This window comes from Myxococcus sp. AM010, from assembly GCF_013372585.1.
GTDB lineage: Bacteria > Myxococcota > Myxococcia > Myxococcales > Myxococcaceae > Myxococcus > Myxococcus vastator.
Genome location: NZ_JABXEO010000024.1, coordinates 1 through 57,671, shown reverse-complemented (window position 1 = coordinate 57,671; position 57,671 = coordinate 1). Strand labels below are relative to the sequence as shown.

Sequence of the window (57,671 nt, the reverse complement as noted above, 5' to 3'; positions counted from 1 at the left end):
CGCGGTGATGCCGGGCCGGGTGTACCGGCGCGACTCGGACCTGACGCACACGCCGATGTTCCACCAGGTGGAGGGCCTGCTGGTGGACAAGGGTGTGACGTTCGCCGAGCTGAAGGGCTCGCTGGCGGCGTTCGTGACGGCGTTCTTCGGCTCCGACACGCGCACGCGCTTCCGCCCGTCCTTCTTCCCCTTCACGGAGCCCTCCGCGGAGGTGGACATCACCTGCACGAACTGCGGCGGCAAGGGCTGCCGCATCTGCAAGCAGACGGGGTGGTTGGAGGTGCTGGGCAGCGGCATGGTGCACCCCAACGTCTTCACGTCGGCCGGGTATGACCCGAACGAGGTGACGGGCTACGCGTTCGGCATGGGCGTGGAGCGCATCGCCATGCTGCGCTACCGCATCGACGACCTGCGGATGATGTTCGAGAACGACGCGCGCTTCCTCGAGCAGTTCTGAGATTCCAGGGGGCCGCGGGTAGGCCCCCGTGTTCCAGCCGGTAGAAGAAGAGGGTGGACCTGTGAAGATTTCGGTGAAGTGGCTGGGCGATTACGTGGCGCTGCCGCCGTCCGTGGACGAGCTGGCGCGCAAGCTGACCGCCGCGGGCCTGGAGATTGAGGGAATGGAGCGCCCCGCGGAGGCCCTTCGCGGCGTCGTGGTGGCGCAAATCAAGGAGTCCGTGCAGCACCCCAACGCGGACAAGCTGTCCGTCACGCAGGTGGACATCGGCGGGACGGCGCTGTTCCAGGTGGTGTGCGGCGCGAAGAACTTCAAGGTGGGCGACAAGGTGCCGCTGGCCACCGTGGGCGCGAAGCTGCCCAACGGCATGGACATCAAGCAGGCGGCCCTTCGCGGCGTGGACAGCTTCGGCATGCTCTGCTCGTCCAAGGAGCTGGGCCTGAGCGAGGAGTCCAGCGGCCTGCTCATCCTCCCGGCGGACACGCGCGTGGGCCTGCCCATCGCGGAGGCCGTGGGGCTGGATGACGTGGTGCTGGAGGTGAACGTCACGCCGAACCGGCCGGACGCGCTCAGCCACCTGGGCGTGGCGCGCGAGGTGAGCGTGGTGACGGGCTCCGGGCTGAAGGTGCCCCAGCCGAAGCCGGCCGAGTCGGGCACGCCCGCCGCCGAGCAGGTGAAGGTGCGCGTGGACGCCCCGGACCGCTGCCCGCGCTACGTGGCGCGCGTGGTGGAGAACGTGACGATTGGTCCGTCTCCGCAGTGGATGCAGGACCGGCTGAAGGCGGCCGGGGTGCGCGCCATCAACAACGTGGTGGACGTCACCAACTACGTGAACCTGGAGTACGGGCAGCCGCTGCACGCGTTCGACCTGGAGAAGCTGGCCGGGCAGGAGATCGTCGTCCGTACGGCGACGCGCGGCGAGAAGCTCAAGACGCTGGACGGCAAGGAGCGCGTGCTGGACGTCGATGACCTGGTCATCGCGGACAAGGACCGGGCGCAGGCCATCGCCGGCGTCATGGGCGGCGGCGACAGCGAGGTGACGGAGGGCACGAAGCGGCTGGTGCTGGAGTCGGCGAACTTCCAGGGCTCCACGGTGCGGCGCTCGTCGAAGCGGCACGGGCTGCACACGGAGGCGTCGCACCGCTTCGAGCGCGGGGCGGACCTGGACGCCGTGGTGCCGGCGATTGACCGGGCGGCGCAGCTCATCGCGGAGCTGGCGGGGGGCACGGTGGCCCCGGGCCGCGTGGACGTGTACCCGGCGCCGAAGCCGCCCCGGAAGGTGACGCTGCGCTTCGCCCGGGTGGAGCAGGTGCTGGGCGTGGCCGTGGCGGAGCAGGAGGTCCGCCGCATCCTGGAGGCCCTGGGCTTCAAGGCGGTGGAGGAGGGGACGGGGCAGGCGACGTACGAGGTGCCTCGGGCCCGCGTCGACGTGGAGCGCGAGGAGGACCTGCTGGAGGAGGTCGCGCGCATCTACGGCTACGACAACATCCCGGCGACGCTGCCGCGGGGGCTGGCCACGCTGGCGCCGGAGCCCGCGCACGCCGAGGCCGAGCGCCGCATGCGCCAGGCGCTGGCCGGTGCGGGGTTCGACGAGGTGGTGAACTACTCCTTCGTCGCGCCGCGCAGCCTGGAGGTGCTGGGTGGGGCGGAGAAGCCGGTGGCGCTGGTCAACCCGCTGAGCGTGGAGCAGTCGGTGATGCGCACCAGCCTGCTGCCAGGGCTGCTGGAGAACCTGTCCCGCAGCGTGCGGCACCAGGTGGAGGCGGTGGCCCTCTACGAGACGGGCCGGGCCTACTTCCAGGACGCGGAGGGTGGGCAGGGGCAGCGTCCGGCGGCGCGCGAGGTGCCTCGCGTGGCGGGACTGGTGTGGGGCCTGCGCGGTGGCGGCCGGAGCTGGACGCACAAGGACGCCCGCGCGGACTTCTACGACGCCAAGGCGGCGGTGGAGGGGCTGCTGGGGGCGCTCCGCGTGGAGGGCGTGACGTACGTGCCCGCGGGGCCGGCGGCGTACCACCCGAAGGCCGTGGCGCAGGTGAAGGCGGCGGACGGCACGGTGCTGGGCCACGTGGGCGAGGTGCACCCCCGGGTGGCGAAGGCGCTGGGCCTGCCGGACGGGGTGTTCGTCTTCGAGCTGGATACGGAGCCGCTGTACGGGGCCGCGAAGCTGGTGCCGGCGTACCGGTCGCTGCCGCGGTTCCCAGCGGTGCTGCGGGACCTGGCGGTGGTGGTGCCGCTGGAGCTGCCCAACGACGAGGTGCGTCGGGTGATCCTGGAGGTGGGCAAGCCGCTGGTGGAGGACGCTCAGGTGTTCGACGTGTACACCGGTGAGCAGATTCCCCAGGGTCGGAAGAACCTGGCGTACGCGCTGCGCTACCGCTCAGCCGAGCGGACGCTGACCGACGTGGAGGTCAACGAGGCGCACCAGCGCATCGTGGACGAGGTGAAGCAGCGGCTGGGAGCTGCCTTGCGCGCCTGAATTCCTGAATGAAGTCAGAGGGTTGACACGTCTTTGGGAAGGCTGCAACAGTGCCCGCCGTTCAGCCCCGAGGGCTTCCCGAGGATTCGCATGACGAAGGCGGACATCATCGAGGGTGTCTACGAAAAGGTCGGCTTCTCGAAGAAGGAGTCGGCCGAAATCGTGGAGCTCGTGTTCGACACGCTCAAGGAGACCTTGGAGCGCGGGGACAAGATCAAGATCTCCGGGTTCGGCAACTTCCAGGTGCGCCAGAAGAAGGCGCGCGTGGGCCGCAACCCGCAGACGGGCAAGGAGATCGAGATCTCGGCGCGCCGGGTGCTGACCTTCCGGCCGAGCCAGGTGCTGAAGAGCGCCCTGAACGGCGAGGCGCCGCCGGAGGATCATGCGGAGATCGACGCCCGCGAGGAGGCCGCCGCGGACGCGGCCGAGGCCCGTGGCGAGGACTTCGACGAAGAGGGAATGGAGGACATGGAAGGGTGAGTTTTTCCGAAGGTGCCCTGCTGCTCTTGCTTGACCTGAGCGTCATGTGGGGGCATAAGGGCGCACCCTTTCACGGCAGCAGCAGTGCCGGGGCGTAGCGCAGCCTGGTAGCGCACTTGCTTGGGGTGCAAGTGGTCGCAGGTTCAAATCCTGTCGCCCCGACCATCGAAGGCCCTGGAGATTCGCGGGTTTCCCGCGGGCCTCCAGGGCCTTCACCTTTTGGGCTCGTGGGCTCCAGCAGCAAACTAGCAGCAAGCGGAGGCATCTCCTCGGCCTCCTGCAGCACGGGGTTTGTCTGCGGTCGCTCTGCTGCGCTGAAGGGCTGGAAGCTGAGCTGGTCGATGCCCTTGCGCATGTCCTCCACGTCGAGGTGGCCGTAGACCTCCGTGGTGATGGATGGGGCCGAGTGGCGCAGGATGCGCTGAACGGTGGCCAGGGGAACGCCCGCCTTCAGTAGCAGCGTGGCGGTGGTGTGCCACAGGTCGTGGAAGCGCAGCGGGCGGGGCAGGGCCCGCGGCCACAACTGCATGCCACAGCGGGGGCAAGGCTCCGCCACGGCATGGCTCTTCCGCTCTTCGTAGCCGCAGCCCTTGCGGCGGCAGACGTGACGGTAGCCCTCGACGAGGCCGACGCGCCCCAGGGCCCGGCGCAGCACCTTGTGCAGGGCGATGTCCGGCGGGTGCTGCGAGCCATCCTCCCGGGGGAACACCAGCTCCGTCCTGGACGAGGCCATGGCCTCACGCAGGTAGGGCACGAGCCCCACGGCGATGGGCAGCAGGTCCGCATGGCCCCCCTTCGTCGTGTCGCTCGCGTGCGAGCGGCTAACGACGATGGTTCCACCCGGGAGGTCCACATCCGACTTGCGCAGTGCGAGCAGCTCGCCCTTACGCATGCCGGTGTAGACCGCCGTGGCGAAGAGAGGCCGCCAGCGCCGTTCCAGGGCCGACAGCATCCGAGGCACCTCCTCCTCCTTGAGGTACTGCGGGAGCTTCTTCGGCTTCTTGAAGCGGGGAACGGCCTTCATCGGGTTGAGGCCCGTCCACGTTCCTCGCCGCGTCGCCCACGCGAACATTCGGTGGGCGAGGGCGCGGAGGTGGTTGAGGGACTCCGGAGACAGCTCGCCAGCCTTGCCATTGAGCAGCGCCTCCATCCGTGAGGCGGTGACCTCCTTGAGCGGAAGGTGCCCGAACTCCTCGCGGAAATGCTTCTCCCCGAAGGCGATGATGGTGGTGGAGCGCAGGCGCACGCCCACCTCGTCACGCCAGCGGCTCATCAGCTCCCCGAAGGTCAGCTGCTGCTGGTGCTCGGGCAGCGGCTCCAGCCCGCGCCGCTGCCGGTCGGTCTGCACCTCCAGGTCATGGAGGAGGGACTTCGCTTCGGTCTTGGTGGTGGCCTTGGTCGCGGTGTCGCGCCATCGGCCATGACCGTCCTTGAAGCGGACGTACCACTTGTCGTTCTTGCGATAGACGGAACCCATCGAACCCTCCTCATGGTGTGAGGTCTCCGGAGGAAACCTATGGCCGCTTCTTCTCCGTGGAGAAAGGCACCACCTTCCGGCCGTCCGTGTTCTGGTTCTTGATGAAGGCGCGGATGGCGGCCGGCTCGAAGCGGAGGAGCCCGCCAATCTTCAGGCATGGAAGCTCGCCTGCCTGGGCCCGCTGGTACACCCAGCTCCTGCTCGTCTTGAGGAACCGGGCTACGTCGTTCGCGTCCCAGAGGGCCGCGTCCTGCTCCTCGTTGGAGCCCACCGGACTCTCGCCGTTGCTTGCAGTCATGGTGAGGCCTCCTCAGGTGCTCGCGACCGCGAGGCCGGTGGAGTCTTCGGCCAGGCTGCTTCGGCCCGTGCGCTGGAGGCCCCGGTTGGGCAGGCGTACGACCAGGCCCGCCTCCAGCAGCCGATTCACCATGGTCTGGACCTTCTCCTTGCCCACCGCGAGCCGGCGGCGCAACCCGTCGACGGTGATGGTGTCGCCGCTGGCATCGGTAGGGACCTGTGCCAGGGCGCGCGCTTCGAGTTCCTCCGCCGTCTCCTCTCGCTCATGCTCCACTGCCTCCGGGTCCAGCTGCCGCCATTCCACCTCGCCGCAGCCCGCCTGGACGGTGAGGAGCATCCCGAAGCTGCAGGCGTGCCACGGAGTCCTCTGCCTTGAGCTGGTCGACCAGCCCTTCCAGTTCCGCTCCTTCCTCCTTGAGCTGCTGCCGCTCGAAGTCGAGCCGGAGAGAAGTGGCCCTGTCGGGCTCGGCGGTTTGCTCCACGGGTTGGTGGCAGAGGTGGCATGCGCCGGGGTCTGCGTTCCGTGGCGAAACCGGGCGGTCACACACGGGACAATGGGTCACCCGGAGCGGCCCGAGAATGTCACCCGCGGCCCGCGTGCGCTCCAGCTTCGCCAGCTCATTGCGTGCACTGTTGAGACGCAGGGTGAGCTCCGTGATGCGCTCCGAGCCGTACTCCACCTGCTGCCGCAGCTGCGCGCGGCGGGTACGGGCCGCTTCGAGTTCCGCGCCGTATCTCGCGAAGACCTCCGCCTGGCGAGCGTTCTCTTCCGCGGCGCGTGCTTCTGCAGCCTGACGAAGGTTGGCAAGCATCTCTTCGCGACGCGCCTGCCTTGCCACTGCCTCGTCCTCCAGCTGTTTGATGGCGGCCGCCAGGGAGTCCCGGGTGAAGCCGGCGGTGGCTTCCTCGACCGTGACCAGCTCACGGGCGACATCCTGGACGGTCTGCTCGAAGTTGGCTTTTTGGGCTTCGAGCTTCGCCTGCTGCTTCTGGGCCTCGACGAGCCGGGCATAGTCCGAGGAGAACACGGCGGGCGCGGCTCCCAGGAACAACACGACGGCCGCGTGTTGGTCCGACTCCGGCTGCTTGAGGATGAACTCGTGCCACGAGTCCTCCTTCCGATAGATGTGCCGCAGCAGGGTGCGCCAGCTCAGCTCGGGCCAGGTGTTCTCCGAGTACGGGTCCCCCTTGGGAATCCGCACGACCGGCAGATTCAGTTGCTGCAGGAAGAAGGCGGAGAACTCGGCGGCGGGCACGGGATCGCCATTGACGAGGATCTTGGTGCGCCCGCCTTTCTCCTTCCAGCGGCGCTCCAGCGTCAGCGGTTCGCCAGCAATGGTGAGCTCCACACGCGCACGGTCGTAGATGGTTGCGACGTCTTGGCCGAGAGCATCCTCCACCACCCCCGTATCTCCGAAGAGGTAGTCGAGGATCTGCAGCCACTTCGTCTTTCCGGCGTTCGGCTCGCCGATCATGACGTTCACGCCGGGCGAGAACTCCAGCTCCTCGCAGACCTCGCCCCGGAAGCGCTGGAGGCGCAGCACGTTGAGGATCTTCGCCGTCATTCCTTGATGACCTCCCCGAGCTTGCGCGCGGCGACTTCCCGGTCGAACAGCCGGTAGATGAGGTCCTTCAGCGCCGTGCCGCTGTCCTTGCCCAAGACCGCGAAGACGTGCCTCATCATTTCCACGAGTTCCTGGAACAATTCCGTCGAGGCCAGCTGCTCGGCCGCGTGGACGCCCTGGTCGGTCAGCTGGAACCTGAAGGGCTTGGTGCCCTCCCGGGTGACCCGCACCAGCGCCTTTCCTTCCAAGTACGCGAGCACATGGTAGTAGCGGTGGTCCCAGGGCCCATAGTGGTGGCGAACCATGCTCGACTCGACCCCAGGTTCAACGTCGGGCGCGCTGGCTCCGCGCTCGGCACAGGCACGAGCGAAGAACGTAGGGTAGCGGACGAAGAAGTCCAACTTGGCGAGCTTCGTCAGGCCGTCGATCTGTCCCTTCCGGCCTCCACAGATCTTGAGCAGGAGCAGCAGGCGCGCCGCATGGAACTCGACCAGTTCGTCGGACACCAGGGGCAGGCCGGCCGGGTAGTCCCGCAGGTTGCGGATGGAGCGCATCACGCACCCCTCTCGAAGTGGTGCACTCCGCGTTTCACCGCCTCGTACATCATTCCGCGAAGATGGGTGAGGGGGGGCGGCCGTCCGCTGGCAGGGTGGCGTGAAGTGCCTCCAGGGCTTTGAGGCAGCGTACGTACCGCACCATCGGTGTCTCCTCGGCGGAGCCCGGCTTGTACTCCAGCCGGAGCCGATGCAGCAGGGCTTCGACCTCGCGGAAGACGCTGGCTGCGTCCTTGCCGGAGAAGAACGCCTGCCGCCTCACGGTGGCCATGTGTTCGGCGTGCTCCTGGAGGACGTGCTCGATGTCCATCTCCGCCATCCCCATCCGGGTGAGCGCGCGCCGCAGGGGATTCCCACCCGCGGCGGAGTACGGGTGCTTGAGGGCCTGGATCTTGGCCTTCAGCTCTGACAGGACTCGGTGAAGGGGGAGCTTCTTCGCATCGAACGGGGGTGGCACGCGGACTGCTGCGGACTGCTCCACCGCGTGGAGCAGGAAGTCGTAGACCTCCCGGACTTGGTCCGGCGCGGACATGTCGAAGAAGTCGTGAAGGAACCCGGACAGCTTCACCGTGGTCGTGTTGCGTACGGCCTCTTCGACGCCTCTGACCTCCCACAGCACCGAGTCGAGCCAGAAGCGAAGCCCTCCGGGACCATCGGCTGGCAGGTCCTGGAGGACCCCCGTGATCTTGTCGAACAAGGCACGCGCATCCGGGTGGTCCCGATGCCGCTGTGGAGTCCCGCGTTCGTGCATCAGCACGCGCAGATCCGAGTGAACGTCCGCCGCGGTGATGATGCGAAAGCGGTGGGGCTCCTGACACTTGGCATGCGCGAGCGAGCGTTCGAGCATGCTTGAGCCCTTGACCTCCGCCTTGTCCTTCTTATCCCGGTGGCACAGCACCGCAGGGGACCACAGTGAATCGCGGCGGTCTGACTTGACCTGGACGAACTCGACCTCCTGCACGCCGGTGTCATTCCAGATCAGCGTCAGGTCATCGTGTACCTCGCACCAGATCGCTTCGATTCGGCGCTCGGCCAGCATCTCGACGCAGAAGCTGACCGCGATGTGGTCCTGGTACATGAAGCCACTGCGAGCAGTGGTTCCACCGGACTCCAGCGGTACGAGCGCGTGGATGGAGGGAGGTTTGGAAGCTGGCGGCACTGCATCCTCTCAACGTGAGGGGCTTGCTGAAGGCATTCACGCTCGGCCTGCAGCAGGCGGGCAGGGCAAGAGAGGCAGAGGCCGGCATCCGGCTATTTCATATCGCATTCCGGAAAATGCCTAGCAGCCTGGCTGCCATGCGCCTGGCTGCTGACTACTAATGCCCATGCGCTGCGGCAAGGAGGCGCGGCGCCGGACCTCCGCTAGGTGGTCAGGAACTGGGTGCGGCGACGGGCACCCCAGCATCGTCATCTCCTCTCAAGCTCACGGCACGGGACAGTCCTCCCGCCAGCCGGGTCGAGCTCATCAATCCAGACGACCTGCGCACTCAAATCGCCCGAAGGCGCGCGGTGTTCCTGTGGACGGACACGGCCCGAAACCTCGCTGCGGAGGGTTATGCCGTGCAGAAGATCACGCTCACCGGCTCGACCCACTTCCCGTCGCCGGACGTGCTGGAGCGTATCGTGTGTGAGGAATGAGCAGGGCATCTACGTAAATCGCGAGGAGGCGGGCTCCGAGTCACCCGGGGGCAGGTGCGGATCTGGACTCGCGGCTGCCTGCGGAGGTGATCGAATACCAGCGGGTGGGTGCGGGTTCCGACGAAAGCTCATAAAATCCGAGCGCGATGAAGCTCGAGATCCGCGCCACCGGCGTGAAGTCCTGGTTCCAGTACCGTTGCGAGCGCAAGCTCGTGTACGACTCGATGCCAACCGAGTCGAAGCAGGACATCCCCATCGAGAGGAACCTGATCGCCGCATCGTGGTCTGACTGGGGGAACGAGTTCGAGAAACAGGTCGTCGAAGCGCTGAAACAGCGCCATCCCCACCAAGTCCTCGGCCCTTCAGGCGGAGAGGACGGCGTCTCGGATCGACTGACGCTCGCCTTCCTCGGGCGCACGCAGAAAGAGCGCTTCATTCATCAAGCGTCGCTCAAGGAGACCCCCCGCCTCCGTGCGTTGCTGAACCTCCCTCCGGAGATCTCCATCCGGCCCGCCCGGCCGGACCTGGTGGAGTTCTCCACCCCGGACGGCCGCCCCACGTTCTCCATCATCGACGTGAAGGCCACGCAGGTCTCCACGGTGTTCCACAAGGCGCAGGTGGCGTTCTACTCACTGATGCTGCGGTGCATGCTGCAGGAACGCGGTCTCTCCGGCGAGATGTCCCTGGAGGGGCGTATCTGGCACATGCCGCCAGCGGGGCAGGCGGACCTGTGGGTCGAGCAAGCCTTCCCCGCTCGCGGCTATGAGGCCTTCGTCATCGACTTCTTCCGGCGGACCGTCCCCCGCCTGCGCGAGCGGCACGTCGAGCGCGGACGGGACGACACCTTCTTCCACATCTACTTCAAGTGCGAGCAGTGCGAGTACCTGCCGCACTGCGAGCGGGCAATCTCCGATGCGCGGCCGTCCGAGCAGTGGGACACCTCCGCTGTGCCCGGCCTGTCGCACGAGTCCAAGCGGGCGCTCCTGAATCTCGGCGTGCGGACGGTGGGGCAGCTCGCGAGTGCTCGGAACCTCGCCGCCAACCCCGGGGCTTCCACCTGGGCGCTCAAGGCTCGCGGGCAGGTACTGGTGGCGCGGGCACAGGCGCTGCGGGAGCGCGCCGTGTATCGCCTACCGGGTTGGCACTCCTGGCTCATGCCGCCGCGCGTGGACGTCGCCATCCACCTCGTCGCGGACCGGGACCCGGTGGAGGGAAACCTCGTCGCGCTCGGCTGCCTCATCGTGCGCGACGGCCACGCGGAGCCCACGGTCGCCGTCATTCGTCGTGGCGAGGACGAGCTGCCCGCCCTGCGGGAGGTGCTGGGCCGGGTCATCCAGGTCCTCACCGAGGTGGACGCCTGGAACGCCGGGCACGATGAATCCCAGGGCCTCCATGCCCACATCTTCCTCTACGAGCCCTCCGAAGGGAGCGATCTCCAGGAGGCGCTTGGGCGCCACCTGGCGGACCCCGCCATCCGCACCGGCCTCCTCCACCTCATCCGGATGTTCCCTCCGGACGAGGTGCGGGCGGTGGAGCCCGAATACCGCGGCATCCATCACCTGCCCGCCACGGCCCTGAGGAGCGTGATGGAGCAGTTGTACGCGCTGCCGGTGAAGGTGGCCTACGAGCTTGCCGGAGTGACGAGGGCGCTCGCGGAGGCGACCCCTCCGCTCACGACACCCTACCGCCCGGCTCCCGGCTTCCAGCGCCGCTTCTCGTCGCGGCTCTCCGTCGACGTGGTCCGCGCCCTCCGCCAGGGGGAAGGCGACGCAGGGGAGGTCCGGCGAGACGTGGAAGCCCGGCTCGCCGCCATGGACGCCCTCATGCGCTGGCTCCTCCAGGAGAATGCAGCGGCCGGTGAGCCGTTCCTCCGGCTCCGCAAAAAGCCCTTCCGGTTCCAGGCACAGTTCGATCCGCTCGCCGCCACGGACCTGGAGGTCCTCATGGCGCACGAGATGCTGGAGAACCGCGCTGCCCTCCTGGGGACACTGACGGAGCTGGCGCGGCCCGCCGACGAGCGCCGTGACCGCTTTCGCTGCCTGGCCAACCTCCAGCTCGTCGGCACTTATCCGGACGGCGGCTTCTATCGCTTGCGGTTCTTCGTCCCGCCCGAGAGCCGGCAGGCCGAGCTGTCCTCTTCCACGATGGGCGTCATCCTCACCGACGACGACCCGGACCTGCGGCTGGACCCGCGCCGCTGGGGCGAGGTGAGGGTGCGCATCTCCTCGGACCTGGAGAACGGCCAGCACGTGGAGGTGCGGATCTCACGCAACCAGTACAATGCCCCCGGTTTCGAGGCGCTGCGCCGCCGGGCGCGCACGGATGGCTGGTTCCTGGACGCCATCCACGTCGACTTCAACACCGACCGGGCGGTGCGGTTCCTCCGCTCGCTGGCGGACGCGAGGCCCTGATGCCCAGAGAGGATGTGCTCCAGTTCTTCCGTGAGCCGCGCCGCTTCGCCGGGGCCGGAGCGGACGGGACGGCGTCCCTGTGGCGGGCGGCCCTCGAGGAGGTGGCCGTTCCTGCCGTCACCGAGGCGGCGTTCCGGCCGGCGCAGCAGGCCGCTTGGCGCGGCATCGCCGAACACCGCGCGGCGCTGGTGCTCGGCCCCCCGGGGACGGGGAAGACGTTCGTCCTCGCCTGGATGGCCCTGGGCTACCTGGAGCTCCGTCGCCGCCGCGGGCTGCCCTGCCGCATCCTCCTGACGGGCTTCACCCGCAACTCCATCGCCAACCTGCTCAGCGCCATGCATGACAAGGCGCGCAAGCACGGCTTCGGCGGGACCACCTTCTGCTGGGCGGGCTCGGAGCCGCCGCAGGAGATGCCAGCGGACATCCAGGTGCTCGACCCCGCGGACGCCGTGCCGCTGCTGGACCGGCCCCACTTGGTGATGGGGACCACCTCGTGGAGCCTGTACAAGCTCATCGAGAAGGCCCGTCACCCGGGGGCGGACGGGCTGACGGCCCCCCTCTTCGACCTCGTCTGCATCGATGAGGCGTCGCAGATGGTGGTGAGCCAGGGCCTGATGTGCCTGGCGGGCCTGGCCCCCGGTGGACGCGTGTTGGTTGCGGGGGACGACCGGCAGCTGCCGCCGGTGCGTCAGGTGCACGAGCACGAGGTGGATGGCCGCCACATCGGCGGGTCCCTGTACGCTTTCCTCCGCGAGGCGCAGGTCGCCGAGTTCCGCCTGGACGAGACGTTCCGCCTCAATGCGCCCCTAGCGAGCTTCCCCTCCGAGCATTTCTACGAGGGTCAGTACCGCTCGGTGAACCCGGAGGCCCGGCTGCGGCTGCGCGAGGGCTGGGAGGCGGGGCTCTCCGACTGGGAGCTCGAGGCCCTCGACCCGGCGCGGCCGGTCTGCATCCTGATGCACGATGGGCCCGCGGCCGGGACGCACAACCCCTTCGAGGTCGGCCTGGTGGCGCGGCTGACGCAGTTCCTCCGGGAGCGCCTGCCCCCAGAGGAGGGGGCCGCGGAGCGCTCCTCCGGGACGTTCTGGAACGAGCACCTCGCCGTCGTCTCCCCGCACCGCGCGCAGAACGCGGCCATCCGGGATGCACTGCGGGCCCGCAAGCTGGGTGACGAGTGCGTGGTGGAGACGGTGGACCGGATCCAGGGCCGCGAGCGCGACGCCATCATCGCCAGCTACACGGTGTCGGACCCTGAGTTCGCCCGGGCCGAGGCGGAGTTCATCTTCAGCCCCGAGCGCTTCAACGTCACCATCACCCGGGCGCGGACGAAGCTGATCCTCGTCATCGCCCGGCGGCTGCTGGACGTCATCCCGGAGGACGAGGAGGTCTTCGACGCCGCGCAGGCGATGCGCGAGTTCGTCTATTCCAGCGAGGACCGCGGCCAGGTGCGGGTTCGCGGCCCGGACGGCGTGGAGTGGCCCGTTGATGTACGAGTGCGCAGCTTCGACGATACGGAAGCCCTTCCCCGGCTGGAGCCGCGGCTGGACGACCGCCCGGCGCCTGAGCCCGTCTTCGAGCTCACGCCGGAACTGCGGGAGTTGTTCGAGCACATCCAGAAGGTCGCTTTGAACAATTCGTACGGGACTGCGGCTGACTTCCTCGTCGAGAAGAGCTTTGGCCGGAAGCCGACACTTGAGGAGTTGCGCGCCCTGTGCAAGCAGGGCTTCGTCGCGCTGGAGCTTCAGCCCACAAAGAAGGGCTCGACGTTCTGGGTCGCGCGCCCGCTCGTTCCGCCGCGGCGCCCCTTTCCAGTCGATCCGGATACGGCCCGCGTGCGCATTGAAGAGGTCATCGAAGCCACACGCCCTAAGGGGCGGTTCGCGCCCACCTACGAGAAGGTCCGAGAGCGTTTCGATTGGGTGGGGCCGAGAGGAGAGGACCTTTTCGAGCCTGTCCTGAACGCCCTCCAACAGGAGGGCGTTGTCCGGACCGACGTGAATACCTGGGGTCAGCGAACGATCGATCTGGTGGAGACCGCTATCGTGGCGGAGGGGCCTCCTCCTCCCGCCGAGGCGATCGAGGAGGGCGACTTCGAGCTGCTGAACCGCCTGGAGGAAGTGGAGGCGCGACGGATCAACTTCGGAGTCTTCGAGCAGTGGACCACCCCGCGGGAACTGGTCCGGGCGCTGAACTCGGAGGAGGTGCGGGTGAGTGCGGCGTTGCGCCGGCTCGCCGATCATGGCTGGGTGCTCCTGACAGAGGCAGGGCGCGTCCGGAGCCGCGCCGCGGAGCTCGCCCGAGAGGTGCGGTACGTCAAACAGCGCTTCCGCCAGGGAGATGCGTGCCGGCGGCCGTTCCTCGTCCGAGCGCTCAAATTGGAGCTGAAGGACCGCGACAAGCCGGTGCGCGACCGGCCGCTCTCGGGCATCGAGACCTCGCTCATCGAGCAACTGGACGGGCATCCCGAGGCGCAACGTGCCGTCGCGGGGGTCGCCGCCATGCTGCGGGCACGCTTCAATAAGCCAGACCCGGAGCTGTCCGGCTTCCAGGAGCGGGCGCTCGGGAGCATGGTCCCCACTTGGCTCGGCCTCTCCACGGATGACGCCTTCGTCATCACCGCGGAGACGGGTACCGGCAAGACAGAGGCGGGAGTCCTGCCGCTCATGGTAGGCGCGGCCACGGACGCGCTACGTGGCGTACGGGGGACGCGTGCGGTGCTGGTGTACCCGCGCATCCGGCTCGCGGCCAACCAAGCGCAGCGGATCGCCGGCTATCTCGCGGCGCTTGCCCGCGTTCCAGGCATGCCGCTCCTCACCCTGGGTCTTCAGAACAAAGACGTTCTCGGACACTTTGGGGTTCCGGACGAGGAGAAGGGTTGGCGCCGGGGCCCCGGCGGCGCCTTCACCTTCCCATTCTTCGCGTGCCCTGAGGGAGAGTGCAAATGCGACCTGTGGCTCCAGCCGGGAGGCGGCGCGAATGGGGCGGATCTGCTGCGGTGTCCGCGCTGCGGCTGGGAGTACGGAGGGTGGATGGGCTCGAAGCGGGGCGTCGTCGCGCATCCGCCACACTTCTTCCTACCGGTGACGGAGTCGCTCCATCAGTGGATGTTCACTCCCGACCGTGGGCGACTCTTCGGCGACAAGCCGCCCTACGCCGCGCCCAGGGCGGTTCTCGCGGACGAGATCCACCTTTACTCGCACCTTCACGGGGCCCAGGTGGGCTACGCGCTTCGGCGGCTCATCGCGCGGTCCGAGCTGAACCGGCGCGAGCACGAGGGGAGCCCCGTGCGCACCCTTGCCATCGGAATGAGCGCCACGTTGGGCCGGCCCGATGAGATCTGGGGGGCCCTATGCGGGCGCAATCGCGTTGCCATCATCCGCCCTGAAGCCAGAGAGCGCAGACCCAACCCGCGAGGACGCGAGTACTTCTACTTCGTGCAGCCCGAGGTGGAATCCCGCGGGCACGACATCGCAGGGGCGTCCACCTCCATCCAGACGCTCATGTGCCTGGCGCACGGCATGCGTCGGCGCGCGGGGGACGATGGCGGGTTCCGAGGCATCGCCTTCCTCGACTCCATCGACAAGCTCAAGCGCCTGCATTCGGACTACGCGGATGCGGAGCAGGGCAACCGGCTGGCGCGGCTGCGCACCCGTCTGTTCGACGACGACGCGCACACGGGCCTTCCCCGCCGCGAGTGCTGTGGCGCGCCCGACGCCTGTGACCGCTTCCGCCAGGGCGAGTGCTGGTACTTCGCCGCCCGGGACCGCCGCCAGCGGACGGTGCGGGGCCCGTACGTGCCCGGCCGTGCCCTCGAGGTCTGCGCGAAGCCCATCTTCTCGAAGACGGGTGGACGCGCCGACGAACTGATCCAGAAGAGCGACCTTGTCTTCTCCACGTCGTCCCTCGAGGTCGGTTTCGACGATCCGGAGATGATCCTCGTCTATCAGCATTACGCGCCGCTCAACCTTGCGTCCTTCATCCAGCGGAAGGGGCGCGGCGGGCGAGGGTCCGACGACCGGCCGGTCACTGGCGTGACGCTCTCCACGTACTCTCCGCGTGACTCATGGTTCTTCCGGCGCCCCAGGCTGATGCTGGACGCGAGCGGTTTCGAGGTGCCGCTCAACGTTGAAAACTATTTCGTTACCCGCGGGCAGGTGGTCTCCCTGATCCTGGATCTGGCTGCGCGAAGGCAATCGCGCTTGGGCTCCGCGTCGGGGGTGGACACCCGCTTCCTCACCGAGGCGGATGCCGTGGTTCGGACGACCTTCGGCGATGACGTGTACAAGCGGCTGGAGGTTGAATCGCTGGAGCAGTTGTGGCGAGAGGCCACGGCTGGTGTGGCCCTGTCGCCGACGGGAGATCCGCGCAAGTGGGCGGAGGACATTTCGTGGGTGCCGAGGCTCCTCTTCCAGTCGCTCAACCTGCCCCTGCTCGCGGTGGGTTATCAGAGCGACACGGGTGAAGTGAAGCAGGACTCCGAGGACATCACTCTCGCCTTCTCCGAGTGCGCGCCGGGCAACATGACGCGGCGGTTCGGCTTCCGCGTGGTGCATTGGATCCCACCGCTGCCGGGCCGCCAGCCGTTGTGGAGGCCCTTGGGTCACTCGGATGCATGGCCGGAGTTCACCCCGGCAGGCAGTGGGCCCCTGCTGGAATCGCTGCCCAGGGAGGCCCGCCTGCACATCGGGGCGAAGCTGCACCCCCAGGTGGTAAGGCCCACGTCGCTGGAGATGGCGGGCGGAGGCAGATTCCTTGGGACAGAGTGGCAGGGGGACTGGGTCTACGACGAGGCCCGGCGGGAGGTTCTCCTGTCCAAGGAGCCTTCGAATCTGCCGCGCGTGAATCCCAAGAGCCAGGGCCGGTTGCGTGGCTTCCTATCCGTCGAGGCGGAGGCGGGGTTCGCCGAGCGGCGGCAGGTCCGGCTCCTGGGCGCCCTGGCCTCCGAGGTCGAGGTCTTCCGCGGGACGGCTGCCCGCGGGAAGCGCACAGGATTGAAGGTGGCCCGTGTCTTCTGGGGCGCTGACGCGCGGCTCGTGCTGGAGACGTCCGACCGCAAGCGCGAGGAGGCCTACGTCAGCCAGGTGTTTGCCCACCCGGACGACGAGGGCCTCCTGAGGGAGGCGGATCGCCGGACGCTCCTCCACGGCTACGAGCTGGAGACGGAGGGCGTCCGCGTCCGCCTGGATGGAGCCGTGCTCGACGACTTCGTCCGGGCGGAGAGCGCGCGGCTCGAGGCGGAGCCCACCGAGGCGAAGTGGTTCCGTGGCCAGTTCCTCCGCTACCTGCTGATGAGCGGGGGAGCCTCCGGGGGGCTCAACCCCTACCAGGTCCGTCAGATCGCGGACCTGATGGTGACGGCCGCTGCGTTCGAGGGCTTCAGCAAGGACCTCCAGAAGCTGCTGCGTCGCTGGGATGGCGGACTGTTCGCGAAGCTGCTCACGGACGTCTTCCAGGGACACCTGCGCCAGCACCCGATGTTGACGGAGCAACGCCTCGAGCGCCTGGGGGAGGTGATTGCCTCCACCGCCTTCCAGCGGCTCATCGACCAGGCTTGGCGCGATGTGCGCTCGCACGAGGCCTTCACCGGCTACCTGCGCTCGGTGGTCGTGCATGGGCTGGCCATCCGCCTGGAGCAGGCGTTCGTCCGCCACGGGCGGGGCGACGAGCGGCGCGTCCTCTTTCACGTCAAGCTGCCCGTGCAGTTTGGAGGAGGATCGGAGGACGTCATCACCGTGGCGGAGGACGGAAGCCACGGGGATGGCACCACGCGCACCTTCGTGGCCCACCTGGACGAGGCGGCGTCGGACCTGACACCGGAGTTGCTGGCGGACTGCCCAAACGCACGGGAGGACCGCTTCGTGGCGGCGCTCGCCGGCCGCCCGGCGGCGGACATCGCCCGCTGGCGCTCGTGGGACCCGCGCGACGAGCGGCGGGTCCGGGAGCTCGCGCGCGAGCTGGGCGCGGACCTCGACGTGGACGCAGGGCCCTTCCAGGGCGTGCTCCGCCTCCTCTACGGCGCGGAGGAGGTGGATGGTGACCGCTTCGAGTTGTTCACGCTCTACCAGGAACTCCAGGCCGCCGGAGGCTTGTTGGCACGGGAGATGGGGCGCGAGCCCTCTGCCTGGGAACTGGTGGGGACCCTGGTGGCCCGGGCGGAGCGCGGGGACGCCGGGGCGGCGGAGTGGCGCCGGCTGTTAGAGCGCTACCGGGGGGTGGAGGAGGCGGTACAGGAGGAATCGCTCAGCGCTGAGGCGCGGATCGCGGACCAGGCGTATCGGCTCACTGCCCGGCTGTGCGTGGACGGCTGCCAAGCCTGCCTGCACACCGGCAGCAGCCTCATGAATGGGGACATGGCGGAGGTGGCGGTGAGCCGCCGCCTGCTGGAGCGGCTCGGAGCCTTCCTCCGCCGCCGTGCTAGTCCATGCGGAGCTTGAACAGGCCGAGCACGTTCTGCTCGGCCAGCCACTTCTGGAGGTCCGGCGTGAGCTCCGCGAGCGTCGCCTTCTCTTCGGCCACCCGGATGAGGAACCGGACCCTGTCCGCGTCGGTCCCCACGCCCGCCAGCTCTCCCTCCTGGGCCTGGCGTTCCGCGCGGCGGCGCTCAAACTCCTCCCGCGCCGCCTGCACGGGGAAGCGCGGCTCCAGCGCCAGGCCGGCCTGGGCGGTCTGCGCCATGCGCCGGGCGAGCTCCGCCTGTCCGGGGAGGCGCAGGAGCGCCTTGGCCAGCTTCCCGGACGGCTCGAACTCCTCCCGGACGCGGAGGCTCCAGGCGGCCTGGAGGCGGCCCTTCACCTGCTCTACGCGCATGGACACCGCCTGCATGTCCACACGGAGGTGCTGCAGTTCCTCCCGCGTGGGGCTCTCGCGGGTGAGGTTTCCGGAAATGGCTTCCAGCGCGTCCAGCGCGGTCCGCACCTCAGCCACCTCTGCCGGCGCCAGCTTCTTCGCGACCAGGGGAACCCAGCCCGCCAGCTGCTCCAGCGTGTCCAGCGACTCGGCGCTTCCCAGCAGGACCCCCACCGCTTGACCTAGCGCGTCGCCGAACTGCTCCGCCTGCACCGCGCGCTGGAAGTCGCCACTGTCCAGGACCTGCTCCAGCGCGCTCAGGGGATCCAGGGGCGCTTCACCACCTGCCACTCCGGCCAGTAGCTCAGACATGTCCGCCTCCCGGGGGAAGCGCCTGGCGGATGGCCTGGATCGCCGTCCGCAGCCGCGTCCCCGCCGCGTGCACCGTGTCCAGCGTGCCGCCGCGGGTGCCCCCCGTCTTGTCGAGGATGGCGCCAACGTGGCGGCGCAGCTCCGCCAGCGACGCGTTCGCCCCCTGCAGTTGGTCCACCATGAAGACCAGGTCCGCCGCGGGCGCGCCAATGGCGAAGGCGAGCGCCTCCGGTGGTGCGAAGCCCTCCGCCGCTTCCCGGTCGCTGTCCGAGAGGAACTCCTCCAGCCTGCGCATGTCCGGATCGTCCGCCTCCAACAACCTGCGGCCCTGGAGCTTCGCGTACACCTGGCTCCATCGCTGGGCGTGCTGGTAGGGGAGGCCCTTATCGAGTTCCTTCAGCCTCGTGACGACGGTGTTCGCGCTCATCAACCAGTTGGGGATCGCGCGCCGCTGAGTGATGTTGTCCAGCTTCTCCATGTTTCGGAGGATTCGGTTGCGCTCCCCCGTGGCTGCGGGCTTAAGCCGCTGGCGGACGTACGGCGCATCCTGGGCGAGCTTGTCGACGATATCCGAAATCTTCGGGTCGTCGGTGGGCGACGGATCCAGCTCCAGCGTGCGCGCCAGCCGGAGCAGGGCGGGAGCCACCTCTCCCGCGGCGGCGAAGAACTGGGAGCCCCCCTTCTTTCCCTGCGGCAGGCTGGCCAGTTCTTCCAGTGCATCGCGAAGGTTCGAGCTGGTCCGGCCGACCTTCGCTACGATGTCTCCCCACCCCTGGATGCGGTGTTCGCCGCTCGCTCCCCCATCCGGATCTTCCGGATCCAGCAGTGAGTTCCATTGGACATGGAGGGGATCCTGGGGGCGATGCACGCCGCGCAGCCACGCGCGGGCAAGCAACACTTGCGCGGCGGTGGCCATGGGGGACCACCGCTGGCCGGACTCCGTGATCGGCACGCGCCGGCTCACGTGAGCACGGGCGAGCTCGGCCAGCTTCCGCAGCATGCGCGCATGCGTCCGCCGGTAGCCTTCGCGGTCCGCATCGGAGAGTTCCTCGCCCCACATTCGCATCGCGAGGAGGGACTCCAGGCCGAAACGGACCCAGGGCTCGCGCGGGAGCACGAAGTGCTTGAGCGTCGGCTTGCGCGCGCCCTCGAGCATCACCGTCTCCTTGGTGAAGAGCTTGTCCTCAAGGTGGGGGTCCAGGCCCAGCGTCCGCCAGGGGAGGTCCTCCAGGATGACGGCCACCTGCTCGCTCCAGAAGCCTTGGTCCTCGAGCTTCCCGCCGCCGAGCCACTCGACGAGCTGGGACGAGTACTTCTGGTACTGCTGTGCGTTGACCGTGGCGGGACGCGGAGGTTTCGCACCCCGGGGCGGCTTCGGAGAGACGGTGGTCGGCCGCTTCACGTCTCCATCCGGGCCGGGGGCAGGTGCCTCGGAAGTGGAGGTGTCGGTGCGCTCAGGTGGCGGGGGGCCCCGCGCGGAAGCCGGCTCCGCCACCGGGGGCCCCTCCGGCGAGGTGTTCCCGGCGTCCGGCCTCACGGCCTCTGGCTCGACTCCCGCGTCGAGCGCTCCGAGCCAGGGCAGCTCGAAGGTCTCGTAGATGTCATGCGGAATGCCGGCGAAGGTCGTCGCGCCATTTTCCCTGCGCTGTGTGGAGGCATTGTTGCGATCACCCCACCAGGCAATCAGGCGGCGCAGGCGCTCGGCCGTGTCGCGATCCGGGACCTGCGCCTTGACGATCTGCTCCAGGCGGCCGTCCAGGTTGCGCTCGTGCTTCGGGAGGTTCTCGCTCTCCACCTGGGGCGGGGGAAACTCGCCCCGGGCGAGGCTCTGGGGCGCCAGCAGCACCGGACCGAGCACACTCTGGATCATCCCGCGCGGCGTGTGCAGCTCCTCGGTGCCCGCCGGATGCTCGAGCTCTTTGTACATGCGGTCGAGGGTGGCCTGGGTGAACGGGTACAGGCCCACGCCCTGGTGCGCGCCGAACCGTGGATGGCAAGTCGGCTGGTGCGGGCACTGCTCGCACCGGTTGTCGACGTCCGTCCAGTCCCGAGGTTGCCGCTGTTCGATTCGCGCCACCCCCGCCCGAGCCGCGCGCAGGTAGCGTGCCGTGAACCGGACGCGCTCCTCCGGCGTCCTCAGCGCCATTCCCTGGTAGGTCTTCTCCCCCTTCTCTCCGAACTGGACATGGAAGGTGATGCGCTGGCGCAGGTTGGCGACGTCGAAGAGCTTCTGGAAGAAGTGCGGCGTCACGCCCGCGACCGCGATCAGGTCGCACAGCGAGCGGCTCGTCTCCGTCTCGCTGCTGGCGATCATCACGTTCATCATTTGGTCTTCGACGCCCTGCACGCTGGTGATGTCCTCCAGCAGCAGCACCAGGCGCTTGCCGCGCAGAGCCAACTCCTCCCGCAGCCGCATGAACGCGTTCTTCAGGGCCTGCCCGCTCACGCCGAGCAGGTCCTGGACGGCGTGGTTCATGCGGGAGCGGAGGGCAGCGAGGAGGCGGCGGGTGTGCTCGGCCTTCACGCCCAGATCCTCCACTACCTGCTCCAGGTCGCGCCCCTCCGAATGGGCCTGCTCAATCGCCTCCGCTTCCCTGAGGAGCTGGAACTTTGCCCGGACGGCGGTGGGACTCAGTCCCTTGACGGGCCTGACGAGCGAGGCCAACTCGAGCATGTCGGCGACAGTGAACTCGGCCACCTGCGAGTTCCGCTCGCCGCCCAACCCGCTCAACGTCTCCAGGATGCGCCGTGGCGCCTTCCACTTGCCGCGCAGGGCCGGCGCGTCCAGCAGTTCGTGGTAGTGCCACTCGTCCGCCCAGTCCGCGTGGATGGGGGCTTCGGTCTCGAAGTATTCCTTCCTCAGGCTGTGGGCCAGCTTGCTCTGGAGGTCGAGCGCCCGGCCCGCCAGTGACGTCTTCCGCGCTTCCCCCAGCCCGGCGAAGAAGCCCCGGAGGTCCTCGGGCAGCTTCTCGCGCAGGGCGCCCAGTGCCTCCTCCAGGTTGCCCTGGCTCCTGGGAATCAGCACCAGGATGTCCTTGGCCGTGCTGGGCCAGTTGAAAGAGAGCCAGCGGATCAGGTGCGACTTGCCCGAGCCTGGCTCACCCTCCACCACGCAGAGCGCGTGTCGGAACTCGGGGCGGATGAGCGCCTCCAGCAGGCCTCGGTCCGAAGGGTGCTCGACCCACGCCTCCCGGCTGCCGCTCACCGAGAAGCCCTCCAGCGGCGCGTGGACGGCCATGAAGAGCGAGCGGCTCCCCGCCAGCGCCTCGGTCCTGAGGACCGCGTTCGCGTCCTTCTCATCCCAGCAGGGATAGCGCTGGAACTTCATGCCTGGCCTCCGATGAGCTCCACGGCGCTGATGGCCTGGATTCCATGCGTGGGGTCCGGAGCGAGCCGGGTGGCGCCCACCGTGTCGCCACGCATGTGGAGCCGGATCCGGCCGTCGTCGTGCAGCTCCCGGAGCACGTCGCTGAGGACCACCGTCAGCCGCTGGGTGGTGCGCCGCCAGCGGACCCGGCGCATGGCCTCCTCGAAGAGCGTACCTCCATCCAGGTACGGCATGCGGCGGGCGAGCACCCGCAGGAAGTCAGCCGGGTCGAGCTCGCGCCCGACCCCCAGTTCCTGGCTGAGCGCCGGCAGCTCCCGCTCCAGCCGGACGGTGGGGTGGGGGAAGAAGGTCGGGAGGATCCGCCCCTCCCACCCCAGCCCCAGGTAGAGCATCCAGGGCCGCCACGCAGTGCTGTACTTGTCCTTGTTGAAGACCTTCGCCTGCTGGGGATCGTCGGCCGGCCGCGGCAGGAGGTCGTCGATTTCGTCGGCTAGGCGCTCGACGGTCTTCTCCTCGATCCAGGAGGTCCCCTCCGCGCGATCCGTTAGCACGACGAACAAGGCATAGACCTCCAGCATCACACGGTCCTTCTCCGAGGGATTATCCCGCAGCCGCGCGTGGACGAGGTCGGCGAAGGCGGGAGGATCGGCGGAGATGGAGGGTTCGTCCAGGAGGAGGTGGGGGCCGTCATCGCGGATGAATCCCAGGCTGCGCGCGCTGCCGATCGTCTGCTTGGCCGCGTCCGTGGAGTTCTTCTCCCCACGGAGGACGGGGGGCTGGAGCCAGGCAACGGTTTCATCGTATCCGAGCCGTCCGCCGTGGGCCTCCAGCAGCCTCAGCAGGGTGTGGACGCGCTCTGGGCGGCCCGTGGTGTCCGTGAGCAGGCTCATCTCGTCTCAGTCCTTCCACTCGTCCAGTTGCGCCTCCGCCAGCGGCGCGCGGTTGGAGACCACCTGGCCGACGGCGCGGCCTCCCAGGCGGAGCCCCGGCTCCGCCACGACGAACAGCCCGGGGCCCTCCAGGTCTTCCTGGAGGGCGACCCGGAGTGCCGCCTCGTTGCTTCGCGCGTCCGGCCCTCCCACCCGCATGATCAGCGCGGTCCGGACCCGGGCGGGCCGCCAGTTTCCGGCGAGGGTGCTCTCGGTGAGATAGGGGATCTCGAGCACGAGGCCTTCGAGGCCCGCGGGCTCCTTCAGCACACGCGCGAACATGGGGCCGGTTCCAGCGGGCACCACGAACTGGCGCACGCGCGCATGCAGCAGCCTCTGGACCAGAGTGTCCACCCGCGCGAAGTTCGGATCATCAGGGTGGACGAGGATGCGGCCGGTATGCGCAGCCGGGGGGGATGGTGGGCCACAAGGCGTCCAGGCCGCGGAACTCAAAGTGGGTCGGGGGGGAAGCATCCTCGGCCCGGCAGTATGGGCAGCGGCCGCACGGGAAGAGCGGCGGCGGCTCGGCTTCCACCAGCTCGAAGACAGAGCACAGCATGCATTCCTCGTCCCGCTTCTCCAGCGCCTGGCGAAACCCGCGGTGCCGCTGCCGCGCCTGGGTCACCTCCTGTGGCCGCTCGGCGAGCAACTCCATGAGCCGCGTCCGGGCCTCGTCTCCCGTGTCGAGGAGGACACCCTCCTTCACGTCGAGCGTCCAGCGGTCGCGGTCGTCATCGATGGAGAGCACCTCCACCGCGCCCCCTCCGTACCGCTGCAGCTGGTTGACCAGCGACGCGTTCCACTGGCGGTTGTAGGAGCCCTCGCCGCTTCCCGGCCGGGGCAGGGTGATGTCCACAGTCATCCGGGTGTAGCCGGTGTCAGGAGCCTCTCTGAGGCGGCCATGGTCTCGCGCGTCCTGGACGAGCGCCCACCAGCGCTCCTCCGCCTTCTCGGTCTTCATCAGCTGGCCCAGGGACATGCTTCTCGCGCGCGTCTCGTCTTCGGGGGCCCACAGCAGCAGCGCGAGTGCCTGGTGCCCATCCCGGCCTGCCCGGCCGATCTCCTGATAGTACCGCGCGGCGTCCTCCGGCAGGGAGGCATGGACGACGGCGCGCACGTCGGACTTATCGATGCCCATACCGAAGGCGGCGGTGGCCACCACCAGGTCCAGCTGCCCCGCGCGCCAGCGGCGCACCACGTCGCCCCGGTCTCTCCCGGTCGTCTCGCCGGTGATGACAGCCAGGCGCGTGTAGTCACGCTGCCGGAGCTGCCGGGCGATCCCCTCCGCGTCCTTCGGGCGGGTGGTGTAGACGAGCGCCGGCCGGGGCAGGACGTCGAGGAGCTGGAGCAGGGTGGCGTCGCGCCTAGTGGGGGCGCTGAAGTCCTGGACGACGAGGTCGAGCTCCGTCCTGGGGGCCCCGGCCACCACGGACAGGAACGTGCCGGCGCCGTATTGCTGCTCCAGCAATGCATGCGCCTCGGCGCCGAACGTGGCGGAGAGCAGGACGGTGCGCAGCGCCGGGTTCTTCGCGCGCAGCGCCTGGACGAGGCCGGGCAGGCGCTGGAAGTCCGGCCGGAAGGTGCGCCCCCAGCTCTCGATGATGTGCGCCTCGTCCACGAAGAGGCCCTGGAGGTGTCCCCGCTGCACGGAACTGCGTTCAGCGGTGGGGTGGGCCGCCTCGAACAGCGCCTCCCGGGCGGAGGTCAGCGCCATCTCCGCCGACATGAACAGGAGCGGCACCTCGCCCCGGCGGAACCTGAGGAGCAGATCCTGCCGTTCGTCGTGGGAAAGCTCCCCGACGAAGGCCTCGCTCCCCTCAAGCCCCTGCTCCTTCTTCAACGCATCCGCATGGGCAAGCGCGAGCGCGACGGTGGGCACGATGACGACCGCGCAGGGACTGCAGTCCTTCGACTGCTCTCGCCACCAGCGCACCCCCAGCTGGAACAGGAGGCTCTTGCCGCCTCCCGTGGGCATGCTCGCGAGCAGCGTGGCGCCCGGTGGCATCGTCAGCAGCGCCCGGATGGCCGCCTTCTGCGTGGGATTCTGGTACTCGGGATGCCGCGAGAGCCGGAGGAGGGCGCCGTCGGCTACCGTGGGCTGACGGAAACGGCGGAGCCTCGGGTCCAGCTGCAGGGCGTCCCGCAGCCCTTCGCTCAGCTCTTCGGAGATGTGCGGGAGCCGGTCCACGGGCGTCAGATCGAACGCGATGGAGGGGCGCGCGCCACGCCCCGGGCGAGCCGAGAGGCCGAATCGCCGCAGCCACTCCGCCTGGTGCTCTCCCGGGGAGAACCCGACCTCGGGCAGCGTCAGGTGGCCGTCGCACAGGCGGACGGCCTCCCGGAGCAGGACGCCCCGGTCGGCGCCTTCCCTCGGTGATTGGCCGAAAGCCTCGAGGGTCCGCGACAACGCGCCATGGCGCCAAGCAAGGGCCGCCTCGTCCGGAGACGCGGCCGCCGCGTCTCGCGCACGGAGCGCCCTTGCCTGGGCCTCGGCGAGCACGGCGCCAAAGTCCCCACATTCGGGGAAGTCCCAGAGGCTCACGCTTTCCCTCTCACGCGCCCAGGACAAGGGCCAGGGCATCCAGCTCCACGGTAGCCTGCCGGACGGAGTCCACCAGCGCCTTGCGGACGTCCAGTTCCGCGCGCGCGCGCACCGCCTCAGCCGGGTTCTCGCGCTCGCTCACGCTCTGGTAATAGCCGAGCTCGTGCTGGAGGGCGGCCTCCAGTTCCTGGGCCACCATCTCGTGATCGTCCTTAATCGTCGCGCGGGCGATCTCCAGCGCCCTTGCGACGCCGCCGCGAGTGGCTGCCCAGAGATTCGGCGCGGCGAAGGCGGACAGCTCTTCGTGCTCCACCTTCGGATCGAGTTCCCTCCCCCGGTACGGGGCGAGAAGCCGCTCACGGAGCGCCGCATCCGTCACCTCCACCGGCTCCTCCTCGTTGCGCGGATCAATCTTCAGCACCACCTGTTCGATTCGGGGCCACAGCTCGCTGCGCGCGCGGACGAGCAACCCTGCCGGGATGGCGCCGCGCAGGACACTGCGGACGAGGGCGACCAGGAAGAACTGATTGCGGTTCTGCGGGCCTAGCCCGGAGCGCCGGAAGATGGTGGCGCGCCCGATGGGCGTGGTGTCCAGGGCGTCCACCAGGGTGTCGACGAGGCGGTGGCCCGGAGCGAAGAACTGGACCCGGTTATCCTCCAGCGCTCGCTTCCGGGTGAAGGTCCCCGCGACGCGCTCCGCGCGACCGATGCCGGACAGCCGCTCCTCCAGTTGCTCCTGCTCCCATTGCAGCTGGACGAGGCCGTTCCCAATGCCGTCGTCCCGGAACCCCAGCGCGCGGGACCAGGCAATCAGCGCCTTGTGGGCGGATTCCGGTTCCGTCTCATCGAGGATCTCGGCGAATTCGCGCGCCCTGTCCAGCTCCGGCCTGGAGGAGTCCAGCGAGGTCTCGAACTCTTTATCCGTCTCGGCGAGCCGCCGGGCGATCTCTGCCCGCAATCTTTCGGTCACGCCCTCCGTGTCCTTGCCGCACGCGGCGTCTGAGACGGATTGTTGGAGCCGTGGAAGATCGAATTCCAGGCCGCCGATGGAGCGGTCCTGGACCTGGAACACCTCCGTGTGCAACTGGACGAGCAACTGCTCCGTCCGGTTGGGGCCATGCAGTAGGACGGTGTGGATGGGGTGGTCCGGCGGACGGCCCACCCGATCCAGCCGACCGATCCGCTGCTCCAACCGTGCTACCGACGCCGGGACGTCGAGGTGCATCACCGCCCAGGCGATCTCGAAATTCCGGCCCTCGCCGCCTAGCTCATCCGAGATGAGGACGCGGCACTTTGGGTCGGCCTGAAACCTCCAGGCGGCTTCCTCGATCTCCTGTGGAGAGAGACGATGGTGGAACAGGCGCATGCCCGCCTGGGGAAGCTGTTGGTGGAGGTACATTCCGAAGTCCTCCACGTTCTCGCGATCCTGGGAGAAGACGAGGATCTTGCGTGCCGGGTCCTCCGCGAGCCGGGCTCGGAGCCATTCCACTGCCCAGCGATAACGTGCACAGGGCCCCTCTTCCACCCACTCCTCCACGAGGCCCTCCGCCTTCGTCCGCCAGGAGTCCTCGCCCGGGAGCGGTGGCGTGGTGGCAATCAGCCGTTGGATGAGGAGTGTCTCCTCATCGGCACCTGGATCGCTCCGCAGCGCCCGCGCCAGCCCTGGGGGAGATGGCCTCATCGCGTCGCCGAGTGCCTTCTTCCGCGCGAGCAGGAAGGCGAGGAAGTGCTCCGGATTGGTGCAGGCGAAGCGCTGGTACAAGCCACGCAAAGCCCACTGCTCCGCAGTCATCCCGGGCGAGGCAGGGAGTTGGTCCAGGCGTTCGGCCAAGAGCTTTTCCACCGCGGTCGCCTCGTACTTGGCGACTTGGCTGACGCGCGGGTTCTGGGGGAGCTCGAGCACGGCCAGGGTGGCGCGGCGGGTGCGGATCAGCCGGTGATCGATCCGGTGGAATTCCTGTACATAGCCAATGAGCTGGTCGAGTGCTTCTTCACCTTCGCCCGAGCGGAACTGCTCAAGCAGTTTCTGGAAGACCGGGTCATCGGAGGCCACCCCCTGCCAATACTCGGCGATGCTGGCGATGGCACCTTCATCGAGTTCCTCGCCGGCCTGGCGGGTCGCGTCCAGCAGTTCGGTGCTGTAGGCCAGGGCATCCCAGATGCGCTTCTTCGCATCCAACCGGTGCTGGAGGGCAGCGGTATCCTCGGGAGAGTAGACGTCCGGTGAGACCAGGGCGAGGAGCCCCAGCAGTCCCCCCGTCTCACGCTTGGAAGGAGTGGCCGAGAGGGCAAGGATGCCGTGGGCGCGCTCCGCGAGTGCTCGGAGCCATGGGTAGAGCGGATGCCGAGGCGGTACTTGGTGCGCCTCGTCCACCACGACCAGCCCCCATTCACGGTCGGCGAGCAACGCACGGAGGTCTTCGTGTCCCTCCAGCGCGGTGGTGGAGACGATGAGCCATTTCTGCTGCGCCAACGATTGGCGCTCCGACGTATTCGCCTTCTCCCAGCGGGGAGCGGATAGGTCGGTGAAGACCCGTGCGCCGAAGCGAAGGTAAAGCTCGCACAGCCACTGCCGGGCCATGGCCCCCGGGGTGATCACCAGCACCGAGCAATTCGGATCCGCCGCCGTGAGTGCCTGGATGACGTAGCCCGCCTCGATCGTCTTGCCGAGCCCCACCTCGTCCGCGAGCACGAAGCGGGGGGCGCGGTTCCAGAGGATGCGCCGGACGGCGTACAGCTGGTGCGCGAGGGGGCGAACGCGGGCTCCAAAGAGAGTTGGGATGCCTTCCGAGTCCCGGTGGAGTTCATACAGGGTGTTCCGGAGGTCGCGCCGGGCGAAGAACCGGCGGGGGCTGCGGTACTCCGCGTTCTCCAAGAGTCCCAAAGGATCCTTGCTCTCAGATGCCAGCGGGACGACGCGGGACTCCTCCACCCACGCCTCGACGCCGTCCAGTTTCACTAGACCTCGGCGCAGCACTCCCCCGGCATCGACCGAGAGCAGTCGGGCTGTCCAGGGCGCCGCTGCCGGCTCTTGTGGGACGACGTGCACGGGCAACCCCTCGTACAACGGAAAGGGGCGAAGCTCCGTCGGGTCTACTAGGATCGTCTCGCGCACCTCTCCTCGGAGCGGGCGGACCTTCAGCCTTCCGCCGACACCGTCATCGATCCGCACCGGGCCGAGCTCCGGATTACGGAGGAGATAGGCGAGTGCGCCCGTGTTCAGGCCCACCGTCGAATCGGCCTTCGTCATTTGGATGGAGCCCCCATTGCTACTGGCGCAGCCAGCAGCCGGAAGTTACCACTGCGGGGGGACCTGCGGGCGGTTCATGCCGGGTGCGCTGTGGGAGCGATGGAGAGTGTCCGCCGTGTACCGCCAGGGGCCGAAGGACACTCGGAGCGGCCCGCTACAGTTCTCGCCATGACCCGGGTCCCTCTCACCCCTGTCATCGGCTCCGCTGGCCATATCTCCACGGCTTCGACTCCCGCCCAGAGCGGAGTTGCCCCGTTTAGGTACCTCTCCCGTACTTTGTGTGGACCGTAGCCACCCGTGCCAGCGTAGTTGTCGCCCGGACCGCGAGGCCGGGTCGTGTCCCTATAAGTGTGTAGATGGCGAGGCGGGACGAGCGGGAAAGAGGGAAGCTCCTCGGTGAAACCAACCGAGACGGTCTCCCCCTGGCAGGGGAGCCGAGGAGTTCCCTGACGTGGACGATACCGAGTTTGAATCCCCCGCGCACGAAGAGGTGCAGGCCGACCTGCGGGCGCTGTTCCGAGGCGCCATTCGGATGACACTGGAGGCCCTGCTGGAGGAAGAGGTACGGGAGCTGGTGGGGGCTGGCCGGTGGCAGCGGATGGTGGGCCGGGCGGACGTGCGCAACGGCAGCTACCTGCGCACGTTGGTGACGTCGGCGGGGGCTGTGGAGATGACGGTGCCGCGCACCCGGTACAGCGGCAGCGCGGGAGAGGTGCTGGGCCGCTACAAGCGTCGCAGCGCGGAGCTCGACGAGGCGATTACCAGCGCGTACGTGCAGGGCGTCTCCACGAGGAAGATGGGCAAGGTGACGCGCGCTCTCATGGGCGAGGCCGTCTCGCGCTCGACGGTAAGCCGGGTGACGAGGACGCTGGAGGAGAAGGTGGAGGGGCTGCGCAACCAGCCTCTCACCCAGGCCTTCCCCTACCTCTACCTGGATGCCACCTTCCTGGACGCCAGGTGGGCGCGCACAGTGCAGAACGTCTCGGCCCTGGTGGCCTACGGCGTGGGCGAGGATGGGCACCGGCACCTGCTCGCCGTCACCCTGGGTGGCAGCGAGTCGGCGGAGTCCTGGCTGGACTTGCTACGCCAGTTGCTGGAGCGAGGGCTGAAGGGCGTGCGGCTCGTCATCGCCGACGGGCACGCGGGCCTGGCCGCCGCGGCCCGCCAGGCCCTGCCCGAGGCGCGGTTGCAGCGCTGCACCGTGCACCTCACCCGGGGAACGTGCTCGCCAAGGCGCCCTGGAAGCTGCGTGGGCGCCTGGGCAAGGAGACGTCGGCCATCTTCGAGGCCCCCAACCTCCAGGACGCCAGGAAGCGGCTGGCTGCCCTTGAGGAGGGGCTGGGACGTCACCTGCCAGAGGCCATGGAGTGCCTGCGCGAGGGCTTCGCCGCCGCCACCTGCTTCTTCGCCTTCCCCCAGGCCCACTGGAAGCGCCTACGCAGCACCAACGGCCTGGAGCGCCTCCACGGTGAGGTGAAGCGCCGCATCCGCGCTGTCGGCGCCTTCCCGGACCGCGCCAGCGCCCTGCGCCTCATCATCGCCGTCGCACTTGAAGTCACCGGTGTCTGGGATGACCGCCGCTACCTTGACATGTCTCTGCTGAAATCAACCCCTGACACTTCCGCTGCATGACGCCACCGAGGAGCCTTCCTCCCCCGAACCCCCTCCGAACCAACTACACAGGATTCGGGACTTGACCGACCGCGCTGCTTCCAAGTGGACTACAGCCTGTCTTCCAGAACCGCATCGGCTGGGCGCATGACGCATTGAAACGGGCGGGGCTTTCGAGCGCGCCTGTGCGGGGGGCGTGGATAATCACTGACGCCGGTCGGAAGCTGCTGGACGCCTATGGCGGGAAGGTTCCAGAGGCCGAGGTAGAGCGAATCGGAAGCGAGGCCAGGGACGTCTCCATCCAGTCTCTCTCCGGCGCGACCGGAACATCGCATTCCGCCCGTGAGGCGGCCGCCGACGGGGGGAAGGCGGAAACACAGAGTCCTCGCGAGCAGATCGAAGACGCGTTGGCCCGGATTCGCGCGAGTGTCGCGAGAGACCTCCTCGTGCAGATTGGCAGGCAGACGCCAGCGGAGTTCGAATCCCTCGTTCTCGATGTGCTCTACGCGCTGGGGTACGGCTTGAGCCGAGAGGCGCTGGTTCGGACCGGGCGTTCTGGCGATGGTGGAATTGATGGAATCGTTTCGCTCGACCGGCTCGGGTTCCAGAAAGTCTATGTTCAGGCGAAGAAGTGGAAAGGGCAGGTAGGGGCGCCGGAGATCCAGGGGTTCATGGGCGCGCTCCATCTCCAGGGCGCGGACAAGGGTGTGCTCATCACGTCTGGGAGCATCTCGGGGCCGGCGCGTGAAGCAGCGCGCCAGGCGCGAGGGAGCGTCGTTCTCATTGACGGGGCCCGACTGGCCGAACTGATGATCCCCCCTGTGTCAGGGAAGTTGTCGCCTCGGCTGACCGGTCGGGATGACCACGCCCTGGGGGCGAGAGCAGGCAGGACGCAGTGTCGTACACGGATGCATTCAAGTCGCAGATGGTGAAGCGGATGGTGGGCCCCAGCGCGGTGAGTGCCGCGGCGTTGGCCCGCCAGGTGGGAGTCTCCCAGCCGACGCTGTCGCAGTGGTTGCGGGAGGCGAATAAGTTGGCGGCCATGACGCCCCCGTCCGAGGAGAAGCCCATCGGCCCCAAGAAGTGGACGCCCGAGGAGAAGCTGCGCGTGCTGGCGGAGGCGCATGGACTGGCGGGCGAGACATTGGGAGCGCTGCTGCGCCGGGAGGGGTTGCACGAAGGGCAACTGGTGGAGTGGCGGGCGGCTGCCGCTGGCGCCCTCGCCCAGGGGACGAAGGAGGCCCCGTCCGGGGCCCTGACGGCGGGCCAACGCCGACGGCTGGCCGTCTCGGAGAAGCGAGTGAAGGAACTCGAGCGCGAGCTGCGCCGCAAGGAGAAGGCGTTGGCTGAGGCGGCGGCGCTGCTGGTGCTCGAAAAAAACTTCAGGCGATGGGCTGGGACGAGAAGGACTTGGCCGACGAGGACGACGCAGCGGACGAGACGAGCGAGAAATGACGCTTGCCCACGTTGACGAGGCCCTGGAGAAGGGCGTGCGCCTGGAGGCCGTCTGCGAGCGGCTGGGGGTGACTGCGCGCACCATTCAGCGTTGGAGGAAGCCCGCGACGTCCGAGGACAGGCGGTGCGGCCCGCATACCCGGCCGGCCAACCGGCTGTCCGAGGTGGAGCGGCGCCGCATCCTGGCGGTGGCCAACAGCGAGGAATTCCGGGACGCCTCGCCCAAGCAGATTGTCCCCAGGCTGGCGGACAGGGGCGAGTACGTGGCCAGCGAGGCGAGCTTCTACCGGGTGCTGCGTGAAGCGGGCCAGTTGGCCCACCGCGGCCGAGCCAAGGCGCCTGTGCCCAGGCCTCGTGCCGACCACCTCGCCACTGGGCCCGGCCAAGTCTGGAGCTGGGACATCACCTACCTGAAGGGCCCGGTGAAGGGCAGCTTCCTCTACCTGTACCTGGTGGTGGACGTCTTCAGCCGGCGCATCATGGGCTACGCGGTGCACGAAGAAGAGTCGTCCGCGCATGCCGCGGCCCTCATTGGCCGCTCTTGGCAGGAGGCTGGCTGCCTCGAGGGGCTGGTACTGCACTCGGACAACGGCGGCCCCATGAAGGGCGCCACGCTGCTGGCCACCTTGCAGTGGCTGGGCGTCACCCCGTCTTTCAGCCGGCCCCGTGTCTCGGACGACAACCCGTTTTCCGAGGCCCTCTTCCGCACGCTGAAGTACCGCCCCAGCTTCCCTCAGCGCCCCTTCGCCTCCGTCGAGGACGCGTGCCGCTGGGTGACGCGCTTCGTGGCCTGGTACAACACCCAGCACCGCCACTCCGGCATCCGCTACGTCACGCCCGAGGACAGGCACTTCGGCCGCGAGGGCGCGCTGCTGGCACGACGGCACCAAGTGTACCAACACGCCAAAGCCCGGCACCCCGAGCGATGGAGCCGTGACACGCGCGACTGGACGCCCGCGGGCCCCGTCCGTCTCGGCCCCTCTCCGAACCTCACCCCTGCAGTGCAGGAGTTGAAGCGCATCGGTTGAATCCTTTCACGCGACATCTACCTTGACTCTCACCGGATCGAGCACGGGGTCGGGGTGACCTCGGAGTCTCTGCGGCTTCCGAGGGTCGATACCGACTATTTCGAAGGGGAATGAATGTGCATGTTCCGGGGCATGCTCAAAGGTGGCGTATCGCCTCTTCCGCTACATCAACAGGCCTGACGTGACCTCGCTCTGGGATTAAAGTCAGGCCACCCGGGTCAGCCCGCACCAATTCAAGACATACCCAGAGACATGGGAGCCCCCAGGGCAACGGAGAGTGCGTGTCATTCGGACTCGGCAGCGTCACGCCTGAACGCAAACGGACCAGGACTTTCGCTCGGTTTGCCCCGGGGCCGTCGGAAAAGTCGGACTCCCGGTAAGTGGCATATTCATTGCGGATCCCCGCCGCCGAGGCCTTGGGGGCCTCCCCGTGAACCATGTGAGGGGGCACGGGACGAAGTGGCGGAGTCGAGGAACCTGAGCGCAGGCGGAGCGGGACGCGCACGGGGCCGAGGGTCCTCCACGAGGAGATGTAATGACAACGCATGTGAAGTCGCAGAACGCCGTGGTCGTGCCATTCGTCGCACGGGCCACAAGCCCGAGGTCCGTCCTCTGTCGCCTCGGTATGCTCTGCCAAGGGCTCATGGTGGGCGCGCTCGTGGTGGTGGCCGGACAGGCCCAGGCCTTCGAAAAGCTCATTGAGGTCGACACGGCGGGGTGCAACACCAATGTCGCCATCAACAACGCGATTGGCCAGAGCTTCAAACTGTCCGCGAGCACGGCGCTCGACTCCGTCGACATCTGGGTCAAGCCGAATCTGTACTATAACACGTCTTACCGCGTGGACCTGCACGACAGCGAGGGCACGGGCGATGCGGTGATTGCCTCGTCCACCACCGTCAGCATGGCATCGCAGACGGCGGGTACGCCGGCCACCTGGTACACCTTCTCCTTCGCGGGTCAGGGCATCACGCTGCTACCGGGACGCGCGTACACCCTGAAGCTGGTGCGCCTCTCCACGTACTCCGGCGTCTTCTCCATGTGTGGCAACGTCTACGCGGACGGAATCCAGTACTGGCTCGGCTACAGCCCCGATTCGCCCTACGACATGTCCTTCCGCGTCTTCGGCAACTGAGCCGAAGCTGACGCACGAACGGTTCGGATGAAGACACCCAGAGAGGGCGCGCGGCGTGGGCGCCCCTCTGTCCTGAGGTATCCCCCAAGGGATTGAGCTTCAATTACGTGATCCCTCCAGCATCTTCTTTGTCGCTTGGCGGCTGTGCCCAACGCCTCGGTTCGCCTGCCTCGTACTTCTTCCTCCACTGGGTTCATCGTCCCTATCTAAACCGAGGTTCGTGATTCTCGAACGGCCTCAGGATGTGCGCCTGAGGTCGACTCGTCGCAGGGATGGACTGGCGGAGCGCTGGACATTTCGAGCGGAGAGGTAGGCATGCACCCGGACCATGAGCTGGTCCATGGTGCGGCAGCGGTGATTGCGGGTGACGTTGGCATGCAGGTCGAGCCACACCCGCTCGATGCGATTGCCCTGGGGGCAGTACGGCGGGAGGAAATGGAGAACGAATCGCCCGCCGAAATGCGCGAGCGCCTTGAGCGTCTTCTTGCTGGAGTGAACCGAGGCGTTGTCGAGGACGAGGTGGATACGGCGAGCGCGCCGGTATTGACTCGCCAGGCGCCACAGCAACTGGATGAAGAGGGCACTTGCCTTGGACCTGCCTTCCACCCACGTCAGTTGCCCGGTGCTCGTATTGAGCGCTCCAGCCAGGTAGCGCTTCTGGTTGTTGCCGGGCGTCACCACCACCCGTCGTTGCCCGGGCAGGCACCAGTCGCGCCCCACCTTGGGGTTGAGGTGGATGTCGACCTCGTCCACATGCAGAACGGGCTCGCTGGGAGGCCCATACACCTCGAGACACTTCAGCTCGTGGAGCCGACGCTGTCGCTTCCAACTGGGCCAGGGACACTCGACGATGGGCTTGGCCGCCTTGAGCCGGGCGCCGAGCGTGGCGAGCGTGCGCCCCATGGTCGCCACGGACACGCGCACCTGTCCTCGTCGAGCCATTTCCTGGCACAGCAACTCGCGTGTCCAGGTGGGACGGCACCAGCCCCAGTCCTCGGGCGTGCCCTCCAACACGCAGGTGAGCCGCTCCCGAAACCGCTCGTCCACCTTGGCGCGTCCGTTGCCCTCCCGTCTGTCTCGAAGGGCTTGGCGCCCACCCTCCTGGTAGCGCCGCACCGCAACCACCACGGTCGAGGTGGCACACTCCAGCGCCTTCGCGGTGGCGCGACACGACGCCCCACGCCCCGCGCTCGCCACTGCCAGGCACCTCCGGTAGGTCAGCGGGCAACCACTCCTGGCCCCCCACCGAAGCAGCGCCTGACGCTGCTTCCTCTTCAACCACGGCCTACCTTGCCCCTGGGGCAGGGCCTTCTCGCTCTCAGGTCTTCTGCGCACACAGAGCCGAACGGGAGGTGCCCCTGCTCTTTCTTCCCGTTCGCTTCGCGCCCGTCTGCTCTCCGACCTGATTGAGAATCACGAACCTCGGTTTAGGGCGCCCTGCACACCCAGTTTCTGGTTGCGGCTTGTCTCACGTTGGCAGAGAGGGATGCCCCAGGACTTCGGCTAGTGCACTCGCGAGCGCATCGACCCCCGGTGTGCGCAGGACGCTGTAGTGGTCTCCCGGCACTTCACGCACCTCCACTCGGGGGGCGTAGTGGCTCCAGCCTCGGTCCGCTGGCTCCGCGGGCTCCAACTCCGTGTGGCTGCCACGGAGCACCGCGAGCGGGCCCGCGTAGGAGCCCAGCGTGTGTTTTTGAAGCGCACGGGCGTTGGCGGTGAAGACACGAAGCAGCGCGTGGATTTGCTCCGTGTCCGCGCCTGGGATGAGGACACCCGCCTCGCGGCCTTCCTGAAGCACTCGCTCCATCAGGGTCTTCGCGTCACCCAGGGACGCCTCCGAAGTCGTCGTCGGAGCAATTCCGGCCGTGCGCGCCAGGTCCAGCGCGAACATCGTCGCCGCGGCCAGGTCGTCGTCGGTCGCCACGCCACGGGCCAGCGAGGTGGAGCTGGGTTCAATCAGGGCGAGGACGTCCACCGTCTCGCCGCGCGTCTGGAGCATTCGGGCCATTTCAAAGGCAATCACGGCTCCGAGCGACCAGCCTCCCAACCGGTACGGGCCCTGTGGCTGAACGGTGCGAATGGCGTCCACGTAGCTGGCCGCCATCGCTTCGATGGACGCGTTCGGCGGCAGTGTCCCGTCGAGCCCCTGGGCCTGCAGGCCGTAGAAGGGCTGCTCGGGGCCGAGCCGCCGGGCAAGCTCGGTGTAGCAGAACACCGTTCCCCCGACGGGGTGGACGCAGAAGAAGGGCGCTCGCGAGCCACTGCGTTGAATGGGAACGAGCGGCGTCCATGGAGCGGGCTCGCGCCGCAGGAAGGCGGCCAGCCCTTCGACGGTCGGCGCCTGGAAGAGCGCCGTCACTGGCAGCGCTCGGCCCGTGCGCGCGCGCAACATGGACATCAGCCGCACCGCGAGCAGCGAATGGCCACCGAGCTCGAAGAAGTCGCTCCTCGCGCCGATCGGCGTGACCCCGAGCAGTTCCTCGAAAATGTGGGCAAGCTCCAGCTCGTGGCTATCGCGGGGTGCGATGTACGCCACCCGCTGAGGGGACGTCTCCTCCGGTATGGGCAAGGCCTTCCGGTCCACCTTGCCGCTCGTGTTCAGCGGAAGGGCCTCCAGCATGACGATGGCCGAGGGCACCATGTACTCGGGCAGCCGCTCCTTGAGGAAGCCTCGGAGCACCCCGGTGTCCAGCTCGGGGGGGCCTTCTGGGCGTGACGTATCGGGCACGACGTAGGCCACCAGGCGCTGGAAGCCCGGTACGTCCTCTCGGACCCGCACGACGGTGTCTCGAACCGCCGGGTGCAGGCGCAGCGCGGCTTCGATTTCTCCCAGCTCGATGCGGAAGCCGCGCACCTTCACCTGGAAGTCGATGCGGCCCAGGAACTCCAGCTCGCCCTGGGGCAGCCAGCGCGCCCGGTCTCCGGTCCGGTAGAGGCGCGTACCCAGCGCCGTGCTGAACGGGTCGGGGATGAAACGCTCGGCGGTGAGCTCCGGCCGGTCCAGGTATCCACGCGCCAGGCCGGCTCCACCGATGTAGAGCTCTCCAGGCACGCCCACGGGGGCTGGTTGAAGATGGGCATCCAGCACGTACGTCCGCACGTTCCCCAGCGGGCCGCCCACGGTCGGAGGCAGCGGAGCTCCACGCACCGCGCGCACCGTCGAATCCACGGTGCACTCGGTGGGGCCGTAGACGTTGAAGCACTCGAGGTGGGGATGGGCGGACAGCCGGAGCCAGAGCGCCTCGTCCAGGGCTTCTCCTCCGGCCAGCACTCGCAAAGGCCGGTGTGCCGCGAGGCCCTCGTCCAGCAGCAGACGCAGCAGCGACGGGGCGCAGTCCAGCACGTCAACGTCATTCCGCTCGATCCACGCCAGCATGGCACCCGCATCCTCACGAGCGGCCTGTGGAACCACGCACAGCGCATGTCCGGCCGCGAGCTGCACCAACTGCTGCACGGAGGCGTCGAAGGACAGGGATGCGTTGAGGCTGACGCGGAGGGGCTTGTCCACCCCTGCGTAGGCGGTGGCCGCCAGCGCCGCGCGCAGGTTCATCACGGAGGCGTGCTGCACCATGACGCCCTTGGGCATCCCGGTGCTGCCCGAGGTGTAGATGACGTAGGCGAGGTGCTGGGGCCCGCTGAGTCGCGGTGGGTTGGACTCGGACCGCGGCTCGGTCGTGGAAGCGGAGTCCTCCACGCAGAGGACCTCCACTGTGTGCCCGGCGAGCTTGTCCGCGACTCGCTGCTGCGTGAGCACCCAGCCGACCTTCGAGTCGCTCACCATGTACGCCAAGCGCTGGTCAGGATAGGCCGGGTCCATGGGAACGTAGGCGCCACCCGCCTTGAGGATGGCGAGGATGGCGACAACCATGTCGACCGAGCGCTCCATGCACAGGCCCACGCGAGCCTCTGGGACCACGCCGCGAGCGCACAGCGTCCAGGCGAGCCGGTTGGCGCGGCGATTGAGCTCCGCATACGTCAGCGAGCGCTCATCATCGAGGACGGCGAGTGCTTCGGGGGTGAGGGCCACACGGTCCTCGAACCGCTCATGCAGGCAGCCCTCCCAGTCGACCTCCCGGCGCGTGTCATTCCAAGTTTCCAGCAACGTGTTGCGTTCAGTCGCTGGAAGCAGCGCCGCCTGCTCGTAGCGGCCATGAGGCTCCGCGGCCACGGCCTCCAAGGCGCGCAGGTAGTAGTGCCCCAGCTCCCGCGTCCGCTCCGCTTCGTGCCGAGTGCCCGTTGTGGAGATGGAGATCGACAGCGACGACGTGTCGGGGTCCTGGGTGAAGGTGACGCCCAGGGGGAGCTCCATCCATGCGGCGCCCAGCATCTCGCCCAAGAAGCGCAGGCCCTTCTGTTGGGAAAGCCCTCCCGCGACGTGGAAGTGGATGAAGTTGAAGAGGGTGTCGAACAGCGGCTGACCGCCGCGCTGCTGCTGGAGCCGCGCCATGGGGTAGCGGCGGTGCGGCATCAACTCCTGCTCATGCTTCGCGACCTGCTGGATGAGCTCCAGCCACGTGCCCCCGTGCAGCGTCACCGGGAAGGGGACGCTGTTGAGGAACAGGCCAATCATCCGCTCACCGTCGATGACCTCCGGGCGGCCGTTGGTGACGATGCCGGTGACGACGGAGGTGCTGCCTTCGACAAAGCCGCGGACGCGCAGGTGCACTGCCAGCAACACCGTCTTGAGGGAGACGCCCGCCTCGTGGGCCACGCGGAGCAAGGCCTGCTGGAGCGGGACGGGGATACGCACGTCGTGGTTGTGCAGCACGCGTTCGTCGTCCCTGGTCCGGCTCGGGCGGTGACTCGCGGCGTCCACGCCGTCCATGCGGCTGGCCCAGAAGCGCTCACTCTCCGCGGACTGCTGGGCTTCGCGCTCCAGCGCCACGAACTGCCGGTAGGTGGCGGCCGGGGACGGCGCGGCGGGGGCGTCGGTCCCCTCCAGCAACTCGAGGTAGCGGCCGAAGAGCTCCGAGAACAGGGTCGCGGCGCTCCAGCCATCGAGGATGGCGTGGTGGAAGAGGATGGTCAGCTGAACGCTGCGTTCCGTGCGGCGATGCACGGCGACGCGGAGCAAGGGCGCCTGGGTCCACTCGAAGGGCTTGAGGCGCTCGGCTTCCACCCACTCACGCAGGAAGGCGTCCTGTTGCGAAGGCTCCAGGTGACGGAGGTCCTCGATGCGCAGCGGCGGCGCGACGTGCCGGTGGACGAGTTGGAGGGGCTCCTCGTAGCCGTCCAGGTGGAAAGAGGTGCGCAGGATGGCGTGACGCGCAATCAGCTCCTGAAACGCCTGACGCAGCAGCGGCTCATGCAGCGCCAGCTCCAGGTGGAAGCTGAACATGTCGTGGTAGATGCCAGCCGAGGCATCCAGCGCGCTCTCGAAGAGCATTCCCGACTGGAGCGCCGCCAGTGGGTAGGCGTCCTCCACATCTTCCGGCAGCCGATTGCGCTCCGCTTCGGACACGAGGCCGAAGGGCGCCACGTCATGAGCGGAGGCGGCCCCTCCGGTGTGCTTCACCGAACCGGAGAGCTGGCGGATGGTGGGATGCTGGAGCAGCTCCAGGATGGGCAACTCCAGGCCCCGCTCGCGCAGCTTCGCGATGACCTGGATGCTGCGAATGGAGTCTCCACCCAGCTCGAAGAAGCTGTCGTCGATGCCGACCTGGCGAAGGCCCAGGACCTCGGCCCAGATGTCGGCGATGGCCTGCTCTGACTCATCTCGGGGAGCCTCGAAGGATGCTCCTGGCCGCACTCGGTCCGCGTCGGGCGCGGGCAGGGCCTTGCGGTCCACCTTGCCGTTGGCCGACAGCGGGAGGGTCTCCATCGGGACGAAGAGGGCGGGGACCAGGTACTCGGGCAGCTTGCGCAGGACGTGGTCGCGCAGGGCTCGAGGATCCACCGAGTCCACCCCGTCTTCGCCCACCACGTAGGCCACGAGGCGCTTGTCGCCAGGAGCGTCCTCCCGAGCGAGGACGACCGCCTCCTGGATGCCCGGGGCCTGCAGGAGGACAGCTTCGATTTCGCCCAGCTCGATGCGGAAGCCGCGCACCTTCACCTGGAAGTCGGAGCGGCCGAGGAACTCCAGCGAGCCGTCGGCCCGCCAGCGGACGAGGTCCCCCGTGCGGTAGAGGCGAGCGCCGGGCGTTTCCGAGAAGGGGTGGGGGAGGAACTTCTCGGCTGTCAGCTCCGGGCGGTGGAGGTAGCCCCAGGCGAGGCCGTCCCCCCCGACGAAGAGCTCGCCAGGGACGCCGACGGGGACGGGCTCCATGCGCGAGTCGAGGACGAAGGCGGAGGAGTGCGCCAGGGGCCTGCCAATGGGGACGGAGGTGCCGAAGGACTGGCCCGCGCGGAGGGAGTGTGTGGCGGAGAAGGTGGTGTTCTCGGTGGGGCCGTAGCCGTTGACGAGGACGGCGCCGTGGGGAATGCGCTCCAGGTGCTGACGGACGCGAAGCGGAGGCAGGACGTCCCCGCCAGCGAGGACCTGCCGGACAGTGGCCAAGGCGGTGCCCTGGTGAAGCACCATCTGCTCGAAGAGGGCGGCGGTGAGCCAGAGGGTGGAGACGCGGTGTTGAGTCAGGAGCGCGGCGAGCTCGTCAAGGGAGGGCGAGTGGGGCGGGGCGAGGACGAGGCGAGCGCCGTGAAGCAGGGCGCCCCAGAGCTCCAGGGTGGAGGCGTCGAAGGCGACGGGTGCGAGCTGGAGGAAGACTTCGTCGGGGCCGAAGTGGATGAAGGGATTGGCGAGGACGAGGCGAGCGACGGCGCGGTGAGGAACGCAGACGCCCTTGGGCCGGCCGGTGCTGCCGGAGGTGAACATGACGTAGGCGAGGTCATCTCCGCCCATGGCCACGGAGGGAGGCGCGTCATGTGGCAGGGCGGCGATGAGGTCCGCGTCCGTGTCCACGCAGACCATCAGGCCACCCGAGCTGGGCAGCTCATCCGCGAGCGACTCCTGCGTCACGAAGACGCTGACGCCGGCCTCCTGAAGCAGCAAGGAGACGCGCTCAGCAGGGTAGTGGTGGTCGATGGGCACGTAGGCGCCGCCGGCCTTGAGGATGGCGAGCAGGCCCACCACCAGGTCCGGCGAGCGCTCCAGGCACAGGCCCACGCGGGTGCCTCGGGAGACGCCGTATGCGCGCAGATGGTGCGCGAGCTGATTCGCGCGGCGCTCCAGCTCCGCGTAGGTGACGACGCGCTCACCCATGACGAGCGCCACTGCGTCCGGCGTGCGAGCCACCTGCTCCGAGAAGTGCGCGTGAATCGGCGTGTCTCGCGGGAACTCGGCGGACGTCGCGTTCCATGCGACCAGGAGTTGCTGACGCTCCTCGGCGCGCAGCAGGGGCAACCCGGCCAGGCGCTGGTGCTCATCCGTGACGACGGCCTCCAGCAGCGTGCGGAAGTGCCCCATCATGCGCTCGGCCGTGGAGGCCTCGAACAGGTCGGTGTTGTAGTTCAGCGCGCCGGAGAGCCCCTCCGGCGTCTCTTCCAGCAGGAGGCTCAGGTCGAACTTGACGGTCTCCAGCTCCGTCTCCAGCACGTGCAGCGACAGCCCGGGGAGCTCCAGGCGCACGGGTGGCGTGTTCTGCAGGGTGAAGGTGACCTGGAAGAGCGGCGAGCGGCTCGGGTCTCTCGCGGGTTGCAACACCTCGACCAGCTTCTCGAACGGTACGTCCTGGTGCTCGGAGGCACCCAGCGTCGCCGCCTTCACCTGCGCCAACAGCTCTTGGAAGGTGAGCTCCGGCGACAGGTGGGAACGGAAGACCAGCGTGTTGACGAAGAAGCCGATGAGCCCTTCCAGCTCAGGCCGGGTGCGGCCGGCGATGGGCGAACCGACGCAGACGTCCTGCTGGCCGGAGTAGCGCGAGAGCAGCAACTGCCAGGTGGCCAGCAGCACCATGAAGGGCGTGGCCTCTTGACGGCGCGCCAGCGCGGTCACCGCTTCGGAGAGCGCCGCCGGCATGTTCACCGGGAGGAGCGCTCCCCGGTAGGTCTGCACCGCCGGGCGCGGCCTGTCGGTGGGCAGCTCCAGCGCCGCGGGGGCTCCGGCGAGCTGCTCACGCCAGTAGCTCAGCCGTGACTCCAGCACGGGCCCCTGCATCCACTCGCGCTGCCAGAGGGCATAGTCGGCGTACTGCACCGGAAGCGGAGGGAGCTGTGCCTCTCGGCCCTGGAGGGCGGCTTCGTAGCCCTCCGCCACCTCGCGCACCAGGACACCCACGGACCAGCCGTCGGACACGATGTGGTGCATCGTCACCAGCAGGACGTGCCTGTCCGAAGCCAGCCGCAGCAAGCGGGCTCGGAAGAGCGGGCCGAGCACCAGGTTGAACGGGAGGTGGGCCTCCTCGGTCGCGAGCTGGCGCGCCCGGGCATCGCGCTCACTGTCGGGCAGGGTGGAGAGGTCCGTGATGGGCAACTCCAGGGCCGCGAGCGGATGGACGACCTGGACCGGCAGGTCCCCCTCGTTCCGGAACGTCGTGCGCAGCGCCTCGTGCCGCTGCACCACCCTCAGCAGGGTCTGCTCCATCGCGCGGACGTCGAGCGCTCCGTCGATGGCCACCGCCGCCGGGTTGTTGTACGTCGCGGTGTCGGGTGTCAGTTGCTCCATCACCCACAGCCGCTGCTGGACAAAGGACTGAGGCAGTGGCCGGTCGCGTGACGCGGCCCGGAGGGGCGGCAGGGCCCCCGCGGCGCCGCGGGCCCGCTCGGAGTCCAGACGCGTGGCCAGCGCCGCCACCGTGCTCTGCTCGAAGAGGGCCCGCAGCGGCAGGTCGACGTCGAAGTCCTGGCGCAGCCGCGTCACCAATTGGGTGGCCAGGAGCGAATGGCCACCGAGCGCGAAGAAGTCATCCTCGGCGTTGACCGTCTCGACATGCAGCAGCGTGGCCCAGTGGGCGGCGATACGACGCTCCGTGTCCGTGCTGAGCGGTCGCGCGGCGGCGTGCCGAGGCGCTTCCGGTGCCGGCAGGGCCCCGCGGTCCAGCTTGCCATTGGGGGTGAGTGGCAGGGCCGCAAGTGTGACGAAGGCCGAGGGCACCATTTGCTCGGGCAGCCGCTCGCGGAGGTACGGGCGGAGCGTCCCGGCGTCCACGACGGCGGCCCCCTCCGCGTCCGCGACCACGTAAGCCACCAGGCGTTGCAGCCCTGGCGTGTCTTCGCGCACCAGGACCACGGTGTCGCGAACCGCGGGGTGTTGGCGCAGCGCGGACTCAAGCTCTCCCAATTCGATGCGGAAGCCGCGCACCTTCACCTGGAAGTCAATGCGACCCAGGAACTCAAGCTCGCCTTGGGGGAGCCAGCGCGCCCGGTCTCCCGTTCGATAGAGGCGGGTGCCGGGGACGGCGCTGAACGGATTGGGAATGAACCGTTCAGCGGTGAGCTCGGGACGACTCAGGTATCCACGCGCCAGGCCCGCTCCACCGATGTAGAGCTCGCCTGGAACGCCTACCGGCACAGGCTGCAGGTACGCGTCCAGCACGTAGGTCCGCGCGTTCGCCAACGGACCGCCCAGCGATGGAGGCAGGGACGCTCCGCGCACGGAACTCAGCGTGGAGTCCACGGTGCACTCCGTGGGGCCGTAGACGTTGAAGCACTCGAGGTGAGGATGGGCGGAGAGTCGGGCCCAGAGCGCTTCGTCCAATGCCTCACCGCCAGCCAGTACGCGCAACGGGCGGTGTGCGGCCAGGCCCTCGTCCAGAAGCAGCCGCAGTTGCGAGGGAGCGCAGTCCAGCACGTTCACGCCATGCCGCTCCAACCACGCCAACATCAAGTGGGTGTCCTCGCGCGTTTCTTGTGACACCACGCACAGCGCATGTCCGTCCGCGAGCTGCACCAACTGCTGCACGGAGGCGTCGAAGGACAGGGATGCGTTGAGGCTGATGCGGAGGGGCTTGTCCACCCCTGCATAGGCAGTGGTTGCCAGCGCCGCGCGCAGGTTCATCACCGAGGCGTGCTGCACCATGACGCCCTTGGGCATCCCGGTGCTGCCCGAGGTGTAGATGACGTAGGCGAGGTGCTGGGGCTCGCTGAGTCGCGGTGGGTTGGACGCGTCCCGCGAACCGCTCACGAGCGCTGCGTCGTCCACGCAGAGGACCTCCGCCTTGTGCCCGGTGAGCTTGTCCGCGACTCGCTGCTGTGTGAGCACGCAGCCGACCTGCGAGTCGCTCATCATGTAGGCCAGGCGCTGGGCGGGATAGGCCGGATCCATGGGGACGTAGGCGCCACCCGCCTTGAGGATGGCGAGGACACCAACGACCACATCGACCGAGCGCTCCAGGCACAGGCCCACGCGAACCTCGGGCCCCACGCCGCGAGCGCGCAGCGTCCAGGCGAGCTGGTTGGCGCGGCGGTTGACGTCGGCGTAGGTGAGCGAGCGCTCATCGTCCAGCACTGCGAGCGCATCGGGAGAATGCGCCGCGCGGTCCTCGAACCGCTCATGCAGGCAGCCCTCCCAGGCGACCTCCCGGCGCGTGTCATTCCATGTTTCCAGCAGGGTGTCGCGGTCGGCCGGTGGCAGCAGCGTAGCCTGCTCGTAGCGGCCATGCGGCTCCGCGGCCACGGCCTCCAAGGCGCGCAGGTAGTAGTGCCCCAGCTCCCGCGACCGCTCCGCTTCGTGCCGGTTGCCAGTGGTGGCGATGGAGACCGATAGCGACGAGGTGTCGGGGTCCTGGGTGAAGGTGACGCCCAGGGGGAGCTCCATCCAGGCGGCGCCCAGCATCTCGTCCACGAAGCGCAGGCCCTTCTGTTGGGAAAGCCCTCCCGCGACGTGGAAGTGGATGAAGTTGAAGAGCGTGTTGAACAGCGGCTGACCGCCGCGCTGCTGCTGGAGCCGCGCCATGGGGTAGCGGCGGTGCGGCATCAGCTCCTGCTCATGCTTCGCGACTCGCTGGATGAGCTCCAGCCAGGTGCCTCCAGGCAGCGTCACCGGGAAAGGCACGCTGTTGAGGAACAGGCCAATCATCCGCTCACCGTCGACGACCTCCGGACGGCCGTTGGTGACGATGCCGGTGACGACGGACGTGCTGCCTTCGACAAAGCCGCGGACGCGCAGGTGCACAGCCAGCAACACCGTCTTGAGGGAGACGCCCGCTTCGTGAGCCACGCGGAGCAAGGCCTGCTGAAGCGGAACAGGGATGCGCACGTCGTGGGTGTGCAGCACGCGCTCTTCATCCCGGGAGCGGGGCGGGCGCGGACTCGCTGGGTCCACGCCGTCCATGCGCCTCAGCCAGAAGCGCTCGCTCTCCGCGGACTGCTGGGCTGCGCGCTCCAGCGCCACGAACTGCCGGTAGGTGGCGGCCGGGGACGGCGCGACGGGGGCGTCAGTCCCCTCCAGCAACTCGAGGTAGCGGCCGAAGAGCTCCGAGAGAAGGGTCGCGGCGCTCCAGCCATCGAGGATGGCGTGGTGGAAGACGATGGTCAGTTGGACGGTGGTCTCCGACCGGCGATGCACGCGGAGCCGCATCAGCGGTGCCTGGTTCCAGGTGAAGGGCTGGACGCGTTCCTTCTCCGCCCACGCCTGCATGCAGGCTGTTTGCTGGGCGGTCTCCAGGTGCCGGAGGTCTTCGAACTTCAGCGGCGGTTCAACTTCCCGGTGGACGAGCTGCAGGGGCTCTTCGTAGCCGTCCAGGTGGAACGACGTGCGCAGGATGGCGTGACGCGCGAACAGCTCCCGAAAGGCTTGCTGCAACAGCGGTTCGTTCAGCGCCATCTCCACATGGAAGCTGAACATGTCGTGGTAGATGCCGGCCGAGGCATCCAGCGCGCTCTCGAACAGCATGCCTGACTGGAGCGCGGCCAGCGGGTAGGCGTCCTCCACGTCCTCGGGCAGTCGCTGACGGTCGGCCTCGGACACGAGGCTGAACGGCGCGACCTGGCTCGCCGGGGACTCACTCGTGGCCTTGATGACGCCCGCGAGCTCGCGAATCGTCGGGCGCTGGAGCAGCTCCAGCGTGGGCAGCTCCAGGCCCTGTTCGCGCAGCTTCGCGATGACCTGGATGCTGCGGATCGAGTCGCCGCCCAGCTCGAAGAAGCTGTCGTCAATGCCGACCTGACGGAGGCCCAGGACCTCGGCCCAGATGTCGGCCAGGGTCTGCTCAGAGGCGTTTCGGGGCGCTTCGAAGGGCGTCCCTGTCCGGGCCAGGTCCGCGTCGGGGGCGGGCAGCGCCCTGCGGTCCACCTTGCCGTTGGGCGACAGCGGCAGGACGTCCAGCGGCATGAACACCGCGGGCAGCATGTACTCGGGCAGCCGCGTCTTGAGGAACGTGCGGATGGCGCCCACGGCGTTCGCGGTCTGTTCTTCCGAACGCGCCGCGGCTGTGGGCACGAAGTACGCCACGAGGCGCTTGTCGCCAGGAGCGTCCTCCCGAGCGAGGACGACCGCCTCCTGGACACCCGGAGCCTGCAGGAGGACAGCTTCGATTTCGCCCAGCTCGATGCGGAAGCCGCGCACCTTCACCTGGAAGTCAGAGCGTCCGAGGAACTCCAGCGAGCCGTCGGCCCGCCAGCGGACGAGGTCCCCCGTGCGGTAGAGGCGAGCGCCGGGCGTTTCCGAGAAGGGGTGGGGGAGGAACTTCTCGGCCGTCAGCTCCGGGCGGTGGAGGTAGCCCCAGGCGAGGCCGTCCCCCCCGACGAAGAGCTCGCCAGGGACGCCGACGGGGACGGGCTCCATGCGCGAGTCGAGGACGAAGGCGGAGGAGTGCGCCAGGGGCCTGCCAATGGGGACGGAGGTGCCGAAGGACTGGCCCGCGCGGAGGGAGTGTGTGGCGGAGAAGGTGGTGTTCTCGGTGGGGCCGTAGCCGTTGACGAGGACGGCGCCGTGGGGAATGCGCTCCAGGTGCTGGCGGACGCGAAGCGGAGGCAGGACGTCCCCGCCAGCGAGGACTTGCCGGACACCGGCCAAGGCGGTGCCCTGGTGAAGCACCATCTGCTCGAAGAGGGCGGCGGTGAGCCAGAGGGTGGAGACGCGGTGTTGAGTCAGGAGCGCGGCGAGCTCGTCAAGGGAGGGCGAGTGGGGCGGAGCGAGGACGAGGCGAGCGCCGTGAAGCAGGGCGCCCCAGAGCTCCAGGGTGGAGGCGTCGAAGGCGACGGGTGCGAGCTGGAGGAAGACTTCGTCGGGGCCGAAGTGGATGAAGGGATTGGCGAGGACGAGGCGAGCGACGGCGCGGTGAGGAACGCAGACGCCCTTGGGCCGGCCGGTGCTGCCGGAGGTGAACATGACGTAGGCGAGGTCATCTCCGCCCACGGCCACGGAGGGAGGCGCGTCGTGCGGCAGGGCGGCGATGAGGTCCGCGTCCGTGTCCACGCAGACGCGCTTGCTGTTGGATGCAGGGAGCCCCTCGGCCAGTGACTTCGTCGTGACGAGCACGCCGATGTCGGCCTCCTGAAGCAGCAAGGAGATGCGCTCAGCGGGGTAGTGGTGGTCGATGGGCACGTAGGCGCCACCCGCCTTGAGAACGGCGAGCAGGCCCACCACCAGGTCCGGTGAGCGCTCCAGGCACAGGCCCACGCGGGTGCCTCGGGAGACGCCGGATGCTCGCAGGTGATGCGCCAGTTGATTCGCGCGGCGCTCCAGCTCCGCGTAGGTGACGACACTCTCACCCTTGATGAGCGCCACTGCGTCCGGCGTGCGGGCCGCCTGCTCGGAGAAGAGCGCGTGAATCGGCGTGTCTCGCGGGAACTCGGCGGACGTCGCGCTGCCGTCGGCCAGGAGTTGCTGGCGCTCCTCGGTGCGTAGCAGCGGCAGCTCGGAGAGGCGCTGGTCGGCGTTCTCCACGACGCTCTCCAGCAGCCGCACGTAGTGGCGCTCCATCCGTTCAACAGTCTTCGCGTCGAACAGGTCCGCGCAGTACTCGATGCGGCCGATGAACCGGTCCGGCCGGTCCTCGCGCAGCTCCATCAGCAGGTCGAACTGGGACGCGCCCAGGTCCAGCTCCACGTAGCGCGCGAGCAGGCCCGGAATCCGCAAGGCTGGCTGCGGCACGTTCTGGAGGACGAAGACGGCCTCGAAGAACGGGTTGCGGCTGGGGTCGCGAGGCGGTTGCAGCTCCTCCACCAACTTGTCGAAGGGCACGTCCTGGTGCGAGTAGGCCTCCAGGCAGACCTGCCGCACCCGGTGCAGGAACGCGCGGAAGGTCGGGTCTCCCGCCGCATCCGCGCGCATCACCAGCATGTTGACGAAGAAGCCGATGAGCGGTTCGAGCTCGGGCGCCCGGCGGTTGGCGACCGGTGAGCCCACCGCGAAGTCCTGCTGGCCACTGTAGCGGTGCAGCAGCGCCTGGTAGGCCGCCATCAGGACCATGAACAGCGTCGCGCCTTCCTTCTGCGCCAGTTGCTTGAGCTTCCGCGCCAGCTCTGGCTCGAGCCGGAAGTGGTGCCATCCGCCGCGATACGTCTTCAGCGCCGGGCGGGGATGGTCCGATGGCACCCCCAGCGCGGGAGGCTGCGGCGTGAGCTGCCGCCGCCAGTAGTCGAGCTGGCCGGCGAGCTCCCGCGTCTCGAGCTGCTCGCGCTGCCACCGCGCATAGTCCGGGTACTGGAGCTCCAGCTCCGGCAGGGGCGAAGGCAGGCCCTCCTCGAAGGCCTTGTAGAGCGCCATCAACTCCTGAAGGAACACGCCCAGCGACCACTGGTCCGTCACGGAGTGGTGCAGCGTCAACAGCACCAGGGCGTGCTGCGCGTCGAGCCGCAGGATGCCGACCCGCAACAGGGGCCCGGCGGAGAGGTCGAACTCGAAGTTGGCCTCGGCGATGATGCGGCGGCGGACTTCGTCGCCCTGGGCCTCCAGGGACAACGTCGACAGGTCCTCCTCGGGAAGGGTGAGCTCCAGCGCGGGCGCGACCACCTGCACGGGGTCTCCGCCGTGGCTCCGCAGCGTCGTGCGCAGGGCTTCGTGACGGCGCACGACCTCGTTCACACAGCGCGTGAGCAGGGCCCGGTCCAGCCGCCCGAAGAACTCCACGCTCACGTGGACGTTGTAGGCAGCCATGCTGCTGGGATCCAGCTCATGCAGGACCCACAGGCGCTGCTGAGGGAAGGATGCCGGCGCGGGCTCGTTGCCTTCGCGCCGGACCAGGACGGGCGCCGTCGCGTGAGGCCGCGCCGACTGCTGCTCCTGGACGAGCAGGTCGAGGAGGGCGCGCTGCGCGGGAGAGAGCTGCTCGAGAGCCCGAGTGAGGTCAGTCATCGAAATCGATATCCAAAAGAGAGGGGGACCGGGTGCTCCAGCGGGGGCTGGAGCGTCCGTTCACGCGGCCTTTACGCCGCGGCGTCGAAGCTCTTCGGCGAGCTCCTGCTCGGAGACGCGGGTGACCCGGTCGAGCAGCTCGCGATAGAGGGATTCCTGTTGCCGCGCCTGGAGGTCGGCGATCGCCTTCGCCAGACCCGCCACGGTTGGCGACGTGAAGAGCAGCGCCAGATTCAGGTCCAACTGCAACCGTGAGCGCAGCCGCCCGACGACCTGCGTGGCGAGCAACGAGTGCCCGCCCAGCTCGAAGAAGTGGTCGTGCCGCGCCACCTGCTCGACGCCCAGCACCTCCTGCCACAGGCCCGCGATGAGGCGCTCCAGCTCGTTGGCGGGGGGCTCCTCGTCTCCGGTGCGGGCCTTGCGAGTGGTGACCTTGGACGGAGTGACGGCGCGCTGGAGCCACGCGGTCAGCCGACGTGACACGTCGCCCGTGGCCACCACCACCGGACCATCCAGGCCGCCCGTGACGACGCGCTGGAAGGCCTCGGTGGCCTCGGCCTCGGTCATCACATACGGCGCGAGCTCTGGCGCTCCCGCGTCGTCAGCGCCAGCCGCGCGCGGCCACGGATCCCACGCCACGCTCATCCAGGGGGTTCCCGAGTCCCGGCTGCGGTGGGCCGCGAACGCGTCCACGAAGAGGTTGGCCGCCGTCGAAGGCGTGTCGTCGAACGGAGACAGCACGGCGGCCGACGCGGAGAACAGCATCACGAAGTCCAGCGCCCGGCCGCGCAGGACGTCCTCCAGCACGTAGGTGCCGCGCACCTTGGCGCGGAAGCGGGCCTCCGTGTCCGGGTTCGTCGTGGAGCGCGGAGGGAGGTCCGCGCAGTGCAGCACCCCGTGGAGCGCGCCGAAGCGCTGGTCCACCTCGGCCAGGACTTCCCGCATCCAGCGCGGCTTGGACACGTCGGCGCTCAGGACGAGCACCTCGGCGCCATGTGACTCCAACTCACGCACGCGCTGGATGAGCAGGCTGGCGTCGTCGTCCTCGCCCTGGGTGGAAATCCAGTCGTCCCAGAGGCGGCGCGGAGGCAGCGGCGTGCGGCCCACCAGCGCCAGCCGCGCCTGCTTCGTGCGCGCCAGATGGCCGGCCAGCAGTAGGCCCACGCGGCCCAGGCCGCCGGTGATGAGGTACACGCCGCGCTCACGCAGCGGTCGCGCGGGGGCAGCCGTCTCCGTCAGCCGGACGGGCGACAGCTCCTGGACCCAGCGGCGTGAACCGCGCAAGGCCACCCGGAAGTCTCGTGCCTCCGTGGCAATCTCGGCGACGAGCTGCTCGGCCAGCGCCGGAGCGCCCTCGGCGCCAGGGAGGAGCACATCGATGCCGCGCGCGGTGATGTGCACCTGTTGCTGCGACAGCACCTGGCAGGGGCCCAGCAGGGGCGCCTTCTCCGGCAGGGCCTCCGCGCGGCCGTCGGGGTCGAGCAGGTGGTTGGAGATGACCTCCAACCGCAGGGGGCGCGCATCCTTCAGTCCGGCAAGCGCTTGTCCCAGGTGGACCACGCTGGAGTAGCCCACCGCCTGCGCGGCCTGGAAGCGCGTGAGCGCGGACTCGCGCTCGTCCCGCGGCGTGAGGCTCCACAGGTGGACGAATATCTCGGGACGGGGTGTCGTGTCCGCCAGCGCGCTCAGCAGCGCGACGTAGTCTCCAGGTGCGCCCGGTGCCACGGTGAAGCGCCGCTCGCCGTCACGGGAGAACGCGGCGCCCGCGGAAACGGTGACGACGTGCTGTCCCGCCTCTTCCAGCCGCGAGACGAGCCGGGAGGCCAGCGGGCCTCCGTCGGTGAACACCACCCAGCACCGAGGTTGGGCGAGCGCGGAGGGCGCCAGCGTGGCCGGAGGCGTGCGCCGCCACGAGGGCAGGTGGAACCAGTCCGCGACGTCGGCCAGCTTGCGGGTGCCCGCGGCCTGTGAGGCCAGCAGCGCGGCGGACCGGTCCATCGGCGCGACCCAGTACCGCTGCCCCTCGAAGGGGTACGTGGGAAGGGAGACTCGCCGGACCGTCTCCGTTCCGTGCACGCCGCTCCAGTCCACCTCCACGCCCGCGAGCCACAGCCGTCCCAGCGCGCTCAGGAACACGGCCTCGTCCGGTTGATCGTCCTTGGGGTGTCGGGCGGAGGGGACGATGGTGCGCGCGCCGGCGGGCTCGCCCTGGAGCCGCGCCACGGCGGTCAGCGACTGCGCGGGGCCCACCTCCAGCAGCACCCGCGACGGGTCCTCCAGCAGCGCCTGCATGCCGTCCCGGAAGCGCACCGCGTGGCGCAGGTGGTCCACCCAGTACTGTGGCCGCGTCACCTCGTCTCCCGTGACGGGCCGGCCGGTGCGGCTGGAGATGTAGGGTCGCTCGGGCGGGCGGAGCGTCAGGCGGGACACGCGCTCGTGGAAGCGCGGCAGGATGCGCTCCAGCATCCGCGAGTGCGCCGCCGCCTCCACGTGCAACTGGCGGTGCTCCACACCCCGCGCCGTCAGCTCCGTCATCAGTCGCTTCACCGCCGCCAGTGGGCCGGAGACCACGCACTGCGCGGGCGCGTTCACCGCCGCGAGGTCCAGCTCCTGGCCTAGCAGCGGCACCACCTCCGCCTCGGGGAGGCTGATGCTCAGCATGGACCCGGCGGGCAGCTCATCCATGAGCTGGCCACGAAGCGCCACCAGCGTCGCCGCGTCCTCCACCGACAGCACCCCGGCGAGGCACGCCGCCGCGTACTCGCCCAGGCTGTGGCCCAGCATCTGCTCCGGCTCCACGCCGCATGAGCGCCACAGCCGCGCCAGGGCGTACTCGGTCAGGAAGATGGCGGGCAGCGCGAGCGTGTTGCGGGAGAGCCCCGGCACCTCCTGAAGGGGCTCCTGATAGAGCACCGTGCGCAGGTCCACGCCCAGGTGCCGGTGCAGGACGCTGGCGACCTCGTCGGCGGCCTCTCGGAAGACGGGCTCCGTGCGGTACAGGCCCGCGCCCATGCCCAGGTGGTGGGTGCCGCCCCCAGGAAAGAGGAACGCCACGGGGCGGCCTCGCGACTCCTGCTTCAGCGTGGCCAGCCGCTCTGGCTCTTCGCCGCGCAGCACGCGGAGGGCGTGCTCCCGGTCCTTCACCACGGCGACGCGGCGGTGCTGGAAGGCCTGCCGCCCCACTTGCAGCGTGTAGGCCACATCCTTCAGCGCCAGCTCCGGGTGCTGCTCCAGGTGGGTGGCCAGCGCCTCCGTCGCGACATCCAGGGCGCTCTGCGTCTTCGCCGACAGCGGCAGCACGTACCACGGACGGGCATCCGCGGTGGACGCCACGGCTGGGGCCTCCTCCAGGATGAGGTGCGCGTTGGTGCCACCAATGCCGAAGGCGCTGACGCCGGCTCGGCGCGGGGAGGGGCCCGGCGCCCAGTCCCGCAGGGTCGCGTTGACGAAGAAGGGACTGGCGGCGAAGTCAATCTGCGGGTTGGGCGCCTGGAAGTGCAGCGTGGGCGGCAGCTTCCGGTGCTTCAGCGCGAGCACCGTCTTGATGAGGCTGGCGATGCCGGACGCGGCATCCAGGTGCCCGATGTTGGGCTTCACCGAGCCGAGCGCGCAGAAGCCCGTGTCCTTCGTGCTCGTCCTGAAGGCGCGGGTGAGCGCGCGCACCTCGATGGGGTCTCCCAACTGCGTCCCCGTGCCATGGGCCTCCACGTAGCTGATGCTCCGCGCGTCCACCTCCGCGGTCAGCAGCGCGTCGCGGATGACGCGTGACTGGCCCTGGACGCTGGGCGCGTTGAAGCTGGCCTTCTGCGCGCCGTCGTTGTTGATGGCCGACCCGCGGATGACGGCGTGAATGGTGTCACCGTCGTTGAGCGCGTCCTCCAGGCGCTTGAGCACCACCAGCCCCGCGCCGTTGCCGAAGAGGGTGCCCTGCGCCTGCGCATCAAAGGCGCGGCAGCGTCCGTCTGGAGATGCAACACCACCAAATTGATACAGGTAGCCGGTGCGTTGGGGCGACTGGATGGCCACACCGCCCGCCAGGGCCATGCGGCATTCGCCCGCCAGGAGCGCCTGGGAGGCCAGGTGCACCGCCACCAGCGAGGTGGAGCAGGCGGTATGCAGCGAATAGGCCGGGCCCTTCAGGTTGAGCCGGTGGGCCACCCGCGTGCTGAGGAAGGCCAGGTCGTTGCCGAGCCCCACCTCGAACGCGCCGAGCATCCCCAGCGCGGCCGGGTTGGAGAAGAGGTTGAAGATGTATGTGTTGGTGCGGGCACCCGCGTAGACGCCAATGTGCTCCCGGTAGCGCTCGGGGTCGTAGCCCGCGTCTTCCAACGCCGCCCAGGCGCACTCCAGGAAGACGCGCTGCTGCGGATCCATCACCTCGGCTTCCTTGGGCGTGATGCCGAAGAAGGCCGCGTCGAACAGGTCCGCGCCCTCGATGGGGGCCGCCGCGCGCACGTACTCCGGTGACTTGCGCAGCGCCGGGTCCTCCATGACGGAGGGCTCCAGCTCCGACTCCTGGAGGAAGGTGATGGACTCGACGCCGTCCCGAAGGTTCCGCCAGTACGCCTCGGCGTTACAGGCCCCGGGAAGGCGGCACGCCATCCCGATGATTGCAATCTCCAGCCCGTTCCAGCGGGTGTCGCCAGCCATGATTTCGTGAGTCGCCAAAGTGCTGACAGTAAAGCAGCTTTAAAAGTGAAAGTCGCTTCATCTGGTAAAACTTATAAGAAGCACAAAATAACTTTTACAAGGTAACTGAGATAAGCTGCTATCGCTGGGATACGGCTGGGGTTGCCACGGCAGGCAATGCCATACGGGTACCAGGCAGGGGTAGACAATCATGGGTCGTCACACCCGGTATGAGGGGGACGCGAGCCTCGCGGTCGCCATTGTCGGCATGGCCGCCCGCGTGCCCGGCGCCGAAGACGTGCAAGCCTTCTGGCGCCTGCTGCGTGAGGGCAGGGAAGCCATTACGTTCTTTACCAGTGAGGCGATGAAGGCCTTGGGCGTGGAGCCCGGCTGGCTCGCCAATCCCCACTTCGTACGGGCCGCGCCCGTCCTGGAGCGGCCGGGCCGCTTCGACGCGGCGCTGTTCGGGTACGCGCCGCGCGAGGCGGAGCTGCTGGACCCGCAGCATCGCATCCTCCTGGAGTGTGCCTGGTCGGCGCTGGAGCAGGCGGGCTACGCCCCAGGCAGGCTGGAAGTTTCCACTGGCGTCTTCGCGGGCTCCAGCCTGAGCAGCTACCTTTTGTTCAACCTGCTCTCGCGGGCGGAGTTCCAGCAGGCCGAGGACACGTTCCCGGCCATGGTAGGCAACGACAAGGACTTCCTCGCCACGCGCGTGGCCTACCACTTCAATCTCAAGGGGCCCGCCCTCACCGTGCAGACGGGGTGCTCCACGTCGCTGGTGGCCACGCACCTCGCCTGTCAAGCACTGCTGGGCTACCAGTGCGACGTGGCGCTCGCGGGCGGCGTGTCCGTGCACATGCCCCAGCGCGCGGGCTACCACTATCAGGACGGCGGCATCTCCTCGCCGGACGGGCACTGCCGCGCGTTCGACGCCAGGGGGCAGGGCACGCTCTTCGGCAGCGGCGCGGGCGTGGTGGTGCTCAAGCGCCTGGAGGACGCGCTCAACGACGGTGACACCATCCACGCTGTCATTCGCGGGTCGGCCATCAACAACGATGGCGCGCTGAAGGTGGGCTTCACCGCCCCCGGCGTCGAGGGACAGGCGGAGGTCATCGCTCGCGCCCAGGCCGTGGCGGAGGTGTCCCCGGAGTCCATCTCCTACGTGGAGGCGCATGGCACCGCCACGCCGCTGGGAGACCCGGTGGAGGTGCAAGCCCTCTCGGAGGCCTTCCGCGCGGGGACGGACAAGCGCGGCTTCTGTGGGCTGGGCTCGGTGAAGACCAACGTGGGTCACCTGGACGCGGCGGCGGGAGTCACCGGCCTGCTGAAGACGGTGCTCGCCTTGGAGCATGGCGAGCTTCCGCCCAGCCTCCACTACGAGCAGCCCAACCCGCGCATCGACTTCGCGAGCAGCCCCTTCTACGTCAACGCCACGCTCAAGCCGTGGCCGGAAGGGGAGACACCTCGGCGCGCGGGGGTGAGCTCGTTTGGAATTGGTGGCACCAACGCGCACGTCATCCTGGAGGAAGCGCCCGTCACGCTCGCGGGGGACGCGGCGCGCCCGTGGCAGCTCCTGGTCCTGTCCGCGAAGACGCCCTCGGCGCTGGAGTCCCAGACGGCCGCGCTGCTGGCGCACCTCAAGGCCCACCCGGAGCAGCAGCTCGCGGACGTGGCCTGGACGCTCCAGGTGGGGCGCAAGCCCATGGAGCTCCGCCGGGTGGTGGTCTGTGAAGACAGGGCAAGCGCCGTGGCGGCGCTGGAGTCCAGGGATCCGCAGCGCATCTTCACCCTGGCCCCGGGCAACGGCACGCCGTCGGCCGTGTTCATGTTCCCCGGCGGTGGCGCGCAGTACCCGGACATGGGCCGTGGCCTCTACGCCTCCGAGCAGGTGTTCCGCGAGGCCGTGGACCGCTGCTGCGAGCTCCTGATGCCACGGCTGGGGTTCGACCTGCGGCCCGTCATGTACCCGGACGCGACGAAGGCCGCGGAGGCCGTGCAGCGCCTCAAGCGCACCTCGCTGGCGCTGCCCGCGCTCTTCACCGTGGAATATGCGCTGGCGCGGTTGTGGCAATCCTGGGGCGTGAAGCCGGAGGCGCTCATCGGCCACAGCCTGGGCGAGTACGCCGCGGCCTGCCTCGCGGGCATCTTCTCGCTGGAGGACGCCCTGGCGCTGGTGGTGCTGCGCGGCCAGCTCTTCGAGGAGCTGCCAGGCGGCGGCATGCTCAGCGTCCCGTTGCCCGAAGCGGAGCTTCGTCCGTTGCTGGGGGCCTCGCTGTCCATCGCCGCGATGAACGGGCCCGCCCAATGCGCGGTGGCTGGAACGGTGGAGGCCGTGGAGGCGTTGGCCGCGGAGCTGACGAACCGCGAGGTGGAGTTCCGTCACATCCCCATCGATGTGGCGGCGCACTCGCACCTGGTGGAGCCCATCCTCGCGCGCTTCCAGTCCTTCGTGGGGACCCTGACGCGCAATGCCCCCACGCTGCCCCTTGTCTCCAACGTCACGGGCACGTGGATGACGCCCGAGGAGGCGGTGGACCCGGCGTACTGGACGCGGCACCTGCGGCAGACGGTGCGGTTTGGGGACGGCATCCGCACGCTGGCCACGCAGCCTGGCCGCGTCTACCTGGAGGTCGGTCCGGGCCGCACGCTGGGGACGCTGGCGCGCCTGCAGCTCAACGGGCCCAAGGCCCCCTCGGTGCTCTCCTCGCTGCGTCACCCTCAGGACCCGGTGCCGGATGACGCGTTCCTCACCACCACCGTCGGCCGGCTCTGGGCGGCGGGCGTGGAGGTGGACTGGCGCGCGGTGCACGGCGGCGCCCGGCGGCTGCGCGTGCCGCTCCCGACCTATCCCTTCGAGGGGCAGGAGTACTGGCTGGCGCCGGAGGCGTCCTCCTCGCGTCGCAAGGGGCTCGCGCGCAAGAGCGCGGACGTGGCCGGCTGGTTCTATCTGCCCTCGTGGCAGCGCGCGCCGTTGCTGCCCAAGGCGGGGCCGGTGACGCCGCGCGGATGGATGGTCTACCAGGACGCGGGGGGCCTGGGGGCGGCCCTGGCGGAGCGGCTGGAGCGCCTGGGCCACGGCGTCGTCCGCGTGACGCCCGGCCCCGGTTTTCGTCAGGTGTCGGAGCGCGAGTTCACCGTGGATGGGCGAGCGCGTGAGGACCACGCCCGGTTGCTGAGCGCGTTGAAGGCTGGGGACTTCAACGTGGAGCGCGTGGTGTACCTCTGGAGCCTTGATGGGTCCGGGCCGGACTTCGACGAGGCCCAGGCGCGCGGCTTCCTGGGCGTGCTGCGGCTGGCGCAAGCCCTGTCTGGAGCGGAGCTGCCCGGGCTGGTGGAGTTGACGGTGGTGGGGCGCGAAGCGCTGGAGGTGGAGAGCGCAGATGCGGTGGCTCCGGAGCGCGCCACGCTGCCGGCGCTGTGCAAGGTGATTCCGCAAGAGCTGGACACCCTGGCGTGCCGCTACGTGGACGTCCGCGCGCCGTCGGTGGACGCCTTGGTGCGGGAGGTGACGTCGGACGCCTCGGAGCCGGTGGTGGCCTGGCGTGGCCCACACCGGCAGGTGCAGGCGTACGAGCCGCTGCGCATCGAAGCGGACACGCCGGTGTCCTGGCCCCTCAAGCAGCGCGGCGTCTATCTCATCACGGGCGGGCTGGGCGGCGTGGGCCTGCGGATGGCGGACTCCCTGGCGCGCACGAAGCAGGCGCGGCTGGTCCTGGTGGGGCGCTCTGGCGCGGAGCAGGACGCGGACGGCCGCCGTCAACGCGCGGTGCGGGCGCTGGAGGCCGCCGGCGCGGAGGTGCTGGTGGCGCGCGCGGACGTGGCGGATGAGGCGCAGTTGCGCGCGGTGCTGGCGGAGGTGGAGGCCCGCTTCGGCGCGCTGGATGGGGTCATCCACGCGGCGGGGCTCGCGGGCGACGGCGCGGTGGCGTTGCTGGGCGCCATGGAGCCGGAGACGTGCGCGCCGCACTTCCGGGCGAAGGTGCATGGCACCTACGCGCTGGACCGCGCGCTGGCGGGCCGCACGTTGGATTTCGTGCTGCTGGTGTCCTCCAACGCCACGGCGCTGGGCGGGCTGGGGC

General features: G+C 69.0%; 23 protein-coding genes, 1 tRNA gene and 3 pseudogenes (1 of these 27 running past the window's edge). 12 read left to right on the top strand and 15 right to left on the bottom strand.

What is annotated here, in order from left to right; all coding sequences use genetic code 11:
* The 4 genes and pseudogenes from pheS to HV826_RS14335 form a co-directional block, all read left to right on the top strand.
* Positions 1 to 457, top strand: the 3' portion of a protein-coding gene (gene pheS, locus HV826_RS14350) for a phenylalanine--tRNA ligase subunit alpha (RefSeq protein WP_176417576.1). It extends 593 nt beyond the left edge of the window; the window shows 457 of its 1,050 coding nt (coding positions 594-1,050); the start codon falls outside the window, past its left edge; it ends in the stop codon at positions 455 to 457.
* Positions 458 to 518: 61 nt separating this feature from the next.
* Positions 519 to 2,933 (top strand): phenylalanine--tRNA ligase subunit beta, encoded by a 2,415-nt coding sequence (gene pheT / locus HV826_RS14345; protein ID WP_176417575.1) that lies wholly within the window; start codon positions 519 to 521, stop codon positions 2,931 to 2,933.
* A gap of 90 nt (positions 2,934 to 3,023) precedes the next feature.
* Positions 3,024 to 3,302 (top strand): annotated as a pseudogene (locus tag HV826_RS14340) (integration host factor subunit alpha); the annotation flags it as partial.
* A 199-nt stretch (positions 3,303 to 3,501) separates the two neighbouring features.
* A tRNA-Pro gene (locus tag HV826_RS14335) sits at positions 3,502 to 3,578 on the top strand.
* A gap of 208 nt (positions 3,579 to 3,786) precedes the next feature.
* On the opposite strand, the pseudogene HV826_RS38080 reads toward HV826_RS14335, so the two are convergent.
* A pseudogene (locus HV826_RS38080) lies at positions 3,787 to 4,437 on the bottom strand (tyrosine-type recombinase/integrase); the annotation flags it as partial.
* Between the two features lie 156 nt (positions 4,438 to 4,593).
* On the opposite strand from HV826_RS38080, the gene HV826_RS37160 reads away from it, so the two are divergent.
* Positions 4,594 to 4,911 carry a hypothetical protein gene (locus HV826_RS37160; RefSeq protein WP_255217217.1) on the top strand — a complete coding sequence of 106 codons (318 nt, stop codon included), beginning with the start codon at positions 4,594 to 4,596 and terminating at the stop codon, positions 4,909 to 4,911.
* A 16-nt stretch (positions 4,912 to 4,927) separates the two neighbouring features.
* Here the strand turns inward: HV826_RS37160 and HV826_RS14325 are convergent, their stop codons facing one another.
* The 5 genes from HV826_RS14325 to HV826_RS14305 are packed head-to-tail and all read right to left on the bottom strand — an operon-like array spanning position 4,928 to position 8,465.
* Positions 4,928 to 5,188 (bottom strand): helix-turn-helix domain-containing protein, encoded by a 261-nt coding sequence (locus tag HV826_RS14325; protein WP_176417574.1) that lies wholly within the window; start codon positions 5,186 to 5,188, stop codon positions 4,928 to 4,930.
* 12 nt (positions 5,189 to 5,200) lie between these two features.
* Positions 5,201 to 5,461, bottom strand: coding sequence for a hypothetical protein (locus HV826_RS14320; RefSeq protein ID WP_176417573.1), 261 nt, complete (start codon positions 5,459 to 5,461; stop codon positions 5,201 to 5,203).
* Positions 5,451 to 6,752 carry a hypothetical protein gene (locus tag HV826_RS14315; protein WP_176417572.1) on the bottom strand — a complete coding sequence of 434 codons (1,302 nt, stop codon included), beginning with the start codon at positions 6,750 to 6,752 and terminating at the stop codon, positions 5,451 to 5,453. The genes HV826_RS14320 and HV826_RS14315 overlap by 11 nt, the downstream gene beginning before the upstream one ends.
* Positions 6,749 to 7,309, bottom strand: a complete 561-nt coding sequence (locus tag HV826_RS14310) for a hypothetical protein (RefSeq protein ID WP_176417571.1) — start codon at positions 7,307 to 7,309, stop codon at positions 6,749 to 6,751. Before HV826_RS14310 ends, HV826_RS14315 begins: the two co-directional genes overlap by 4 nt.
* 46 nt (positions 7,310 to 7,355) lie before the next feature.
* Positions 7,356 to 8,465 carry a dsDNA nuclease domain-containing protein gene (locus HV826_RS14305; protein WP_176417570.1) on the bottom strand — a complete coding sequence of 370 codons (1,110 nt, stop codon included), beginning with the start codon at positions 8,463 to 8,465 and terminating at the stop codon, positions 7,356 to 7,358.
* Positions 8,466 to 9,090: 625 nt separating this feature from the next.
* Between HV826_RS14305 and HV826_RS14300 the strand changes: the two genes are divergently transcribed.
* Together HV826_RS14300 and HV826_RS14295 are read left to right on the top strand one after the other, a co-directional pair.
* Positions 9,091 to 11,355 carry a PD-(D/E)XK nuclease family protein gene (locus HV826_RS14300; RefSeq protein ID WP_176417569.1) on the top strand — a complete coding sequence of 755 codons (2,265 nt, stop codon included), beginning with the start codon at positions 9,091 to 9,093 and terminating at the stop codon, positions 11,353 to 11,355.
* On the top strand, positions 11,355 to 17,789 hold the full coding sequence (locus tag HV826_RS14295; protein WP_176417568.1) for an AAA domain-containing protein: 6,435 nt from the start codon (positions 11,355 to 11,357) through the stop codon (positions 17,787 to 17,789). The genes HV826_RS14300 and HV826_RS14295 overlap by 1 nt, the downstream gene beginning before the upstream one ends.
* On the opposite strand, the gene HV826_RS14290 is transcribed toward HV826_RS14295, so the two are convergent.
* From HV826_RS14290 to HV826_RS14265, 6 genes are read right to left on the bottom strand one after another with little or no spacing between them, the layout of a single operon-like run.
* Positions 17,770 to 18,513 carry a hypothetical protein gene (locus tag HV826_RS14290; protein ID WP_176417567.1) on the bottom strand — a complete coding sequence of 248 codons (744 nt, stop codon included), beginning with the start codon at positions 18,511 to 18,513 and terminating at the stop codon, positions 17,770 to 17,772. The two genes, HV826_RS14295 and HV826_RS14290, sit on opposite strands and share 20 nt — an antisense overlap.
* Positions 18,506 to 21,841 carry a hypothetical protein gene (locus HV826_RS14285; RefSeq protein ID WP_176417566.1) on the bottom strand — a complete coding sequence of 1,112 codons (3,336 nt, stop codon included), beginning with the start codon at positions 21,839 to 21,841 and terminating at the stop codon, positions 18,506 to 18,508. The genes HV826_RS14290 and HV826_RS14285 overlap by 8 nt, the downstream gene beginning before the upstream one ends.
* Positions 21,838 to 22,731, bottom strand: coding sequence for a hypothetical protein (locus HV826_RS14280; RefSeq protein ID WP_176417565.1), 894 nt, complete (start codon positions 22,729 to 22,731; stop codon positions 21,838 to 21,840). Before HV826_RS14280 ends, HV826_RS14285 begins: the two co-directional genes overlap by 4 nt.
* A gap of 6 nt (positions 22,732 to 22,737) precedes the next feature.
* Positions 22,738 to 23,124 (bottom strand): hypothetical protein, encoded by a 387-nt coding sequence (locus tag HV826_RS14275; RefSeq protein ID WP_176417564.1) that lies wholly within the window; start codon positions 23,122 to 23,124, stop codon positions 22,738 to 22,740.
* A gap of 19 nt (positions 23,125 to 23,143) precedes the next feature.
* Complete coding sequence (locus tag HV826_RS14270; RefSeq protein ID WP_176417563.1) at positions 23,144 to 25,312, bottom strand: helicase-related protein; 2,169 nt, start codon at positions 25,310 to 25,312, stop codon at positions 23,144 to 23,146.
* A gap of 10 nt (positions 25,313 to 25,322) precedes the next feature.
* Positions 25,323 to 28,562, bottom strand: coding sequence for an SNF2-related protein (locus HV826_RS14265; protein ID WP_176417562.1), 3,240 nt, complete (start codon positions 28,560 to 28,562; stop codon positions 25,323 to 25,325).
* Between the two features lie 451 nt (positions 28,563 to 29,013).
* On the opposite strand from HV826_RS14265, the pseudogene HV826_RS14260 reads away from it, so the two are divergent.
* From HV826_RS14260 to HV826_RS14235, 4 genes and pseudogenes are all read left to right on the top strand, one after another.
* A pseudogene (locus tag HV826_RS14260) lies at positions 29,014 to 30,194 on the top strand (IS256 family transposase).
* A gap of 74 nt (positions 30,195 to 30,268) precedes the next feature.
* A complete protein-coding gene (locus HV826_RS14250; protein ID WP_255217219.1) occupies positions 30,269 to 31,105 on the top strand; it encodes a restriction endonuclease in 837 nt (278 codons plus the stop codon).
* Positions 31,069 to 32,656 (top strand): IS3 family transposase gene (locus HV826_RS38260; protein WP_407938400.1). Its coding sequence is split into 2 segments (ribosomal slippage): positions 31,069 to 31,547 and positions 31,546 to 32,656, totalling 1,590 coding nucleotides; the frame shifts between segments, so codons are not numbered across the junction. Before HV826_RS14250 ends, HV826_RS38260 begins: the two co-directional genes overlap by 37 nt.
* A gap of 643 nt (positions 32,657 to 33,299) precedes the next feature.
* Positions 33,300 to 33,791, top strand: coding sequence for a hypothetical protein (locus HV826_RS14235; RefSeq protein WP_176417558.1), 492 nt, complete (start codon positions 33,300 to 33,302; stop codon positions 33,789 to 33,791).
* 237 nt (positions 33,792 to 34,028) lie between these two features.
* On the opposite strand, the gene HV826_RS14230 is transcribed toward HV826_RS14235, so the two are convergent.
* The 3 genes from HV826_RS14230 to HV826_RS14220 form a co-directional block, all read right to left on the bottom strand.
* The gene (locus HV826_RS14230; protein ID WP_407938399.1) at positions 34,029 to 34,988 is read right to left on the bottom strand and encodes an IS630 family transposase; all 960 of its coding nucleotides are present in this window, start codon (positions 34,986 to 34,988) and stop codon (positions 34,029 to 34,031) included.
* A gap of 271 nt (positions 34,989 to 35,259) precedes the next feature.
* Positions 35,260 to 48,963 carry a non-ribosomal peptide synthetase gene (locus HV826_RS14225; RefSeq protein ID WP_176417556.1) on the bottom strand — a complete coding sequence of 4,568 codons (13,704 nt, stop codon included), beginning with the start codon at positions 48,961 to 48,963 and terminating at the stop codon, positions 35,260 to 35,262.
* Positions 48,964 to 49,023: 60 nt separating this feature from the next.
* On the bottom strand, positions 49,024 to 53,613 hold the full coding sequence (locus HV826_RS14220) for a type I polyketide synthase (RefSeq protein WP_176417555.1): 4,590 nt from the start codon (positions 53,611 to 53,613) through the stop codon (positions 49,024 to 49,026).
* Between the two features lie 190 nt (positions 53,614 to 53,803).
* Between HV826_RS14220 and HV826_RS14215 the strand changes: the two genes are divergently transcribed.
* The coding region (locus HV826_RS14215; protein ID WP_176417554.1) for a type I polyketide synthase at positions 53,804 to 57,671 on the top strand (3,868 nt) is incomplete at its 3' end.

Excerpts from the sequence above, each read along its gene's own strand:
- HV826_RS14325 (WP_176417574.1), bottom strand. The coding sequence starts at position 5,188 with ATGACTGCAAGCAACGGCGAGAGTCCGGTGGGCTCCAACGAGGAGCAG.
- HV826_RS14315 (WP_176417572.1), bottom strand. The coding sequence starts at position 6,752 with ATGACGGCGAAGATCCTCAACGTGCTGCGCCTCCAGCGCTTCCGGGGC.
- HV826_RS14300 (WP_176417569.1), top strand. The coding sequence starts at position 9,091 with ATGAAGCTCGAGATCCGCGCCACCGGCGTGAAGTCCTGGTTCCAGTAC.
- HV826_RS14295 (WP_176417568.1), top strand. The coding sequence starts at position 11,355 with ATGCCCAGAGAGGATGTGCTCCAGTTCTTCCGTGAGCCGCGCCGCTTC.
- HV826_RS14290 (WP_176417567.1), bottom strand. The coding sequence starts at position 18,513 with ATGTCTGAGCTACTGGCCGGAGTGGCAGGTGGTGAAGCGCCCCTGGAT.
- HV826_RS14285 (WP_176417566.1), bottom strand. The coding sequence starts at position 21,841 with ATGAAGTTCCAGCGCTATCCCTGCTGGGATGAGAAGGACGCGAACGCG.
- HV826_RS14280 (WP_176417565.1), bottom strand. The coding sequence starts at position 22,731 with ATGAGCCTGCTCACGGACACCACGGGCCGCCCAGAGCGCGTCCACACC.
- HV826_RS14265 (WP_176417562.1), bottom strand. The coding sequence starts at position 28,562 with ATGACGAAGGCCGATTCGACGGTGGGCCTGAACACGGGCGCACTCGCC.
- HV826_RS14235 (WP_176417558.1), top strand. The coding sequence starts at position 33,300 with ATGGTGGGCGCGCTCGTGGTGGTGGCCGGACAGGCCCAGGCCTTCGAA.
- HV826_RS14225 (WP_176417556.1), bottom strand. The coding sequence starts at position 48,963 with ATGACTGACCTCACTCGGGCTCTCGAGCAGCTCTCTCCCGCGCAGCGC.
- HV826_RS14220 (WP_176417555.1), bottom strand. The coding sequence starts at position 53,613 with ATGGCTGGCGACACCCGCTGGAACGGGCTGGAGATTGCAATCATCGGG.